The sequence below is a fragment of the Pseudomonas sp. GM55 genome (assembly GCF_000282395.1).
In the GTDB taxonomy this organism is placed as follows: domain Bacteria; phylum Pseudomonadota; class Gammaproteobacteria; order Pseudomonadales; family Pseudomonadaceae; genus Aquipseudomonas; species Aquipseudomonas fluorescens_CC.
Window position 1 is genome coordinate 1 of sequence record NZ_AKJJ01000099.1, and the last position, 41,606, is coordinate 41,606.

The 41,606-nt window shown below is 57.0% G+C and carries 34 protein-coding genes and 4 pseudogenes; 21 read left to right on the top strand and 17 right to left on the bottom strand.

Annotation, left to right across the window (positions count from 1 at the left end):
* Positions 1-102 precede the first annotated feature (102 nt).
* The 5 genes and pseudogenes from PMI31_RS31945 to PMI31_RS22880 all read right to left on the bottom strand — a co-directional run bounded on the left by PMI31_RS31945 (position 103) and on the right by PMI31_RS22880 (position 5,030).
* Entirely contained in the window at positions 103-867 is a 765-nt protein-coding gene (locus PMI31_RS31945; RefSeq protein WP_443217034.1) for a methyl-accepting chemotaxis protein, read from the bottom strand.
* Between the two features lie 93 nt (positions 868-960).
* Positions 961-1,992 (bottom strand): annotated as a pseudogene (locus PMI31_RS31950) (HAMP domain-containing protein); the annotation flags it as partial.
* Between the two features lie 113 nt (positions 1,993-2,105).
* Positions 2,106-3,371: an OprD family porin gene (locus PMI31_RS22875; RefSeq protein WP_008021173.1), complete on the bottom strand. Its 1,266-nt coding sequence runs from the start codon at positions 3,369-3,371 to the stop codon at positions 2,106-2,108.
* Entirely contained in the window at positions 3,352-3,570 is a 219-nt protein-coding gene (locus PMI31_RS30860) for a hypothetical protein (RefSeq protein WP_157213300.1), read from the bottom strand. The genes PMI31_RS22875 and PMI31_RS30860 overlap by 20 nt, the downstream gene beginning before the upstream one ends.
* 119 nt (positions 3,571-3,689) lie before the next feature.
* The gene (locus PMI31_RS22880) at positions 3,690-5,030 is read right to left on the bottom strand and encodes an MFS transporter (RefSeq protein ID WP_008021175.1); all 1,341 of its coding nucleotides are present in this window, start codon (positions 5,028-5,030) and stop codon (positions 3,690-3,692) included.
* A 1,148-nt stretch (positions 5,031-6,178) separates the two neighbouring features.
* Between PMI31_RS22880 and PMI31_RS22885 the strand changes: the two genes are divergently transcribed.
* The 12 genes from PMI31_RS22885 (at position 6,179) to PMI31_RS22940 (ending at position 23,480) form a co-directional block, all read left to right on the top strand.
* Positions 6,179-7,663 carry a sigma 54-interacting transcriptional regulator gene (locus tag PMI31_RS22885; protein WP_008021177.1) on the top strand — a complete coding sequence of 495 codons (1,485 nt, stop codon included), beginning with the start codon at positions 6,179-6,181 and terminating at the stop codon, positions 7,661-7,663.
* A gap of 167 nt (positions 7,664-7,830) precedes the next feature.
* Complete coding sequence (locus tag PMI31_RS22890; protein WP_008021179.1) at positions 7,831-8,502, top strand: vWA domain-containing protein; 672 nt, start codon at positions 7,831-7,833, stop codon at positions 8,500-8,502.
* Positions 8,502-9,194, top strand: coding sequence for a PP2C family serine/threonine-protein phosphatase (locus PMI31_RS22895; protein WP_008021181.1), 693 nt, complete (start codon positions 8,502-8,504; stop codon positions 9,192-9,194). The genes PMI31_RS22890 and PMI31_RS22895 overlap by 1 nt, the downstream gene beginning before the upstream one ends.
* A 5-nt stretch (positions 9,195-9,199) precedes the next feature.
* Positions 9,200-10,603, top strand: a complete 1,404-nt coding sequence (locus PMI31_RS22900) for a protein kinase domain-containing protein (protein ID WP_008021183.1) — start codon at positions 9,200-9,202, stop codon at positions 10,601-10,603.
* Positions 10,604-10,729: 126 nt separating this feature from the next.
* Positions 10,730-14,017, top strand: a complete 3,288-nt coding sequence (locus PMI31_RS22905) for a DEAD/DEAH box helicase (RefSeq protein WP_008021185.1) — start codon at positions 10,730-10,732, stop codon at positions 14,015-14,017.
* A complete protein-coding gene (locus tag PMI31_RS22910; RefSeq protein WP_238539315.1) occupies positions 13,920-15,494 on the top strand; it encodes a hypothetical protein in 1,575 nt (524 codons plus the stop codon). Before PMI31_RS22905 ends, PMI31_RS22910 begins: the two co-directional genes overlap by 98 nt.
* Positions 15,494-17,950 (top strand): AAA family ATPase, encoded by a 2,457-nt coding sequence (locus PMI31_RS22915; protein WP_008021189.1) that lies wholly within the window; start codon positions 15,494-15,496, stop codon positions 17,948-17,950. Before PMI31_RS22910 ends, PMI31_RS22915 begins: the two co-directional genes overlap by 1 nt.
* Complete coding sequence (locus tag PMI31_RS22920) at positions 17,947-19,773, top strand: hypothetical protein (protein ID WP_008021191.1); 1,827 nt, start codon at positions 17,947-17,949, stop codon at positions 19,771-19,773. The genes PMI31_RS22915 and PMI31_RS22920 overlap by 4 nt, the downstream gene beginning before the upstream one ends.
* A 38-nt stretch (positions 19,774-19,811) precedes the next feature.
* The gene (locus PMI31_RS22925) at positions 19,812-20,840 is read left to right on the top strand and encodes a radical SAM protein (RefSeq protein WP_008021193.1); all 1,029 of its coding nucleotides are present in this window, start codon (positions 19,812-19,814) and stop codon (positions 20,838-20,840) included.
* Positions 20,837-21,694: a histidinol-phosphatase gene (locus PMI31_RS22930; RefSeq protein ID WP_008021195.1), complete on the top strand. Its 858-nt coding sequence runs from the start codon at positions 20,837-20,839 to the stop codon at positions 21,692-21,694. Before PMI31_RS22925 ends, PMI31_RS22930 begins: the two co-directional genes overlap by 4 nt.
* Positions 21,695-21,702: 8 nt before the next feature.
* A complete protein-coding gene (locus PMI31_RS22935) occupies positions 21,703-22,827 on the top strand; it encodes a hypothetical protein (protein WP_008021196.1) in 1,125 nt (374 codons plus the stop codon).
* 29 nt (positions 22,828-22,856) lie between these two features.
* A complete protein-coding gene (locus tag PMI31_RS22940; protein ID WP_238539311.1) occupies positions 22,857-23,480 on the top strand; it encodes a glycosyltransferase in 624 nt (207 codons plus the stop codon).
* A 72-nt stretch (positions 23,481-23,552) separates the two neighbouring features.
* On the opposite strand, the gene PMI31_RS22945 is transcribed toward PMI31_RS22940, so the two are convergent.
* Positions 23,553-25,031, bottom strand: coding sequence for a glycosyltransferase family 9 protein (locus tag PMI31_RS22945; RefSeq protein WP_008021201.1), 1,479 nt, complete (start codon positions 25,029-25,031; stop codon positions 23,553-23,555).
* A gap of 131 nt (positions 25,032-25,162) precedes the next feature.
* On the opposite strand from PMI31_RS22945, the gene PMI31_RS30865 reads away from it, so the two are divergent.
* Positions 25,163-25,735: a hypothetical protein gene (locus PMI31_RS30865; RefSeq protein WP_162130442.1), complete on the top strand. Its 573-nt coding sequence runs from the start codon at positions 25,163-25,165 to the stop codon at positions 25,733-25,735.
* Here PMI31_RS30865 and PMI31_RS30980 read toward each other — a convergent pair.
* Entirely contained in the window at positions 25,726-25,884 is a 159-nt protein-coding gene (locus tag PMI31_RS30980; protein WP_238539313.1) for a hypothetical protein, read from the bottom strand. The two genes, PMI31_RS30865 and PMI31_RS30980, sit on opposite strands and share 10 nt — an antisense overlap.
* 96 nt (positions 25,885-25,980) lie before the next feature.
* Between PMI31_RS30980 and PMI31_RS22965 the strand changes: the two genes are divergently transcribed.
* Positions 25,981-26,292, top strand: a complete 312-nt coding sequence (locus PMI31_RS22965) for a hypothetical protein (protein WP_238539314.1) — start codon at positions 25,981-25,983, stop codon at positions 26,290-26,292.
* On the opposite strand, the gene PMI31_RS22970 is transcribed toward PMI31_RS22965, so the two are convergent.
* The 5 genes from PMI31_RS22970 to PMI31_RS30325 all read right to left on the bottom strand — a co-directional run bounded on the left by PMI31_RS22970 (position 26,289) and on the right by PMI31_RS30325 (position 31,058).
* Positions 26,289-26,627 (bottom strand): hypothetical protein, encoded by a 339-nt coding sequence (locus tag PMI31_RS22970; protein WP_008021207.1) that lies wholly within the window; start codon positions 26,625-26,627, stop codon positions 26,289-26,291. The genes PMI31_RS22965 and PMI31_RS22970 overlap by 4 nt on opposite strands.
* Positions 26,628-26,708: 81 nt before the next feature.
* A complete protein-coding gene (locus tag PMI31_RS22975; RefSeq protein WP_008021209.1) occupies positions 26,709-27,170 on the bottom strand; it encodes a hypothetical protein in 462 nt (153 codons plus the stop codon).
* A 616-nt stretch (positions 27,171-27,786) separates the two neighbouring features.
* On the bottom strand, positions 27,787-29,841 hold the full coding sequence (locus PMI31_RS22985; protein ID WP_008021211.1) for an acyltransferase family protein: 2,055 nt from the start codon (positions 29,839-29,841) through the stop codon (positions 27,787-27,789).
* Entirely contained in the window at positions 29,838-30,113 is a 276-nt protein-coding gene (locus tag PMI31_RS22990; protein ID WP_008021213.1) for a hypothetical protein, read from the bottom strand. The genes PMI31_RS22985 and PMI31_RS22990 overlap by 4 nt, the downstream gene beginning before the upstream one ends.
* Before the next feature lie 588 nt (positions 30,114-30,701).
* Complete coding sequence (locus PMI31_RS30325; RefSeq protein WP_081500344.1) at positions 30,702-31,058, bottom strand: hypothetical protein; 357 nt, start codon at positions 31,056-31,058, stop codon at positions 30,702-30,704.
* Between the two features lie 363 nt (positions 31,059-31,421).
* Here PMI31_RS30325 and PMI31_RS22995 point away from each other — a divergent pair, with 363 nt between their 5' ends.
* Entirely contained in the window at positions 31,422-31,739 is a 318-nt protein-coding gene (locus PMI31_RS22995; RefSeq protein ID WP_043302592.1) for a hypothetical protein, read from the top strand.
* 91 nt (positions 31,740-31,830) lie between these two features.
* On the opposite strand, the pseudogene PMI31_RS31465 reads toward PMI31_RS22995, so the two are convergent.
* Positions 31,831-32,046 (bottom strand): annotated as a pseudogene (locus PMI31_RS31465) (hypothetical protein); the annotation flags it as partial.
* Between the two features lie 29 nt (positions 32,047-32,075).
* Between PMI31_RS31465 and PMI31_RS23005 the strand changes: the two are divergent.
* Positions 32,076-32,268 (top strand): annotated as a pseudogene (locus tag PMI31_RS23005) (hypothetical protein); the annotation flags it as partial.
* A 20-nt stretch (positions 32,269-32,288) separates the two neighbouring features.
* Positions 32,289-33,020, top strand: coding sequence for a metallophosphoesterase (locus PMI31_RS23010; RefSeq protein ID WP_008021221.1), 732 nt, complete (start codon positions 32,289-32,291; stop codon positions 33,018-33,020).
* A 185-nt stretch (positions 33,021-33,205) separates the two neighbouring features.
* Here PMI31_RS23010 and PMI31_RS23015 read toward each other — a convergent pair whose 3' ends face one another.
* The gene (locus tag PMI31_RS23015) at positions 33,206-33,418 is read right to left on the bottom strand and encodes a hypothetical protein (protein ID WP_008021224.1); all 213 of its coding nucleotides are present in this window, start codon (positions 33,416-33,418) and stop codon (positions 33,206-33,208) included.
* 383 nt (positions 33,419-33,801) lie between these two features.
* Here PMI31_RS23015 and PMI31_RS23020 point away from each other — a divergent pair, with 383 nt between their 5' ends.
* Positions 33,802-34,323 (top strand): DUF3016 domain-containing protein, encoded by a 522-nt coding sequence (locus PMI31_RS23020; RefSeq protein WP_008021227.1) that lies wholly within the window; start codon positions 33,802-33,804, stop codon positions 34,321-34,323.
* A 90-nt stretch (positions 34,324-34,413) separates the two neighbouring features.
* On the opposite strand, the gene PMI31_RS23025 is transcribed toward PMI31_RS23020, so the two are convergent.
* Positions 34,414-34,794 carry a hypothetical protein gene (locus PMI31_RS23025; RefSeq protein ID WP_008021228.1) on the bottom strand — a complete coding sequence of 127 codons (381 nt, stop codon included), beginning with the start codon at positions 34,792-34,794 and terminating at the stop codon, positions 34,414-34,416.
* Between the two features lie 737 nt (positions 34,795-35,531).
* Positions 35,532-35,702: pseudogene (locus PMI31_RS30330) on the bottom strand (ubiquinol oxidase subunit II); the annotation flags it as partial.
* Positions 35,703-36,237: 535 nt separating this feature from the next.
* Between PMI31_RS30330 and PMI31_RS31475 the strand changes: the two are divergent.
* Positions 36,238-36,468 carry a hypothetical protein gene (locus tag PMI31_RS31475; RefSeq protein WP_008021237.1) on the top strand — a complete coding sequence of 77 codons (231 nt, stop codon included), beginning with the start codon at positions 36,238-36,240 and terminating at the stop codon, positions 36,466-36,468.
* A 179-nt stretch (positions 36,469-36,647) separates the two neighbouring features.
* Here the strand turns inward: PMI31_RS31475 and PMI31_RS23035 are convergent, their stop codons facing one another.
* A complete protein-coding gene (locus tag PMI31_RS23035; RefSeq protein ID WP_008021244.1) occupies positions 36,648-38,039 on the bottom strand; it encodes an aldehyde dehydrogenase family protein in 1,392 nt (463 codons plus the stop codon).
* Between the two features lie 100 nt (positions 38,040-38,139).
* Between PMI31_RS23035 and ptrR the strand changes: the two genes are divergently transcribed.
* Together ptrR and PMI31_RS23045 are read left to right on the top strand one after the other, a co-directional pair.
* Positions 38,140-39,018, top strand: a complete 879-nt coding sequence (ptrR, locus tag PMI31_RS23040; protein WP_008021246.1) for a putrescine utilization regulator PtrR — start codon at positions 38,140-38,142, stop codon at positions 39,016-39,018.
* A gap of 77 nt (positions 39,019-39,095) precedes the next feature.
* On the top strand, positions 39,096-41,300 hold the full coding sequence (locus PMI31_RS23045; protein WP_008021248.1) for an OsmC domain/YcaO domain-containing protein: 2,205 nt from the start codon (positions 39,096-39,098) through the stop codon (positions 41,298-41,300).
* The last annotated feature ends 306 nt before the right edge of the window (positions 41,301-41,606 follow it).

The window sequence follows — 41,606 nt, forward strand, 5'->3', positions numbered from 1 at the left end:
CAGCGGTGGGCGGCCTGCAGGCAAAAATGGAAGCGTAGCGGCTACAGGGACTTGTTTGCGCCGTAGCGGTTGTTGCGCGCCGGTTCTTCTAGCGCATGAGGCTTAGATCCGGAAACTGCCAACCAATTGTTTCAGGCGCGTGGCCTGCTGCTCAAGGTCTGAGCAGGCCCGCAAGGTCGATTGAAGGTTTTCCACGCCTTCGCGATTCAGTGTGTTGATTTCGCTGATGTCCATGTTGATCGAATCGACCACGGCGGTTTGCTCCTCGGTGGCGGTGGCCACCGACTGGTTCATGCCGTCGATTTCGCCGATGCGTAGGGTCACACTGTTCAGGCGCTTGCCGGCAAGGTTGGCAATCTCCACGCTTTCCTGGCTGTGACGCTGGCTTTCACCCATGGTGCTGACCGATTCGCTGGCGCCCACTTGCAGCTCTTCTATCATGGTCTGCACTTGTTGCGCCGACTCCTGGGTCCGGTGCGCCAGGTTGCGCACTTCATCGGCAACCACCGCGAAACCTCTGCCGGCCTCGCCAGCGCGGGCCGCTTCGATGGCCGCATTAAGGGCCAGCAGGTTGGTCTGCTGGGAGATGCTGGTGATCACTTCGAGAATCTGTCCGATGTTCACGGTCTTGCTGTTGAGCGATTCGATGTGGGTACTGGAGGCGCTGAGCAGGCTCGAGAGTTGGTTCATCGACGCGATACTGCGATCCACCACTTGCTGACCGTCCTCGGCGAGATGGCGGGCAGCGCTGGCCTGGTGCGAGGCGTGCGCTGCGTTGCGGGCAATTTCCTGGGTGGCCGCGCCCAGCTGATTGATCGCGGCCGCAACGCTGCTGGTCCGGCTGGACTGCTCGTCGCTGTTGAACATCGACGCGTTCGATGCACTGACAACGCGTTGTGCGACTTCATTGACATGCTCGGTGGCCGATGACACTTCACGGATCGAGCCGTGAATACGCTCCACGAAACGGTTGAAGGCATTGCCGAGAATGCCGAACTCGTCCTGGCTCTGGATGCTCAGGCGACGGGTCAGGTCACCGTCGCCATCGGCGATGTCCTGCATCGCGCGGGTCATCGCGTGCAATGGCTGGATCAGCAAGCGGATCAGCATGCCGAGCAAAGCGATGATGATCACTACCGCAATGATGGTGGCAATGATCGCCGAGGCGCGGAAGTCGTTGAGCATCGAGAACGCCTGGTCCTTGTCCACGGACAGTCCGATGTACCAGTTGACCGACGGCAGCCCTTGGATGTGGGCGAAGGTCATGATGCGCGTCTTGCCGTCGACTTCGACTTCACTGAAGTCGCCGCTGATCCGCGGGGTGTTTTGTGGATACGCCTCGCCCAGGGACTTCATCACCAGCGATTTGTCCGGGTGCACCAGGATCTTGCCGTCGGCGCTGACCAGGAATGCATAGCCCATGCCGCCGAAGTTCAGCGCTTTGAGGTTGTCGATCAAGGTTTGCAGGCTCAGGGCACCGCCGACCACGCCAACGCTTTGCCCGGCGTTTTTCGACACGCTGGCAATAGTGATAACCGTCTGGTGTGTCGCTGCTTCGACATAGGGTTCAGTCAGGATACTGCTGGCATTGTTTTCAGCGCTCTTGTACCAGGGGCGAGCGCGCGGGTCGAAGTCGTCAGGCATTTTCGCGTCAGGGCGGATAATGAAACTGCCGCGGGCATCGCCCAGGAAGGAAGACAAGAAGGTTGAACTCATCGCCTTTTGCTCAAGTAATTTGGCAACTTCAGGCTGTTCGGAGTTGAGGACGATGTTCTGTGCGAGGTTCTCGATCAGCAGAATACGTCCGCTCAACCAGATCTGAATGTTGTTGGCCGCAATGTTGCCAGTCTCATGCAGGTAATTTTCCAGGTCCCGGCGGATCGCATTACGCTGAAAGTAGTCGTTATACAGCGTGAACGAGGCAAGGGCGGCGATGACGATGAGGGCGGCGGCAAGCAGGATTTTATGGCTGAAGCTCAGATTTTTGTTCATGGCTTGTGGGGTCCGCTAAGGTCTTGTTGCCCAGGGCGCTTTTGGACTCTGCGAAAAGCACGGGGCAGCTTTCAGCAACGCGCCTCATCTGTGACGAGGCGCGTCAGCGTTTCTTAGAACAGGCTCAGGGTGTAATTGAGGATCAGGCGATTCTCGTTGACATCGGAGCGGTAGTTGGAGCGCGCGGTGGCATTGCGAGCCAGGATACCGACGTTTTTCAGCGGGCCACTCTGGATGACATAGCCAAAGTCCAGATCGCGCTCCCACTCTTGGCCTTCAAAGTCGCCAACAGTCTTTACGTTGTCACCTTTGACGTAACGCACCATGGTGGTCAGGCCCGGAATACCCAGCACGGCGAAGTTGTAATCGTAGCGCGCCTGCATGGAGCGCTCGTCGGCGGAGTCGAACGCGTAGGTCATCACCTCGTTGCTCAGAGGGCTGACGTTGGCGAATACCCGGGCGAAGCCTTGATCACCGAACATTGCCTGATAACCCAGCGAGACTGTGTGCCCACCGTACTTGGCCGATAGAAGAGAGTGGAGTGCCTGGTTGTCCACTTCGCCTATCAGTTTCTTGCCATCGGCGCTGGAGTCGTAGTAACCGACGGTGGCGCCCAGCGTCCAGTTACCCAAAGGCTGGCTGTGCTTGAGGCTAAAGAAACGCTGGTTGTAGAGGTCTTCCAATTGGGCGTACCAGGCGCCAACACTGCTGCGCTTATCATTGAATGCATAATCGGCACCTGCGTAGTTGAAGTGGTCGGCGCTGGCTTGGCGTTTCACTACGGAACCGACCATGGCCTGCATTTTTTCGTCGCCTGCCTCGTCGCGCAAACTGGTGGAATGCAGTTGACCGCCCTGCAGCGTCAGTCCGTTGATCTCATTGGAGACCAGGCTGGCGCCTTGATAGGAGGGCGGGAGCAGGCGGGTATCGCTGAAGGTAAGCACGGGAAGGTTGGGTTGCAGTTCACCGACTTTCAATTCGCTGTTCGACAACCTGGCCTTCAATGCCAGGCCCAGGCGGCTGTATTCGTCGGCGGCCTTGCCGTCGCCATGCACTGGCAGTAATCCGGTCTTGACGCGATCCGGGCTACTGTCCAGCTTGAGGCCCAGCAGGCCAATGGCGTCCACGCCGAAACCCACGACACCTGGGGTATAACCGGATTTGACGTTGAGGATAAAGCCTTGGCCCCACTCCTGGGCTTTGGACTGTTGGTTGGGGCCAACGATGTCGGAGAAATCTCGGCTGAAGTAGTAGTTACGGGCCTGCAGGGTCGCGCTGGAGCCCTCGATGAAACCCCCGGCAGCCAGGGCCGAGAGTGGCGTCTGGAGAATGGCGATGCTTAAGAGCAGAGGCGTGTTTTTATTGATGTGGTTTTTCATGGATTCTTCTTATTAGATATTTTTCTTGGCATTCAGGTGTTTTTCGAACAACGGTTGCATGCGCTTCAACATGACGTGCCGTAGACCGCTGGCCTTTACCACCTCGAGAGTGATCGGCAGGGTCTTTGCGGCCAATGATTGGGGAGGAGAAGCCGACTGCCGCGACTTGTAGCGAGGCGCGCTTGAGCAAGCTTTTCATCGGCAAGCTCAAGGGCTGGAGGTTGTCTTCGCGACGAGTTGTCACCAGGCTGTGAGCGATCCATAAATGCGATCGACCACAGCCTGGCGGCAGTTTTTACAGGAACTCGAGTCCGGGGCTCAGTCCTGTGGCACAGCGCGGGCGGACATCTGCGCCTGAGCGTGGGGCTGGCGCAGGTAAACGAAACACATCGCCAGGGCGGCGACGGCTCCCGGGATGGCGAAGACCATAAAGTTATAGTGCAGTGGCAGTTGAATGCCGACCAGCACGCCCCCCAGAATCGGACCCACCATCGCACCTGTGCGACCGATGCCCGACGCCCAGCCGAGGCCGGTCGAACGTATGGTCATCGGATAGAACTGGGCAACCAAGGCCCACGCCAGAATTTGCGTACCAATGGTGCTCGCACCGGCTATCGCCACCAGCCCGTACAGGACTGCGGTAGGCGGTTTGAAACCGAGCAAACTGATGGATACTGCGGCGATGACAAAGAACACCACGACCACATTGCGCAGTTTGAAGCGGTCGCCAAGCCAACCACCACCGATGGCGCCAACGATCGCACCAAGATTCAGCACCATCAGAAACATCATGCTTGACCCCAGCCCATAACCGGCATTGAGCATCAGTTTCGGCAACCACGAGCCCAGCGCGTAAATCATCAACAGACAGCAGAAACACGAGGTCCAGAGCAGCAGCGTGCTGATTCCGCGGCCCTCGCGGAACAGTTGCATCAATGGCGCTCCGGCGGCTTTTTGCGTTGGCATGCTGAAGTCGTCTTTTGCCTGCGGGACAAAGCTTGGTTCAATCCGTTGCATGACATGACTCGCCTCGATCGTGCGACCTTGACGCACCATGAATCCCACGGACTCGGGCAATAACCGATAGATCATCGGTAGTAGCAGCAGTGGAATCGCTGCGACGTAGAACAGTGACTGCCAACCGAAACCTGGCAAGAGCACGACGCCCAGTCCTGCAGCGAGCATCCCGCCCACCGAGTAACCGCTGAACATGATAGCCACCAGCGTGCTGCGCAGTTTCTTCGGCGCGTATTCGCTCATCAGTGCTACCGCATTGGGCATTACGCCGCCAATGCCGAATCCGGCGATAAAACGACAGATGCCAAACTGGGTAGGGTCCGTGGAAAATCCACTCAGTACGGTGAATACACTGAACAGCGCGATTCCGCCGACAATGACGGGTTTACGACCGGTCCTGTCCGCGAGCGGGCCGAGGATCAGCGCACCAAACATCATGCCGAACAGCGCGGCACTACCCAGCGTGCCTGCCTGTACGGCAGTCAAACCCCATTCCTGCATCAGCGATGGCAACACCACGCCGTAGATCACCAGGTCGTAGCCGTCAAAAATAAGGATCAGCGTGGACCAGAACAGCACACGCCAGTGGAAGGGGTTGAAACGTGCCTCGTCTATCAATTGATTGATATCGATCTTTCGCATGGCATCTGACTCTTGTTGTTGTTTTTAGAAACCTGACCCTTTGCGGCGTGGAGCGACTGGCCGAGTGTCTCAGCCAGGAACACCTCCACGGGCCGGAAGGTTCATGCCGATAAGGCAAGCATCGGGTTCGTAGTCAGCAAGAGCAGGGCGCCTGCCTGTTCTGCGACGGTTATCTTGCGGTTTTGTGTCGTTCTCATCGTAAGGCTCTCTCGGAAGGTTCAGAACTCACGGCTTTGTCGTTCCATGCTCGATGATCAATGATTTTAGTCAGTATACTGATTATATGCATTGATCAAACTGATCCTTCAATCGACCCTGGAGACGAAGCGTGTCGTACATGCAGCCTTTGCCATCAATCACGTGCCAATGTGCCAAATTAGATCAGTACACTGACGAAATGATCGTTGCAGATGCCGTGTAGATTGTCAAAGTATTTGCTCGGGGGAGGGCTCTGAAAAGTCAACCGCAGGTCAGCCCGGAGCTAATCATTTGAGCCAGCTCAATACCCTGGGATAGGCGTTTGGCAATAGCCTTGCCAGCCAGAACATCGTGATTGATTTGTTGCCTGTGGGTATGCGGCGGTCGCCGAGGCGAATACCTTTTAGAATGTCGGCAGCACAATGTTGCGGCGAGGTGAGCAGCATCTATTGCGCGCTGACCGACACCTGTTCTTCCTCCCATCCCGCCAGCTTTACCCGCCGTCCGGCCTTTTCGATGTTGGTTTTGACCCCGCCAGGGTTGTACACAGACGGCATTCACTCCGCTGCCTGTTGCTGCTGATGCGAAGTTGACCTGGTTGCCGAAATTTCACTGACCTAGGCTGATGCTTCGTGAACTGTTACCTATGTGCTTGAACTGTTTTGTTACCTATGTGGGTGAGTCATACCCCTGGAAGATTTTCCAACTTGTTTGGAGGCCTTGCATAAACGGTAATTGGAGCCACCTCCAGCGCAATCGGGGCGTGCGTGCAGCCTGCCGCTCGGCCTGATGCTGGATGGCCGTAACTGGAATAGCCAGGGCCCCTACGAACGGATAGATGTCAAATGGCCACTTTTTAAGTATAAAGTCACTTCATTTGATATTCGACAGTGATAGTCCTTGATAGTGATGGGACTCTCATTGGCAACAGGATTTATTGGAGCTCAGGGATGGTTGCGGGAAAACGCAAAGTATTGATCAGTTGGGTAGGCGCCAACGATCTGAAAGCGGTGACCGATGGAGGATTGGGTCCCATTCTTTCGACGCTCACTGCTGGCGTCTTTGATGCTGTCGAACTTCTGTGCGCATATCCTGCCGAGCGTGTCGGGCCTTATCTTGGCTGGCTTAGCGAGCAAGTTGATATCCCGATCACGGCGCATGCCGAGCCGTTGTCCTCCCCCGTACATTTTGGTGAGATCTATCACGCAGCCCATCGGCATTTGCAGCAGTTGGTGGAAGGGGGAGTACAGCTTTCCATCTTGCTGACTGCAGGAACACCTGCCATGCAGGCTGTATGGATTCTCCTGGGCAAGACCCGTTATCCGGCGATTTTCTATCAATCCTCGTTGGAGCAAGGTGTCCAGCAGGTTGATATCCCCTTCGAAATCGCTGCCGAGTATGTTCCGGCAGCCAACGCTATCAGCAGCACTCAGTTGACGAAACTGTCCGGGCAGCGAGTGCCTGTTGATGCGGCGTTTGACAGCATCATTGCGCAAAGTGGTCGCATGCTGGCCCTCAAGGCACAAGCCCACGTGCTGGCTGAAAAAAGCGTGCCGGTCCTTATCTACGGTGAAACCGGTACCGGCAAGGAGTTGTTCGCCAGGGCCATTCATAACGCGGGGCCGCGCGCCGCGCAGCCGTTCATCACCGTCAACTGTGGTGCCATTCCCCCTGAGCTGGTTGATTCGGTGCTCTTCGGCCATAAAAAGGGTGCGTTTACCGGAGCGATCGCAGAGCGGCTTGGGGTGTTTGAGCAGGCGCATGGCGGGACACTGTTTCTTGATGAGTTCGGTGAGCTGACATTGGCTGTGCAGGTGCGTCTGTTGCGCGTACTGCAAGAGGGCACATTCACACCAGTAGGCGCCAGCCGTGAAGTGCAGGTGGATGTGCGCCTGATTACAGCCACTCACCGCAACCTGATGGCAGACGTAGCACAGGGCAGTTTTCGTGAGGACCTCTTTTATCGCGTCGCCGTAGGTGTCCTGCATCTGCCGGCGCTGCGAGAGCGGGACGGTGATCTGCTGCTGCTTACCGATGCGCTGCTGGCCGGTATCGGCAGCCAGGATCCCAGCCTCAAGGATAAGAAAGTTTCTCTCGAGGCCAAGGAGCTCATCCGACGACACCCGTGGCGCGGCAATGTCAGGGAGTTGCACGCCACATTGCTGCGCGCTGCGCTCTGGTGCCAGGGCTCGTTGATTACCAAGGGCGACATTGATCAGGCGTTGTTCAAACTGCCAGTTCAGGAGGCAGATCTGATGTCGATCGATGTCTCCCAAGGCGTTGACATAAACAACATCATTTCCAAAGTCGTGACCCATTACGTGCGTGGCGCACTGGCGGCAACTGGCCAGAACAAAACCCGAGCCGCCACGCTTTTGGGTTTGAACAGCCAGCAAACCCTGACTAAGTGGATAGAGAAGCACGGTGTCGAATAACACCCAGCGGTAAGAAACGTTACTTGAGAGTAATGAATATTACTTTTTTGTCGGCTTCTATTATTGGATTTTTATCATAACTTATTGTTTTTAAACAATAAATTAATTTGGCATGAAACTCGCTATAACCAGGACGTACCTAACTGTTTACCAAGGAATCCGTTGAAATGTCAGAACTCAAAAAATTCCAGATCCAAACTGCCCGCCCGCTGCCTGTGATTGTGCTGGCGGATACCAGCGGCAGCATGTTGGAGGGCGGCAAGATTGAGGCGTTGAACAAGGCGCTTCAGGACATGATCGCCACCTTTGCCGGTGAAAGCCGCCTGAGGGCCGAAATCCAAGTCAGCGTGATCACCTTTGGTGGCCGCAGCGCGGAGTTGAATCTGCCCTTGACCCCGGCACATCAAATCCAGAGTTTCAGCCAACTCACGGCTGAAGGCAGCACGCCGCTGGGAGGCGCGTTGCGTCTTGCCAGCCAACTGATCGAAGACAAAGACACAGTACCGTCCCGCGCCTACAAACCGGTGATTGTGCTGGTCTCCGACGGTTACCCCAATGACGAGTGGCAGGTACCTTTTGCGCAATTGCAAAATGGAGAGCGCTCCTCCAAGGCCACGCGCTTTGCCATGGGCATCGGTGCTGATGCCGACGTGAGCATGCTGGCCGACTTCGCCAATGACCCGGAAGCGCCGCTCTTTCAATCATCCGAGGCGCGCGATATCCATCGCTTCTTCCGCGCCGTGACCATGAGTGTCAGCGCGCGTAGTCAATCGGCTACCCCCAATCAGCCACTCCCGTTGGAGTTGCCTCCTGCCGACGATCAAGACTGGGAGTTCTGATGCGCCTGGCGGCATCGGGTGCGAAGGTCATCGGGCCGGGGCACCAGCAGGAAGGGTTAGCCAATCAGGACTCCATCGGCGTCTATGGTGTGCGCCAGGGATGGTGTATCGCCGTCTGCGATGGCCTAGGCAGTCGGCGTCTGAGCCACATTGGCTCCAGCATAGCCGTGCGACTGGTCAAGCAGCAGGTCAGGCAGGCCTTCGCCGCGTCCGCAGAAAAACTGGGCCAGGCAATACGCCTGTCCTGGCTTGAGTACTTCGGCACTCGCTATCGCGATTACGAAACCACCTGCTTGTGGGCGCGAGTCGATGCGCGTGGCCGGGGGCAGGCCGGGCAGGTAGGGGATGGGCTGGTGCTGCTCAAGAGCCGAGGTGCTTTTCGGGTGGTCAGTGCGACGCGCCAGGGGTTCGGCAACCAGACCAACACCCTGGCCCTGGCGGGCGAGGGGATTTGGGAAACCTGTGACTTCGAGCTGGTACTTCCCGGAGATGGGGTACTGCTGATGACTGACGGCATCAGCGACGACCTGATCCCTGAGCAGTTGGAGCCCTTTTTCGATGTGATTTACCGCCGCCTTGCCCGCAGCAACAAGCGCCGCATGCGCACCTGGCTGGAGCGAGAAATGTACGCCTGGTCTACGCCACTTCATGGTGATGACAAGAGTATCGCCGGTATTTTTCGAACGGATTAAAAACAATGACCGCTACGCAGCGCAGTACCAGGCAAGTCCTGGATGAAAAAGGCACTCGCTACGAGTTGTTGAGCGAGATGAGCCGTGGCGGGCAGGGTGTCGTGTATCGCACACACTTGCCCAATGTCTTGGTCAAGGGCTTTATCCACAAAGACCTCGATGCCAAGCAGCGCTGGCATCAACATATTGCCTGGCTGATCCGCCAGGATCTCAGCGGCCTGAAGTTGGCGCGACCGCTGGCGCTGCTTGAGCCGCCGCGCTTCGGCTACGTCATGGAGTTGATGGACGGGCTGGTTCCACTGCAAAGCCTATTGGACAGTTTTGTTGCCGCTGAGCACGATGCCGCCAGTGATTACTTGGCACAAGGCGGTTTGCGTCGGCGTATCCGCATTCTTTGCCAATTGGCGAGAACCCTGAACCAGTTGCATGGGCGCGGGCTGCTGTACGGTGACTTGTCCCCGGCCAACATTTTTGTGTCGGATGATCCGGGGTTTGCCGAAACCTGGCTGATCGACTGCGACAACATCAGTCTGCAAGCACACAGCGGCCTGACCCTGCACACCCCCGATTATGGCGCGCCAGAAGTCGTGCGTGGCGAGGCCTTGCTGTCGAGCCTGACTGACTGCTGGAGCTTTGCCGTCATCGCCTATCGGTTGTTGACCCACAACCATCCGTTCAAGGGTGAGCTGGTCGAGCAGGGTGAGCCGGAGGAAGAAGACGCGGCGCTGCGGGGGGAACATCCCTGGATCAATGATTTGGATAATCCCGAGAATGCCTGCTTTGCCAACCTGCCGATGCAACTGGCCGAACACAGCCGTTTGCCCGCGCTTTTCAGTCGTTGCTTCGAGCAGGGCAAGCACGATGCAACCGCCCGTCCGGGCATTGCCGAATGGTTGGAAGCCCTGACCGAGATCGACGAACGCATCATTGATTGCGCCGAATGTACCGCAACCTCGTTGATGCCCGGCGCGGGTGCAGACCTTGCGGACATGAACTGTTTTTTCTGCGATGCCCCGGTCGACGCCAACGTCGTGTTGTTCGAGGAGTTCATCTTCCTGCCGCAGGAAGAAAAGGACGCAGAATTTCCCGAACTGCCAGACAACCGCATCGCAACCGGCCGCCGCGTGTACTTGCAACAGGGTACAACCCAGGAGCTCAAGCGGCTGATGCCCTCGTTCAGCTACGACCGTTGGCCCACGGACCATGTGCGCATCGAATACACCGACAAGGGGTTGGGCATTCAGCCGCTGCCAGACAGCGCGTTGTACCTGCAACGGGACGGCGATCCCAAGCTGCTGGAGAAATTCCAGGGACTCAAGGAAGCACTGCGCGGCAAACATGACACGCCGTATCAGCTGCATATCGGTTCGCCCGAGAAATCCCATGTTATCTGGCAATTCCAGTGGTGATGACCGATGAACCTTCAAGAATTTCCTTTGTTTTCAGCGGATGTTCTGAGCCTTGTAACAGCTGAAGAAACGTCGGCTTTCAGTATCAATGAGGCGGTCCTCGTCCAGCGCTACCAGGATGATTGGATGGTGGTGCAGGGCGACGAGCGTGTCGTGGTGACATGCAATCCGTCGCAAAGCACCTTGTTCGGTCCGTTGGTGTTGCGTGACCAGGTGCGCTGGATGCTGACGGCGCGCAAAAAAGCGCAATTGCAGGTGCAGTACTGCGCACCCGCAGAAGTTTCACCCATGAACCTTGAGTTCAGGGTCGACGCACTGATTGCCGACAGCCTGTATACCCATCAGGAAATCAGTCAGAACAGTGTTGAACAGGCCTGTCAGTGGATGGAGGAGCAGTTTGTCGTCCAGGGTCCACCCGAAGGTGACTGGCTGGCCCTTTCGCGATTCAACAACACCGCTGCTCAGGGACATTTTCAGCTGTTGGGCAATGGTTGGCGCGCGGATATCGAGCGAACCGCCGAAGGAGCGCTGCTGGTAAAGCGTATTGCTCGTCATGTGCGGCGCAGTGATTCGTTTTCGTTGCTGGTGGGTAATTTTGCCTTCTGTGACTCGTCGGTAGCCGCCATGTTGAACAACCCCTCCCAGCAAGCTGCACTCAGCGCCATGCTGCGCGATAGTGCCGGCTACCTTGAGTTGTGGAACCTGTACAACGACAAGGAGTGGCAGCGCGCGTTGCAAGAGGCCCAGACCCTGAAAGCGTTGCGGTTCATCCGCAGTGAAGGGTTCCAGAATGGCCGGGAAAATGCCTGGCGGTTGTGGCCCAAATGCCAAGAGGCCTACCGGTTGTTCTGCGAGCGCTACAAGGGCCTGGAGTTGGCCCGTGATGCGCAGTTCGACCTGGGCGAAACGCCGCCGGACTGGTCGGAAGAGTTGAGCAATGAAGAGCCGATCGCATCATTCTCCGCGACGCCCCGTGGACGGGTTCGCTTTGAGTCTGACAGCCTGGTATTCACCCCGGTTTCTGATCATAACGACGTAAAGCCAAGGCATCCCGAGGGCTGGCTTTACCTGTCTGTCGCGGGTAACCGCACCGTCGGAAAACGGCGCCTGGCCGCCAAGCAGTCCATTGATTCCGGCAGGCGCCTGCCGTCACTCAAGTGGTTGCTCGAAGGCTTGGCAATGCCAGCAGAGCGGCGCCGGACGCTCAAAAGCCTGACGCCCTACGCCAAGGAGACGTTCAAGGGTGGAAAGCCCACCGACAAACAGATTGAGGCGCTGGACAAGGCACTCAATACGCCGGACCTGGCGATCATCATCGGCCCTCCCGGTACCGGTAAGACCCAGGTTATTGCGGCATTGCAGCGCAGGTTGGCGGAAGAGGCCCGTGAGCAGAATATTGCCGGACAAGTGCTCATCAGCAGCTTCCAGCATGACGCAGTGGACAACGCCCTGGAGCGCAGCGACGTGTTCAAGCTGCCGGCCACGAGGATCGGCGGCAAGCGTCGAAATGATGAAGAGGACAACCGCATCGATCCCTGGCTTGAACGCCAGGTAGACCATGTCCAGGGAAAAATTGCCGAGGAGTATGAGCGGCATCCTGAGCTGGAGCCCATCCGGCGCTTGTCGCAGGCGTTGGTGATGACCCGAATCTCGAGTTTTTCGCCTTCTGAGCGGGCTGAGGCTTTCAGGGACATGTTGGTGACTGCTCGGTCACTGGAACAACACGGCCTGTTCCTGCCCGCGAGCCTGGAGCAGGCGTTGCAGGACTACATCGCGGAGTTCAACCCGCTCACGGCAGGGCGCGGGGCTGACGCTATCGACACGGGTACTGTGCGTCGTATTCGCGCCCTGCGTGTGGAGCCAGGCGCCTTCGGCGATGACGGTTCCGATCGTGCATGGGACTTGCTCAGTTGGTTGAAGCGCCACGATGTAACGCTGAGTGATGCGGTGCGCGGGCTTCTGGAGGAAGCCTCTGATTGCAGGCAGGCATCGGATGATTTGTTGCAGCGCCTGGCCGAGGGCAGGAATACCTTGCTGGATCGCTTTCTGCCTGATTACCGGCCAGCGCAACTCAAGTATCAACTCGATACACAGGGCATCAGGTTGATTGACCAGCTTGAACGGCATCTGCATGACAAGGTCACTCAGCGCAAGCTCGGGGTGGCCTGGGTGCTGGAGCAACTGGCGGGCAGCTTGGAAATGGACCGTGCCGCCGCGATGGCCGCGGCGCAGGAGTACTCCATGGTGGTAGGAGCAACCTGTCAGCAGGCGGCCGGTCGCCAGATGGCCAGCCTCAAGGCAGTGGCAGACATGGACAGCATGGACATCGAGTTCGACACCGTCATCGTCGATGAAGCCGCGCGCGCTAATCCGTTGGACCTGTTCGTGCCCATGGCCATGGCCAAGCGTCGCATCGTGCTCGTCGGCGATGACCGGCAGTTGCCGCACATGCTGGAACCCGAGGTTGAGAGCCAGTTGCAGGAGGAACATGCACTTACGGCGCTGCAACTGGAAGCCTTCCGTTCCAGCCTGTTCGAACGGATGCGGCTGATGCTGCTGGACCTGGAAAAAAAGGATGGCATTCGCCGCGTCGTGATGCTCGACACACAGTTTCGCATGCACCCGGTGCTGGGGGATTTTGTCAGTGCGCAGTTCTACGAAGCGGAAGGATTCGAGAAGGTCAATACCACGCGAACGCCTGATGAGTTCGAGTTTGAGTCGGGCTTTATCCAGGCATTGCAGAATGAAGGCCAGCATTACGAAAACAAGGTCTGCCAGTGGATCGATGTTCCGGCCAGTGCCGGCCTGGCGAAAAGAGGCGGCGGTACCAGCCCTTTCCGTGAGGCGGAAGCCGAGCGTGTTGTCGAGGAGGTCAAGCGCTTGATGGTGGCTGGCGGTGAGGCGCTGTCGGTGGGTGTGATCACCTTCTACGCAGCACAACGTGACCTGATCATGGAAAAGCTGACCCAGGTGGAGATTGATGGCGTGCCCTTGATGGAGCGCAAGAGCGGGGGTATCGAGCCCCACGAGCGGTTCAAGTGGGCGAGGAAAGTCAGGCGCGATGGTTCGGTGGTACACGAAGAGCGACTGCGCGTCGGTTCGGTGGATGCCTTCCAGGGCAAGGAGTTCGATGTGGTTTTGTTGTCCTGTGTACGAACCGGTCCATCTGACAACCGAGGGCCGGCCGGGCGCGCGGAAGATAGCCAAGGCAAGACCCGGGAGACGTTGCTCAATGAGCGATATGGCTTCTTGCGGTTGCCCAACCGTATGAACGTGGCCATGAGTCGTCAGCGTCAAATGCTGATCTGCGTCGGTGATGCGGCGCTGGCTACCCATGCCGATGCACAGGAGGCGGTGCCTTCCCTGGCGGCGCTCCACCAATTATGTGGAGGTGCATATGGCAGCCTTCGGTGAGTCGGGTACCTACTTCAAATTCGGAGAAAAGCCCCATGGCAAGGCCAGCGCCGTGTTGTGGCCAGTGTGGGTGCATCGGGTGCTGTACCCCGAGGTCACTCGCGCGCGGTTGAACGTGTTTCAGCGTGCGGTACTGGGCCTGATAAGGGCAAAAGTCGTGCGGGTGGAAGTGATCGCCGAGCTGACTAACCTGCATGAAGACCTGATCAGGCTGATCCTCGCCCAAAGCATCAGCAATGGCTGGCTTGTCGCCAATGCGGACACCGTCACAAGCCAGGGCTTGCGTGTTCTGCAGGAAGAGGAGGACGCCAATGCCAATCTCAAGTCAGGGTACATCTTCCAGGATGCGCTTAGCGGTGAACTATGGCCGCGCTTTGAGGCACAACTCTGTGACATCGTCCCCAGCGAAGCGCGCGGGCGGTTCCCGACCTTCGTCCTGAACAGAAAAACCGGCAGGTCGACCACGCCTTTTTTGCTCGAACCAAGTCAGAGGGTACTGCCGGCCTGCAACGCTGCATCGTTGATGAAAGCCTATCGGAACTACCGTGGCGACTACCGGGCAACGCTGCAGCTTTACGGTAAGGCCGACCTGCCTGAGCAGATCAAATTGCAAGGGCTGGAGCGCCAGGACGCCCAGCCCCGGCTCGCCCATGTGCTCGTGTGGATTACGGCTGACCTGGACGGCGGGCAACCGTGGTCAGTCAGGGACCCTTTTGATCTGCGCGATCAGGCCTGGTGGATGAATAGTCGCTTGTTGCCGGTTGTGAAGGAAAACAAGGCACTGCTCAAGCATTTGTCCGGGTTAATCGACGCGCCCCGTGGCAAAGACCAGACGGTTGAGGAGTGGCTTTCCGATCTGCAAAAGCAGACTGATCTTCGGGTATTGGTCGAATTTCCCTGGGCTGAACGTCAGCCCGATATCAAGCGCTACCTGTCTGCGCTGTTGTCGCGGCAGGAGAAGCTGGCGCAGGGCGATACGGCCGAAAATGAGCTTGAAGCGGCGCTGACCGAGTGCCAGAAGCTGCTGGAGGTGCTGATGCAATGGCTGATCAGCACGTTCCCGGTTGAGCCTGCCTTGATGCCCAGAGGAGAGCAGCGCTCCGCCTATCACTTGAACCGAAAAATATTGATGTCGTTCCAGATACCCGCATTCAACGCCGAGGTAGTCGGGCAGTTGTCCCGGCAAAAACTGGATCAGGTGATCATGGCGTGCAGCAGTCCCAGCAGCTCGCTCAAGGCGCTGCTTTTTGCCGCCGGGTGGGGTGTGTGCAGCCATGGTCATCATCCCCTCAAGACGCTGACCGAGGAACAGTTGCAACTGGAACAGCTCCTGGAGCTTGCCACCCTGCGTAACCAGGGCAGCCATGCCCACAGCAAATTTACCGGCAAGAAAGTAACCCCCGTGACACTGCCGATGGCCCAGCAACACATTCAATACGCCCTGGGCTTTACCGATCGTTTCAAGGAATGGATGTAATGGCCAAAAATAACCGCAACGCCTCCTACAACGCCCCGATGGGCGGCGCACAAATACCTGCCAAGACCGCCAATCGAGCGCAACTGGAGAAGCTGGTGACGGCGTGGAGCGCCTCTTTCGAGAACGCTTCGAAGGTGTATCCCGGTGGGCATGTGGCCCTGGATATTCAGGTGGATGAAGCCTTTCTGCGCAAGCTGATCACCCACGTCGGCGATGATGACAGCAAAGCATTTTCTGCCTGGATCGAGCGCTTCGCCCTGGTGTGCAAGGAGCTTGGCAAGCGTGCAGACACGCTGCACGAGGAGTATGAGGAGCGCTGGGAGCAGGCCAGCCAGGCGGGCCTGGCCTGCGAAGCCCGTGCACAGCAGTTGGATGAACGCCAGGCGGGACTTGAGGTACAGCACGAGACGCAGGCCCTTCGCGAGGCTGAGCTTGAGCGAGTGCAAAAGCTGCAGGCGCAAACCGATGGCGAACTGGTAAGGCGGGAGCGTGAGGTCAAGCTGCGTGAGGTCAACGCCGAGGCAGGGTTTGTCGAGCAGAACCGCCAGGCACTGGTGGTCCTTCAAGAGCGCCAGCGTTTATTGGGCGAGCAGCATGACAGCGAGCTTGGGTTGCTTCAGGAAGAAAAACAGACCCTGACCCAGGAATTGCGTCAGCTCGCCAGGCAGCTCGCTGAGGTCAAATTCCGCTGCACTGAAGCCGAGGCAGCCCGCGCCGATGTGCTGGATACGCGTGAAGATGAGCTTGTGCAGCGCGAGCAGCAGTTGGAGGAGCGCACACGGCGCCTGGAGCGGGAGTGGGCCGCGGTCAAGGAAGCCAAGGGGACTCAGCAGGAGCAGATTGCCCACGAGATGGCGCAGGAGCGTGAAGCCTATGCACGTGAGCTGGAACGCGTGGAACTGCGTGAGCGCAAGGCATGGGCAATGGCGGACAAACGCGCGGAGGAGCTGTCCCAGTTGCAGTTGTTGAAAGCTCAGCTGGGGGACCAGTCGGGAACGGCCCTGCTCGACGAATTGAGTGCACTGCGTGAAGACAACCAGGTACTGCGTACCAGGCTTGAACAATCCGACGCGGCAGAACTGCAGGACGATAATGATGATTTACGCCAGCAGGTGGCGGACCGGGACAAGCAGATTTCCGACATCCTGCCCTTGTACGAACAGGCCAAGCGCGAAGTCAGCATGACGCGTATCGCTGCTACTGACCTGGAGTCGAGCGAGCGGCAAAGACGAGTGCTGGAGGTTCATAAAACGGTTCTGGACGCCAAGATCAGTGACCTGGCAACCACCGTTGAACAACTGACGAACGCGCAGAAAACCCAGACGCCATTCCCGGCCATGTCCTTGATGGACTCCCACAAGGACTACCGTGCTGGCGCTGAGTTGGAGGACGTGCCGAGCCTCGGGCAGATCGCGGTTGAACTGCAGCACCGTATTGCCACGGCCGAAGCCAGGGTTCAACTGTTCTACCCGATCGAAGATATCCAGGTACTGCTGGGCGGCTTGGCCATGAGTCAGTTGCATGTGTTCCAGGGTATCAGCGGTACGGGCAAGACCAGCCTGGCCAAGGCTTTCGCAAAAGCCATGGGCGGCTTCTGCACGGATATTGCGGTACAAGCGGGCTGGCGTGACCGGGACGACTTGCTGGGCCACTACAATGCCTTTGAGCGGCGCTTCTATGAGAAGGATTGCCTGCAGGCGTTGTACAAGGCGCAGACTCCACGCTGGCAGGACACCTGCAACGTGGTGCTGCTGGACGAAATGAACCTGTCGAGGCCCGAGCAGTATTTTTCCGAGTTCCTTTCGGCGCTGGAGAAGAACGATCCCAAGGAACGCCTCATCAGCCTTTCGGAAACCGAGCTGCCGGGTGCGCCGCTCAACCTCAAGAATGGCCGGGAAATCCTGTTGCCGGACAATATTTGGTTTATCGGCACCGCCAACCATGATGAATCCACCAGCGAGTTGGCCGACAAGACCTACGACCGTGCCCACGTGATGACGCTGCCCAAGCAGGATGCGCGGTTTGTCATCCAGCCTTACGAGAAGAAGCGGTATTCATTCCAATCGTTGCAGAAAGCCTTCAACCAGGTGTGCGTGCTCCACGAAGGGCATGTCAAGGAGCTGATCGACAGACTGACGGCCGACGCGTTCACCCAGCAACTGGCCAGCCATTTTGACATTGGCTGGGGCAACCGCTTCGAGAAACAGGCACTGCGGTTTATCCCGGTCATGCTGGCGACCGGGGCGAATGAAGGCCAAGCCCTCGACCATCTGCTATCCACCCGTGTGATGCGCAAGGGCAAGGTGACGGGCCGTTATGACGTTGGCACCACCGATGTCACGGAGTTGATGGGCGCGCTGGAAAGCTTCTGGACCAAGGCAAACCTCAAAGGTGACCCTTCCAAATCCCAGGCGCTGCTGGTGGCAGACATCAAGCGCCGGGAGGGGCATCGTTGAGCTGGTTTGACCGACTGCTGGGCGAGTCCTTGGCCACGCTGCCTGCGCTGGTCGATCCCGGGCGCTTCTGCAGGACCGGCAAGCCCGGCGTGACGTTCAACGGCCACACCCAGCTCCTGCAAGGCATCCTGGTGTCAGATGGCAGCGACCGCTGCCAGTTGGACGATGAGGTGCATGGCTTCGTGCCGCCGAAGGCATCCTTGTCCCCCAAGGCCGAGCTGTTTGCCTGTGCGCTTGAGTCCCTTGATGCAAATATTTCGCGGGGGGCAACCTTGACGTCGCCGTTGATGCCGGCCGAGGTGATCAATGTGCAAAGCCATCTGTTGCCGTTCGAGGTGCTGCTGCTGGAGGTGATCAACAAGGGGCACTTGCACCAGGTATCACTGCGCCCCCGCCTGGATCTTCACTACGAAGATGAGGTCACGGACGTAGCCCGAGCCAAGCGGATGGCAAAAGGTGCGTTGGTGCACCTGGCGTCCCACTCGGAGTGCTGGCAGCGCCAGACCTTGAGCGGTGTGATCCCAAGGAAGGTGTTGGCGCGCTTCAGCGAGGATGATTACAACACCTACGAAAACCGTGTGTATGCGCGTCTGCTGGACGGTATCGAGCGGCATCTCAGGCGACGCATCGCTACGCTGGAGCAGCTCCAGGGTACCTTGAGCCAGGCGCTGGAATTCTATGGGGCCGATGGTCTTGATCATCGCCTGAGCAATGCCATTTGTGAGCTTTGGGGGAAAACCTTCAGTAACGAGGAGATGACCAGCAAGGCTTCGCAGTTGCTGGACGAAACCCTGCGGCAATTGGCGTCCGCATCCAAGGCGGTGGCCGGGCTGAAGCAGACCGGGTTGTACCCGCTGGTGCCTCGGTCGGCGCAAGTCAGCGGTGGTCTGCACTTGACCAACATCCTCAGCCACGACGCGCATTATCGTCATGTGGCGGTCTTGTGGGAGGCCCTGCGCAAGGTACAGGGTAGTGCAGGAAAAACACCCCAGGAGCGCCATCAGCAAAATCGCCAATTAGCGAGTGCTTATTCGCGCTATGCGGGCCTGATGTTGCGCCATGCCCTGGAGCCTTACCTGCAAGGCAAGGATGAGGCGCAGTGGGCGGGGCGCACCCTGAGCCTGCGCCCCTCGGGCCTGGAGTGGGAGCTATCGAGTTCCATTCGGGGGGCTGACGCCAAGGTGTTACTGACGGTGGTGCCCTGGTTCAGCTTTACCGATAGGCCAGGCGATGCCCATGGCCATCCCCAACGGGTAATTGCCTGGCCCGCATTGGACCAGGTCAGCAATGAGGCCGCGCTCGACGCGGGTTGGATAGCACTTTCTCCATTTGATCTTTACGGCGTAGAGCGCTTTGGTCATCTGGTTGATTCGATTCTCTGGCAACCGGTGCTGCAGGCGTATGGCAAACCGATTACCAAGGTGCCGAGCACCGTGATGCACGGGGCGGGTGAGCCGGTGAGCGCCATCAGCCTGGAGCCGGGTGCAGCTCGCATGGTGGTGCGCGAGGTGCTGCCGGATAAACGCCTGGCGCAGTTGCAACAGGCGTTGAGTGCGGCGAACGCCAGCCCGCAGGCCGAGGCCCTATTGCTGCGCCAACTGGAGCTTGTCGCTTTGCAGGCCTGCCCCGTCTGTGAGGAGCCCGTCAGCCTGGTATTCCAGCAGCCGGCGGGCTTCAAGGCCAACTGTGGCCGCTGCACAATCGAGCGTTATCTGCGTCACCAGGCGCGTCACTGGGAGTACGAGCAGAAACTGGGTGGGGAAGTCGATTTCCGCAAGGTCGGGCGCAGGGCGTTAAACATCCAGGGAGCGCGGCTTCCTTGACTCTATTTTGATCTTCATACGTATAAGGCAATTCAGGCATGGATCTGCAAGGTCATCTACTTTACATCGACATCACCCAGATATGCGGCATCGGCTGTGCATTCTGCATGTATGCGGACAAGCACAAGACAGGCATTGGCATGGAGCTTTCGACGCTCGCCCGCGAAAACCTGGCGGCCCTGATAAATGCCCCTGAGGTCAAGCGCATCTCCATCAGCGGGGAAGGCGAGCCTCTCAATAACACCAAGGTATTCCACGAAATCCTTCAACTTTCCAACGGCGGGAAGGCGTTCGAGTTCATCACCAGCGGGTTCTTCCCCCATGACAAAATGCTCGACTTTTATGACACCACCAACCAGATCGTGTTGAGCAACGGCGACACCTGCAACATCCGCTTGAGCGCCGACAGCCACCACATCGAGAAAGTGAAGTGGCGCGCCCACGGTCTCAGTCTGGACTACCTGCGCACTCGTCGCCCGGCCGGGCTGAGCTTTTCGTTTCGCTCCATCGATACGGACCGGGAATTCACCCGTGACTTCCTGGTCACCGAATTGGCACGCTGGGGTATTCACGCATCCATCGAACCCTGCAATGCGCTGGAGGATGTGCTGAAGGTAGGCGGCGATTCATTCGGCATCGACTACAAGAACCTCGTCCACCCCGCATCAGGCACACCTGCGGGCTATCTGGACCTGTTTGACTACATCCAGGCCATCGAGACCAAGGTCAACAAGCGCTTTACCTTTGGCAGCCTGAACAAGCCGCCACTTGCCAATGGAATGGACCTGACGGTGAAGCCCAACGGTGATCTGTACCTCTACGGCATCGAGAATCAGCGTCTGGGCAACATCCATTTTGATCGCGTGCGCTGGGAGCACCTGGCCACCCATATCCGCGAGACCCCCTTGGCACGGGCGTTGTATACCCAGCCGCTGACGGACCTGCTGGCCCGGTTTGACGACCGCGAGCTGGTGCAGTCGATCGTGGCGAAAGCGAACAATCCTTACTGGCTGGTCAAGGAGTTGGTGAACCACGACGGCCTGCTTGAACAGATGGTGTGCGCATGATCGACTCCCACAGCCATACCTTCTATTCGAAACATGCGATTGGCACGGTCGATGAGCTTGTCCGGGCGTCGATCACGGCCGGTGTACAGGTCCTGACCATCACCGACCACGCGCCTTTTCCGGTGGATTCTGACAACCGCCTGCTGGAGTCCGAACTCGACAGTTACTTTGCCGATATCGAACGGGCGCAGCGGGCGTATCAGGGAGAAATCAAGATCCTGCGTGGCCTTGAGTTCGACTATATGCCGGACTCCGATGTCTACAACCGTGCCTTGCTGGCCCGCCACGAGTTGGACTTCGTCATCGGCTCCATCCACTACGTCGAAGTACCCGGCGAGCCCATGGTGAAGGTGTGGGAACTGCCGCGGCTGGCCGCAAAAAACTTCCTGGATCGTTATTTCGCTGATCTGCAGGCCCTGCTGGAAAGTGGCCTGTTTGATGCCGTGGGACATGCTGACACCCTGTTGCGAGGTGTCCACGAAGAGGTCATCCTGCGCCGTTTCGAGCCCTTGCTGCCGTTGTTCGCGCGCAACGGCGTCGCGTATGAGCTGAACGCTTCTGGCATTCGCAAATCGAGCCTGGACGTGGAATCGGGGCGTGAGGTGCATGGGCTCTGGTCCTACCCGTCGCGCACCTTGTTGCCGCAACTGATCGAGCATCATGCGGCATTCACCGTCGGCTCTGATACCCATGACCCGCGAGATGCCGGCGCAGGAATCAGTGAATTGCTCGAAACGCTGCAACCACTTGGCTTGCAGAACATCTGCTATTACGAGCGTCGCCGCAGAGTTGATGTCCCTCTGGGAACTTTGGCCGCAACCGTGACCGCTACCGATGGATTGATTCAACCGTGAACATGACCATGACCGAAGCTCCGCCCCCGATCTGTTGGCGCGAAATTGCAAACGCCCCCGTAGAAACCCAGTTGGATGAGTTTGAACAGGCCCTGGCACCGATCCGCCCCGAGGATGTGAAGCTGGGGTTTCGCGCATTCGCCGCTGACCTGCTGTCGCGCGAGCTGATCAGCATGCCCCGGTATGCCTCGGTCTTCGGCGGCCATGCCTTGTACTGCTTGACGCCGGATGGCGCGGGTTCGTTCCGCGACATGGCTACCGATGCTGATGCCTCGGCGCTGGTGGCGATTTACAGCCGCGCGAAATATGGAAGCATTCAGGATATTCGCCACCTGGCCCGGTTGGTCATCGAGTACTGGTGCGCGCAATTGGACGAACCTGAATCCCATTGGGCTCGGCTGTTTCGCACAGCCAAGGCCGGTGGTGACAACGTGGTGATGATGACCACCGGTTGGCGCAATGTACCGTCCACGGCGAACGTGCTCTATGAGATCGTGGTCAGCGAGATCAACGTCAAGCTGGCACATATGAACTTGCCCACGATCATCAACGTCAAGCTGCCGCGGATCGCGCCGCCTTGCGAGAACTACGCCAGCCTGAGCACCGAAGAGCGCGAGCGCGTTAATCGGGTGCAGGATCATGTCATTCCCGCCGAGAACTTCTACCGCTGGAGCGGGGTGCATGTGATCTTTGGCGACGATGTGCTGGTCACCGGTTCGACGGCGGACAAGGTGCTCTACGAGTCCATACTCAACGGTGCGAAGTCGTTCCAGTCGATTTACCCGGTGGCCATTGACCCAGGGGTGGCGCTTGCCGATGCCACAGTCGAGGAGCGGCTGAACAAGGTCGTGATCACGCACCGGCTCGACGACACCCTCGCTGCGCTGCTGTCCGAGCCGGATTACCGGCCGATCCTGCGCACGCTACGCCTGGTGTTTTCCAAGGACAACAGCGCCGGCCTCGCGGCGTTCCTGCCACGGGTGCCTGCCAAGAATTGGTTGCATCTGTATAAGGCTGCGCTGGGCAATGAATTCCTCGATCAGCCTGAGTGCGCCCCATCCTTGGCCATACTCAAGCGCCATCTCGTCGACGCCGGTTTACTGCGCCCCGATGGCATGGCGGTCTGGGATTGAGCGGCAGCGAGGGTGGGGACGTCCGTTATGTGAGTTATTGGGAAACGGCCCATGAGCATTCGATGCCGCCTTATATAGCGTTGGCGCTGGTTTCGACCCAGAGGGCCCTGGGCGAGAAATTCCTGCTGCTGACCCCGCGTACAGTCCCAGACTTCATTGACGCGAGCATCCTTGGCAAAGACTGGGGGTTTGAACCCCTGGCCTTCAACTTGGCAGAGGGCATCGAGGCGATCATTGCCAAGAGCGATCTAATACGCATGGCGTTCGTTCACCGACATGGCGGTGCCTGGGTGGACGCGGACAGTATTTTTTTGCGTGATCCGACGAGCCTGCTGTTTCCAACAGGACTGAGCAGCAAGCTGCACTGGTATAGCGAATGCATCTTCGCGTCCAGGGCGGGTAATAAGTTGCTTGCCCAGGCACTGGAAGCCGGGCTGGCTGGCGGAGTGCACGCCTGGGGCAACCCTGGGGGTATCAAGGACATTGTGGCGCGAAGGCCCGGCGAGTTGGTGCTGATCCCTCCCAGCGTTGTCGACCCCGGCTACCGCCCGCTATACAACTTCGGCAGTTGTGACGTGATGCGCCGGGTCAGTTGCAGACTTTCTCGCAGAAGGCTCGTTGATGGCCAAGCTGTTCCTGCACATCGAACCTGACCCGACGTATTGGCTTGGCGAGACGTCTCGACTGATCGCGTGGTGTGAGCGATGACCCCCATGGGCATAGTTCTACGTCAGTGTCACTGCGTTTGCAGGAAGATGAACACGGCAGTCTTGTATGCCATCCAGGTCCAAAGCTTCAGCAATCACTTCGTGAGTGCTCGGGGTTTGCCTGTGGGGGGAACCGTGGGCGATGTATAACCATGCGGGCACGCGGCGTGGCGAGTGGTCGAACTCCAGTGCTATCCGCACCAGGTCGAACACTTCGATGGTCCTTCCACTCGGCGTCCAGGCGAGCGGCGCGGTCCGGTGATCGGGCCTGGTCACGACAAGGGGACGCTCGAGCAGCAGGTTGATTGTCCCAGGGTGACACCCGCCGACTTCAGGGAACCCCTGGCTGATAAGGGGCAGTTGGCGGGCGAGGGTGCCGGTCGCGACGCCCAGGCCTGGAACGATGCGTGCGTGGAGTGTGATCAGGCGGTCTGTTTCTGTTTCGGTCGACAATAGCCTGTCCAGGCCTGTGACCACCTCTTCGATGGAAAACGCGTTCATGTTCTTCTGCCCGGTACGGCGGTACTGCTGCACGTTTTGACAGCTGTAGACCACTATTGTTTTGGTTGAGGGGGGCGGTAACCAAGGATTATGTTCGTCTCCCATGTAGGGGTAGATGGCAACCAACCGGGTTTCCAGGCCGACGGCCATGTGCACGATCGCGGTATCGACACTGATCACTGCGTGTGCATGGCTTATGTAGCCTGCGGCGTCCTGGGGTGTGTCCAGGTCGTTGAGCGCGCGGACATTGTGCCGGGCGACGGTGGTTTCCAGGCGCTGTGCGTCTGCCCGGGAAACGGGGCTGCACAGGATCCCGACAGACTTCCCTGGGTAGGCATCGGCTACGGCGCGCAGCAGCATGACTGCCGTATTGAAGGACAGGCCCTTGTCCGGTCGGCTTGCATAGGTGTTGACCAGTATCTGCGGCGCATCAGCGGCGCCGTGAAACACGGTCGGGAGGGGGATAATGTACTGGCGCTCGACCGCCTTTGCGCCCAGGTCCAGCAGCACTCGCTCGAAGCGTTCGGGGAAACCCTGGCCTGCCGTTGCCGCGCCAAACTTGCGGTTGACACAGCGTAAGTCGTCATCCAGGGAATACACCCGTGACGGCCGCAGCCAATGTAGAAACATAATTTCTGCGGGCTGGACTCTGCCGACCAGATGAACCACCACATCCACAGGGCCCAGTTGACGCGCAATGTTGCGCAGTTGCGCAACCCTGGGGTTCGCACCGGTGACGATAACGCGGTCCACTCCGAAGTCCTGAGCATGCAGGGTCGCAAGCTCCGCCACCGTCAACACGGTTACCTGAGCATTCAACTTTCGAGCTTCGCGAAAGAAGAAGGACGAGACTATCGAGTCACCCAGCTTGGCATCCCATCTCGGGACCACGATGTGCAGCCGGCCGCTCAAGGGCGACGCTATCGGAGGCCGGTCTGCCAGTTGGCAAATCAAGAAACGCGCGATTGATTTTCGGATTTTCCGCAGGACTGACATGCAGGAACAACTAATGCCACAGATCGGCGATGCCAGTGATGGATTCGGTGTAATAGCAAGCCCCTTTTTTGGGCTGCATGCAAGAGCTAACATCTTCTATCGGGCGAACGCTACGGGGCCACAAATGGTTGTTGGCCGAAGCAGAGTGGGAATACTCGCTTGATCCAGGTGCAGGCTTCCTCCGCGCCATCTCGAAGATTGTCCAGCTCATCGTCGCTGTCCTCGACGCGGCTTTCGAGTTGGCGAATGTCCTCTCGCAACTCTTCGCGCTCAGCGCTCGGGTCAATGCTGTTGTCGGCAATGCGCCGGGTGAGTTCGGCTGCAGCGCCAGGATCCAGCGCGGCATAGTGCAAAAGCTCGTCATCTTTCAAAGCGTTCACGGGGATGCTCATGACTATCTCCAGTCAGGCACCTGCCTCGCCGGCTGGCGTGATTCGTTGAAGTGGGGTATTTGTGTTCGGCCCGGTATGGCGCTGGAACAAGGAGGGGAAGGTGGAACGATTTACGAAAACGGCAATGACAATTCGATTCACCGGAACCAAATGGGCAAAACTCTTCAACTTCAAGTAGACGAATTCTGTTTGGAGATCGCAGATGCAGTTGATGCGTGGTCCGCTTCAGTTGCAGATGATCAGGATATTCAAGCGAGAATGGCGTCGCTGTTGAAGATTCACAACCAAGTACCATTTATAAACTACAACTGATCTATTTGCGGATCGACGCCAGTCTTGGTGAAGCCTTCAAGCTGCCGCGACTGCTTTTCGGTAACGACGATTTCAGGTCGCGACATGGTGGCGAAACGAGCGGACACTTCCGCGGGCGCAGCGGCGAGGTTGATCAGGAACGTCGACACCGTTTCCTGCCATTCCTCGAAGTCGTGGCGCTCACCCAGTCCCTGTCAGCCACAACACAGCAATCAGGCGCAGCCCTCCGTTACCGGAAGCGACAGGTGGAGATTCCAGGTTTCGGTGTTCAGCTATGCTTTCAGCACTTTGTTCAAGAAATGGATTTCACTATGAGCAGCGTAAGAAAGCCGACACAGCGAGAAATCTCCGATGCCTTGGAACTTAGCGAAAGCGAGGTCGCGTTGTACGTTGCAGGCGTAGAGGAAAAGGCTGATGGGGTGGGGCACTGGATCTTTTTCAGTGTATCAACGCCTAACGACATTCTGTTCTGGCTCAGGGTCGGTAACAACCTGACGCTTGAAACAGATGCGATAAGCATCCTCTGGACAAAACAATCACCGAGTATCGCTCGTTAGGTCTCCGGGGCGCGCGCCAGTTCGGCCAAACTCTGCTCGTGAAACGACCGCGATACCTTTTCTGGAATCTCATAGGGGGTCGTGACACGGCGAATCATGCGCGCAGCGGTATCGAACTCGGCGTTGATCAGGTTGATCAGCAGTCGCTGGTGAATGTCTTGTTGGTTGTTGATGCCGTGCTGTTGCATAACCCGCTTGAGGTCCGGCTTGAATATTCCGGCGACCTCAACCGTGAACTTCTCGATGCCCAGCACGGCGTTCCTGGCTGCTTCCTTCCCGCACTTCTTGCGCTGCTTGATGGCTTCCGCCGTCGGCTCCTGCTGTTCCTCGGCCATGGCCTGCCTCTTCAATTCCGTGGGCCGGTATATCCAGCCATGTCTGTCGTCGGCGCTGACGCACCTGGTTACTGATGCTTCTCATGCTGCCCTCTGCTGACTCCAGACACCCACGGCGTCGAACACCCGTGCGGCCTGCTCTTCAGTCAGCGAGATCTCGGCGGGGATGGCGATCCAGCCCGAAGCGACCCGATGATTCGGATTGCTCTCGGCGATCAAGTCTTTGTAGGTTTCCTCGATCACGTCTTCGAGGTGCGCGGCCAGATAGTTGCTTTGGGGAGCAACCTCTACTGATTTAGTGTAGCGGTGCCCTAATTGATCGCGACACTGTACGCTGAGATAGATCGTCCTGCGGTGAGCAAAGTCGCAGACAGCATCGGCGATACGCTGGCCGGGCGGTATGTTCTTGCAGTTCTTCCAGTTGATCATGCCCTGGCGGCCGCTGGGATCGATCTGCACCACACCGATGTGGTTGGTGCTGAGCAGCGCCCGGCAGGATCGCTCAATCCGGCCCCGCATGTTGTTGGGCTTTCGCTTGCTCATAGTGAATTCGCCATTTTGCGTAGCGCTTGGCGCTCGGCCCAATTCAAGCCTTTGGGTTTGCGCTTGAGGACCGTCTCAGGATCTATTTTCTGAGAGCGGGGAGGTGGCAGCGGCTTGCGCGGCGGGCTTTCAAGTTGGGCGATCTGCCCTCCAGTCGCCAAGTATTGGGCGACTCGTTCGTTGATTGATTCCGCGCTCAGTCGCTGCTGCTCAATGCCCGCGACACCCAGGACGCAGAGGCAAGGGTGCTCAACGAGGCCGCCGAGCGCACCCAAGAGCAGGCCTACCAAGGCGGTTCAAGATGCTCAACGCTTCATCGATCAAGCGACGGCTGATGCTGCTGCCGCTCGTGCTTCTGCTGACGGCGTGCAGCTCGCAGCTGACAACCTTGCCCGTCGACTCGCAGCCAGTGAGGCCAGCGGCAATTGCTGAGCACGCCAGAGCCAGGGGCTGACCTGTGAGCAAGCCTGCATTTCACTCGGCGAAAATTAAAATGCCGAACACGGATTGATCGTGTTGGCGGCGTGCCAGGGTTACGTGCGTGAAGTAACGCGGTAGCCGAGAAATTAACAGCTGGCTGATGCAGTCTAATCCTGCATCAGCACATGGCATTAATTTATTTTTCTAATATTCCCGGTGCATTTTTTTCCGCCCACTTCACAAATATTTTTGCCAACTCTGTACTCGCGTACTCTGAGTAATGACTGTATTCATCCCTAAACAAAGGCATGCCATTTTTTATAAATGAGCAGCCAAGAAAGTTACAAAATAATTCATTCTGATCGAAAAATTGTACGGTTGGGTGTTTGCTTGAAATCTCATCGGCTAACGGTTTGAAATCATTGAGTGCTGTTTCTCTAGCTTGTGGGCTAATGTCGCAAGACGCTGGTCCACTTTTAAGTGGGCGAGAAAAGCAGCCTTTTAGGTCATGGTTTGCTGTAATGTGAGGAACAAAAACTATGACTTTAATTCCATTGCTTTCCAGATAGGCTATGCGCTCTTCAATTGTTGTAATAGCTTTGCTGTCTGGTCGCGGATCGAGGCCATCAAGGATTGCATATTTTATTGTTTTGTCTTTTTCTATGATGCTGTTGATCAAAAGCTTCTGGTGGTAGGCCCGAGAACCAGAGCACGGAACTATGGTTGTTGGTGTGTTTTCATCGGATGGGTCTCCCATGTTTGGAGCGCAGGCACCGATGGAAAGAATGGTTTGATTTTTTATTTTGTCTTCCGCCGCAAGCCCAGGGAACAAATGGTTTGCGTAGCTGTTGCCTAACAAGAGCAGGGTTGGTTTTTCATCTCTATTTGTAATGCAAAACCACCAGCCATATGACTCGGCCTCTTTAAACTGGTATCGATTGATACATATATCATTTTTGGTGAATTTCCATATCGGCCCTACAAATTGGCTATTGAACTCTTCCGCGCCTTTGACTGCCTTGCGTTCAGGCAGTCCACCAAGATTGAAAGTTGCAAAACCCACGCCTCCGATGCTCGCCATCAGGATAACAAGAATAGGAGTTTTGAATTTACTTTGATTGTTTCGTAAAGGGCGCTCAAGAAAGCGATATGTCAGCCAAGCTAAAATGATAGCGGTGAACACGGCCGCAATTCTGATGTCTCGGGATGGTACATCGCCCTGAATGATGCGGGCGAATGCCAAAAGAGGCCAGTGCCACAGGTACAGCGGGAAGCTGATCAGGCCGACCCACACCATCAGTTTGTTGGAAAGTATCGAGCGATTTAGCCACGACCGTGAGCCGGCGGCGATGATCAACGCGGTACCGACCGTTGGAAAAATTGCGCGCCACCCGGGAAATTGGTCGTCCTTGGTGATGGTTGCCAGGCCGTAGGCAATGAGGCCCAGCCCGATAAAGGACAGGACGTTTCTGATTGTGTGGCCGTCCGCTACCGGAACCGGCTTGTGAATGATTGTGGCTAAAAAGCGGTCAGTTGCCTCAAAAGCTTTATCAAATACCGAGATTTTATAGAGCGACAGGTAGGCCAGCACGGAGCCGATCAACAGCTCCCAGCAACGAGTCTGAGGCATATAGAAAGTGAACGTAGGGTTTTCCCTGATGCTCTCCATGTTCAGGGCGAACGACGCGCCGAGCAACAGCACCGCGATAGTCAGCAGGTTGAACTGTTTTTTCCATGCGGCCCACATGATCACCGGCCAGAAGATGTAGTACTGCTCTTCAATGCCCAATGACCATAGATGCAGCAACGGCTTTATCTCGGCCGACGTATCGAAGTACCCGCTTTCGTTCCACAGAACCAGGTTGGATATAAAAGCAGAGCCGCCAGCAAGGTGTTTGCCGAGCTGCTGGAACTCATCGGGGAACAGTGTCAGCCAACCAAACGCGTAGCTGGCGATCATCACCGTCAGCAGGGCGGGAAAGATACGGTTGACGCGTCGGGCATAGAATTCAGGAATGCTGAATTTCCCGCGTGCCAGGCCTTCGAGCAGAATCGTCGTGATCAGGTAGCCGGAAATGACGAAGAAAATGTCTACGCCGATAAAGCCGCCAGTGACCCAAACTGGAAATGCATGGAAGCCGACAACGGACAGGACTGCGATTGCGCGCAGTCCATCGATATCCGGCCGGTATTTCGTGCTGTGGGTAGTTTGGGTCAATAGCGGGCTGGCCGGTTCGGCGAGAGACGTCATTGTTGGTTGTGCTCCACTTGTAATATCAGGCCTGTTCTGATGCGCGCGTATCCTACGCGGTACAAGTCCGTTACAAAAGGAGTGCAGATCTGGATGGCAGTTAATTTCGACGGAACGCCGAACGGGGGCGGGGCGCTGCGCGCGTTGTCGGCGATGTCGACTGATCCGCGCTGCTCGACCCAGTTCGAAAGCTCCAGTATGGCGGCTTCCAGGGCGAGTTGATTTTCGTGGAGTTTGTAAAGTAGGGAAGGGAGCAGATCTGAATCTGGCATCGCGAAATTCTCCGTGGAGATTTCAACCTGGCAGTGGTCAATCGTAAAGAGGGGTAGGGTACGGTCGGCAGGACGCCGGGGAGGGGGCAAAATGGCTCAGTGACTTTTCGAGTGACCTTGTAAAGCACGGTTGCGCACTGTTGGGCATCGTTGCAGCGAGCGCCTAGCGCAAAGCCTTGTGTTTGGCAGGCTCCAGCGATCTCTGCATGCATGGGGTGCCAGGGGGCGAGTGTTCGAATCACTCCGTCCTGACCATATTTTTCAATGACTTAGCCCAACCTGAAAAGATTCGGCTTTTTCATGTCTGAAAAATACCCCCACATATACCCCCCACCAGCCAGCGCACTACCTGGACCCCTCACTTCGTGTCGTTCATGCCAGTAGTGGCTCATCTTCCGCATCTCGTGAGGCTTTTTGCAGGTCTTGCTGCTTGTTCGCACGTTTGCGATTCGGCTCATCGTCTAAATGCCGCTGACCTGCTGTCAGCCCCAGCGCCCGCATAATTGTCACTGAATCAAATCAGTTTCTTCAGGCATGACTTCGTCCTTGCCGCTTTAGCGGCTGACTTTGAAGGGAGGGGGAGTAGTGTTACTTGAGGGGAGAGGCAGAGATTTTGGAGTAAGTGTCGATATCAGTTGTAGCAAGAAGGGAGCGGCCATCCTTGAATTTTGCGTAGAAGGTTATTTCCTTTTCTTTATCACATAGCAACCAGCCCGCAACTAGTCCAATCGGCCCTAAAAGCAATGCTCCAGCCAGGCTCCATCGAATAACACTTCCTTTCTTATTTACGACTTCTTCGGTTGCTGTTTCCAAGGCTACTAGTTTTGAAATGGATATCGTTAATTCGCGAGAAGGTTTTAATGCGGATTTTAGAGTGAACCTTCCGGATTGAAATTCGGCATCACCTGCCAGAAAGTCACCGGATATCACTGTAATTTTCGACATGGTGTTTCTCTTCTGATCATGTTTAGCCGGCTGATTACTGAGCTCCCAAGGCCCCTGTCAGTCAATCGACTTGCGACAAAAGGTGAGGCCGATGATCACTCCATTGATACCAGATCATGGGCATTCACTGCCATCCTCAAAGCGGAGCATGCCTTTGAGTGGGTGCTTGCTGAATTCGCATAGTGCGCAGCGCACACTCAGATGAGTGTGAAAGGTGCGACCGTTTCGGCCGAACGGGTCTGCCGGTTTGTTTTCTGTGGGCATGGGGCGTCCTATGCCGAGGCTTGCCCGGGCTGGCGTGATTCGAGTTTTTGGGCTATTGCTTGAATGCTTGGCATGAGTCCGGAAGACAGGGGACTACTAATGAAAACGCTGATAGTTGATCACTCTTGGACCAAAATCATGGAGCGAGATGAGTTCGCCAAGGTCGTGCTGGCGGCAAAGATTGAGCAGGTCGAAGAAATCGAAGCGGCCATTCGAGCGGTTGAAGGTGAAGAGGCAGCCCGCAATGTCCTGAATGATGGCTTGATAAAGCATGCATTAACGCGCTGCCTGGAAAACTTGCAGGGCTCTGCATCCGTCACGGAGCAGGACTTCTGGGTCTGTTACGAGTTTGCGACAACCGCTGCGAAGAAGGCAGAGCGATTCATTGACGAAGAGCTTTCGCACGTAGGGTCGTGATCGTATCTGCGAATGCACGCCTTGGAGTACGGCGCAGTAGTCGATGGCGAAACTACAACTGCTCCTATCCAACATCAATCCTGCGCAGCTCCATCACATCGAGGTAGATCGTCCAGCGGTGGGCAAAGTCGCAGATTGCGTCGGCGATGCGCTGACCGGGCGGTATGTTCTTGCAGTTCTTCCAGTTGATCATGCCCTGGCGACCGCTGGGATCGATGTTCACCACAGCGACGTGGTTCGTGCTGAGCACTGCCCGGCAGGATCGCTCTATCCGGGCGCGCATGTTGTTGGACTTGCGTTTTCTCATAGTGAACCGGAAGCGAAGAGGGCGGCGCAATGACTGATAAAATCAGCGTTAACAGCCAAGCTCACTGAGGCTCTCACGAAGCTGAACACCATGTTCCGGGACAAGAAATACGTCGTGGTCTCTCTGCGTCCGGGCAAGGACCGCACTCTCGACCAGAACGCCCTCTGGGTTGCCCTTTACCAGCGTGTTGCCGAAATGACGCAGATCGGCGACACCACCGATCTGCTGGGCGAGGTGATGGCATGAACCGGATTGATCGCTTCAAAATCAACGAAATCGGCCGGGACTTTGCGGTTGGTGATATCCATGGTTGCTTCTCCAGGTTGCAGGTCGCCCTGGATGCAGTTCGGTTCAGTCCTGATGTTGACCGGCTTTTCAGCGTCGGCGATCTAGTGGATCGCGGGCCGGAGTCGGAGCAGGTTGACTCATGGCTGGTCAAGCCATGGTTTCACGCCGTGCGCGGAAATCATGAGCAGATGGCAGTAGATGCCTACCGTACAGATCCTGAAGGTCGCATGAAGGTAATGCACCTCATCAACGGTGGTTCTTGGCTCTATGCGCGCTCGTCAGTTGAGCAAGCTTGGTATTCCGAGCTGTTGGCCGACTTGCCACTGGTGATCGAAGTGTGGACGCCAGCGGGCCTAATCGGGATCGTCCATGCCGACTGCCCATATGACCACTGGAATGAATTCGTATGGGCGATCGAGCAGGGAAGCCCCGTGGAAGCTGCTCACGTTGCAGCGATGGCCCAATGGTCGAGGAAGCGTATTTATGAAGAAAGCTCCCAAGTTGTTAGCGGGGTCAGGGCTGTTGTGGTTGGTCATACACCAGTGCGCCAGCCAGCAGTTCTCGGCAACGTCTACCACATCGACACTGGCGGCTGGATGGACGGCCACTTCACCCTGCTGAATCTGCATACCCTCCAGGCCTACCCGGCCATTGATCCGAAGCTCAGTTGGGATTGGGAGGAATAGTCATGAGTATTGCCCCAAAACCACGTAACCCGAAGAAGTGCGACAACCCAGTCTGTGCAACATCATTCGTCCCGTTTCGCATGGGGCAGGTTGTTTGCAGCCCGGCCTGTGGCCTTGCGTTTGAATTCAGCGGAAAAGGAACGACGTTGTTTGGTCATCGCGAGGAGGGCAGGCCCCCAACAGAGCTATCGATCATTCAACAACTCGGCGACCCCGCGCGTGATGAATTCCAGGTTTTCATCCAGTTTGGTCAGTGAGTTGCGGATTCTGGCTCCATCTTCAGCGGGCCCATGCAGCTGTTCAATCCAAACGGACAGATCTTCCACAGCCGCCGCTATGGCGAGTTGGTTTTCGTTGAGTTTGTAGATCAGGGAAGGGACGAGGTCGTTGGTTGGCATGGCTTGATCCTCCTGTAGGAGCGAGCTTGCTCGCGATGGTCGTTAACGATGCCGCGTGTTTACTGACTAAACGCAGCGCTCTTGAGCCATAGCTTAGCAGGCAGCAAAAAGCCCGCGCAGTGGCGGGCTTTTTGTGTGGGGTCAAATCCTTTTGTTCGTTTAATCTGCGCTCCATTCTGTGAGCGTTTCGTGAAAAGCATGTCGCTGGAATGAAAAAAAGCCTGCTGAGTGGCCGCCTGTCTGCGATGTAGCGCTGATCCGTCGGATGAGGTCGCCACCTGGGAGACGGGCCATAGATCACGTCAGTGCCCTGACATGCACCTCAGGCGTAAACTAAACGCGGTGCAGCATGCACTGAAAAGCGCTGCACGTGGAGGTGAGCCATGCGCTCAATACCCGGTTGCACCTCGATCGCACTGGTCGCGCTGTTTATGGCGCCACTTGCCACCGCAGCGTCTTCGGTCGAAGTCGAATTCAAGAACCCCGAAAAATTCAGCGATGCCAGCCTGGACAGTCCGGGTTATGAACGTGGTGCCGATGCTTATGTCATGAAAGAGCTGCGCAGCTACATCCAGAAGCTTGGCGAGCGGTACCTGCCAGCCGGCCAGCAGCTGCAAATTGAAATACGTAACATCGATCTGGCCGGTCGTTACGAACCCTGGAGGCTAAATGCCTATCAGGTGCGCTTCATGCGCGACATTACCTGGCCGAGCATCGATCTACATTACGTGCTCAAACAAAACGGCCAGATCGTGAGCCAGGCCGACGCCAGGGTCATGGATCAGCTCTACCTCCAGCGTCCGGGGCGCGCCAACAGAAGTGACAGACTCTACTCCGAGAAGGCCATGCTCTCGGACTGGTTCCACAGACAATTCGCCGGGCAACATCAGACCGGGTTGAATTGAATCACCCGTCCGGCATGGGAGGCATGGGCCAGAAACGAAAAGCCCGGCTTTAGACCGGGCTCAAGAATGTTGCGGGCTGCACATTCAATGCTATTTGAAGTGTTTTGTTATCGCCTGCTTGCCTATTGCTGTCTCGATGTCTCGGTAAGTGCGTTTCTCAGCGGCGCAGAGAAGCGACCTTCCATCCCTCAGCTGCATCGAAAAGGTCAGCTCGACCTCATCGTCTGCCAACATCACACCGGCGACAGCTCCAATCGGACCGAGAGCCAATGCTCCAGCCAACCCTAAACCGACAGCACTCGATACGTCCCGGTACGAAGTTTCACTGACCACCAGGGTGTCGAGTATTTCGGAGGTGGCAATCTTCAGGCCAGGCCATGGATAAACCGCCGTTTGTATCGTTATGAAGCCAGGTTCAAATACCGCACATCCCTCAAGGAAATCCCCGGCCAGAATAGTTATTTTTGCCATGCGGTAACCTCCCTGCATTAGCTGCAAGAAAATTCAACGTCAGCGGGACGGGGTCGTCAACGACCTGAGGACGGGGGACGCCTGTTGCCCGACTAATGGAGAATTACGAAAAAGCCCGGCACTGGCCGGGCTTTCTGTAGATGGGCCAAATCCCTTTGGCTGACTGCATTGTGCCTGGCAGGTGTGACGAAGGCGTGACAGGGCAGATACGAAAAGCCCAGTGCCGGGCTTTGATTGGCGAGGCGCAGGGAGATTGGCAATCGAAAACAGAATGACTCTGTCAAAGTCGTTCCATTGCTGCATTGGAGAAGGTTATGAAAGGAATTACTGTTCCTGCTATCGCCACCGTGGTGCTGAGTGGGTGCACAGGGGCTGTCTGGAAAGCCACTGGCAGTAAGGACAAGTTCACAGACCAAAGCACGACCATGGTGACCGCCGGGGACTATTCAGCGGGAACCTCAACCTTGCAGGCCAAGCGATGAGCGTTCGGTATGAAGGATTTCTGCTATGAAGGCGGTAAGGGCTTAGTTGTTGCGTATGCTGGAAACGACATCATTGATTCAGTCGGTGGATGCTCGTAGGTCGAGGACAGCAGTCAGAGCGCTCCAAGGGTCAACTCCATCGCCAGTACAGTCGACAACGCCAGCGCAATCAGCAACGCTATAAACATTAGGCTCAACTGAGCGACCTGCTTATAACGGGGTATCGGCCTATTCGTGATTCGAGCAATTGATTTATCAGTGGAAGACATCATCAATCCTCACTTTTCCGGAGAGCACGAAATAGCTGCAGAAGGTGTTCATCAGGAGAATCGGCAGGATGAACAGTGCGCCAGTCAGGGCGAACAGCTGACTGGTGGCAGGTAATGTCGCTGACCAAAGGCTGACGGATGGCGGGATGATGTTCGGGTTGGCGGTTGTCAGGGTAAGACGCATCGGACAGGGCAGGCTTGACCTGGGCAGCGAGGTGACGGAGCTGCATGGTGATTTCACGTGTTTCATTTTTCACCCCTCGCGTCATGCCGGATCTGGCCAGCCCCGTCGTCTCCATGATGTCCGGGACGACAGCTATTGCGGGTACGAGGGGTGCTGTGCAACTAATGAGCCATTTCAATAGGGCGAAAAAAAGTTCAACTTAATTAATAAACTGCTTCTGAGCGTTTCGAGCCAGAGAAAGGGGGAGTGGGGAATATTCCTCAAATCAGGTGGTAAACGCTCGGTGGGGTGGGTGTAATGCCCCATTTATGGAGACAGTAGCGGCTTTGTTGCACCGACCGCTCCTGGTAGGGGTTGCTTGCCCTGAGGCGACAGTTTTTGGATTGCTGTATTTCACAAATGAATCATTGAGTCACTGAGTGGTCATAATTACGGTTGAATACTGCCCGGATGAAATTCTCGGAGAGTGACAACCGCCTCTGTAGCTCTGACCATTCAGGACGTTCAAATGAAGCGCGCAGTAATGATGATCTTGGCCATTTCAGGTTCGCTCTTGCTGGGAGGCTGCGGCCCTCACTGGGAAGACGGTGGGCGGTACGGCCGAGATTATGATCATGATTATCGTCGTGGATACGACCAAGGGAATGACGATGATCAAGGTTATAATCGTCGATATGATCGTCGCGACTATGATCGCTACCACCGCCATTATCGCGATCGCGACGACAGAGACGATTGATACTTTTAGCGTCTCTTTCAGGGCGGATGATTTCCGCCCTGATCCCTCCCGCTCATTGAGCTAGCGCTGTTTCTGTAGGAGCGAGCTGGCTCGCGATGGTCGTTAACGATAATGATGGCTGCCTGGATAAACACGGCGCCCTCACGTCCATCGCGAGCAAGCTCGCTCCTACAGAGCCCTTAGCGCCGATCCAGCCAGACCGTTTGTGCATTACAGAACTCGCGCACCCCGAAATGCGAGAGCTCCCGGCCAAAGCCACTCTTCTTCACTCCACCAAAGCTGACACGCGGATCGCTGGCGCTATAGCCGTTGATGAACACGCCGCCGGTTTCAAGTTCGCCGGCCATCTGCCGGGCGAGTTCGACATTGCGTGTGTAGAGGGTGGCGGTGAGGCCGAATTCACTGTCATTGGCCAGCTCCAGCGCATGGGCTGCGTCTCGGGCCGTGATGATTGAAGCCACAGGGCCAAACAACTCCTGTTTGAATGATGTCATCCGATCAGTCACGTCGCCGAGTACCGTTGGCTCATAGTAATTGCCGGGGCCTTCAGCCTTCTTTCCACCCATCAGCAATGTCGCGCCTTCTTCCAGTGTGTCGCGCACCTGTTGATCCAGTTCGTCGCGCAGATCGAAGCGAGCCATCGGGCCGATGTAGGTGTTGCTGGCCAGTGGATCACCGACGACCAGTTTTTGGGTCGCCTCGACGAACCTGCGGGTAAATTCCCGGGCAATGCCTTGCTCGACAATCAGGCGTTTGGCGGCGGCGCAGACTTGTCCGGTGTTCTGATAGCGCCCGATCACGGCGGCTTTTACCGCCTCATCGAGGTCTGCGTCGTCGAGCACGATAAACGGGTCGGAGCCGCCCAGTTCCAATACGCATTTCTTCAGCGCTGCTCCAGCCTGAGCACCAATGGCCATGCCCGCACGGACGCTACCGGTGAGGGTGACAGCTGCGATGCGTGGATCGGCGATCGCTTTGGATACACCCTCCGGCGTGACATTGATGACCTCGAAAACACCTTGAGGAAAGTCTGCTTGCTTGAAGGCTTCCAGCAGCAGGCAGGCGCTGCCCATGACGTTTGGCGCGTGCTTGAGCACGTAGGTATTGCCGGCGAGCAGGGTGGGGACCGCGCCGCGCAGGACTTGCCAGATGGGGAAGTTCCACGGCATGACGGCGAGAATCGGGCCGAGCGGGCGATATTCAATGCGTGCCTTGCCGCCTTCAACCAGGGTCGGTTCCGGGCTCAGCATGGCGGGGCCATGTTCGGCGTACCACTCGCAGAGCTGTGCGCATTTTTCAATTTCACCACGGGCTTGGGTTATCGGCTTGCCCATTTCCCGGGTGATCATGTTCGCCATGGCCTCTGCATTGTTGCGCAAGGCCTGGCCGAGGTTGATCAAAAGCTGTGCGCGTTGTTCAACCGGTTTACTGCGCCAGCTACGAAACCCGGTAGCGGCCCGCGTCAGCGTGGCCTGCAATGCTGAATCGGATTCGAAAGGGTACTGGCCGATCTGTTCGCCGGTAGTCGGGTTGATCGAAATGGCATGGGTAAGGCTGGAAACGTTGGTCATGGCACCGTCCTGCGAGGTGGGGATGTGCTCAGGTTATTGGGGTATATGTTTTATGGAAACTGAATAATACTGAGCATAACGTTCACGTTTGGAGAATGACTTGGATCTGGTTCAGCTCGAAATTTTCAAGGCTGTCGCCGAGCACGGCAGCATTAGCGTGGCCGCCCAGCATATCCACCGGGTGCCATCGAATCTCACGACCAGAATCAAGCAGCTTGAGCTGGACCTGGGGGTGGACCTGTTTATCCGCGAGAAGAGCCGCCTGCGCCTATCGCCGGCCGGCTGGAGCTTTCTGGATTACGCTCGACGCATTCTCGACCTGGTCCAGGAGGCCCGCGCCACAGTGGCGGGTGAAGAACCACAAGGAGCATTCGCCCTGGGTTCGCTGGAAAGTACTGCGGCGGTCCGTATTCCCGAGCTATTGGCCGCCTATAACCAGAAGCACGCCAAGGTCGAACTGGACCTGTCCACCGGGCCTTCCGGGACCATGATCGATGGTGTGCTGTCAGGGCGGTTGGCCGCTGCATTTGTCGATGGTCCGGTATTGCACCCGGCGCTGGAAGGGGTGCCGGCATTCGAGGAGGAAATGGTCTTGATCGCGCCTCTCAATCATGACCCGATTCACCAGGCGAAGGATGTGAATGGCGAAAACATCTATGCATTCCGCTCCAACTGCTCCTATCGCCATCATTTCGAAAGCTGGTTCGCCAATGGCGCGGCGGTGCCCGGCAAGATTTTCGAAATGGAGTCCTATCACGGCATGCTGGCCTGCGTCAGCGCCGGTGCCGGCCTGGCGCTGATGCCCCGCAGCATGCTCGAAAGCATGCCAGGGTGCGCAACCGTCAGTGTCTGGCCATTGTCGGAGTCGTTCCGCTATTTACGCACCTGGCTGGTGTGGCGCAGGGGGACGGTGTCGCAGAGCCTGACGATGTTTGTGCGCTTGCTTGAGGAGCGCGGGGTGGTGTTGGTCGAAAAGTAGCGGAAAGTTAACGGTCTGTGCTGAAAAACCGGATAATGGCGGCCAAATCGTATAGCTCGTTATTCTGGTAAGCACGCATGGAAATCAAGGTCAACTTTCTCGACAACCTTCGACTTGAGGCCAAGTTCGACGACTTCACGGTGATTGCCGATCAACCCATTCGCTACAAGGGCGATGGCTCGGCACCAGGTCCGTTCGATTACTTCCTGGCTTCGTCGGCGTTGTGTGCGGCGTACTTCGTGAAGTTGTATTGCGAAACCCGCAATATCCCCACCGAAAATATCCGCCTGTCGCAGAACAACATTGTTGACCCGGAAAACCGCTACAACCAGATTTTCAAGATTCAGGTCGAATTGCCGGCGGACATCTCCGCCAAGGACCGTCAGGGGATTTTGCGCTCCATCGACCGTTGTACGGTAAAGAAGGTGGTGCAAACCGGGCCTGAGTTTGTGATTGAAGAGGTCGAAAATCTCGACGCCGATGCCCAGGCGTTGCTGATGCCGCACTCGACTGGCGAGGCGGGCACCTACATTGTGGGCAAGGACCTGCCACTGGAGCAAACCATCGCCAACATGTCGGGCATCCTGGCCGACCTGGGCATGAAGATTGAAATCGCTTCGTGGCGCAATATCGTTCCCAATGTGTGGTCACTGCATATTCGCGATGCGCACTCGCCGATGTGTTTTACCAACGGCAAAGGCGCGACCAAAGAAGGCGCGCTGGCATCGGCACTGGGCGAGTTTATCGAGCGGCTCAACTGCAATTTCTTCTACAACGATCAATTCTGGGGTGAGGACATCGCCAACGCGGCGTTTGTACATTACCCGGACGAGCGCTGGTTCAAGCCTGGCCCGAAGGACGAACTGCCGTCTGAAATCCTCGACGAGTACTGCCTGAAGATTTACGACCGGGACGGCGAGTTGCGTGGCTCGCATCTGTACGACACCAACTCCGGCAACACCCAGCGCGGTATTTGTTCGCTACCCTTTGTACGCCAGTCGGACAATGAGGTGGTGTACTTCCCGTCCAACCTGATCGAAAACCTGTTCCTGAGTAATGGCATGAGCGCCGGCAACACGCTGGCCGAAGCGCAGGTGCAGTGCCTGTCGGAAATCTTCGAGCGCGCGGTCAAACGCGAAATCCTCGAAGGCGAAATGGCCCTGCCGGATGTGCCGCAGGAAGTGCTGGCCAAGTACCCGGGCATTCTGGCGGGTATCCAGGCCCTGGAAGAGCAGGGCTTCCCGGTGCTGGTCAAGGATGCGTCGCTGGGCGGGGAGTTCCCGGTGATGTGTGTCACCTTGATGAACCCGCGTACCGGTGGCGTGTTTGCCTCGTTCGGCGCGCACCCAAGCCTGGAAGTGGCGCTGGAGCGCAGCCTGACGGAGCTGTTGCAAGGGCGCAGTTTTGAAGGCCTGAACGATCTGCCTCAGCCGACCTTCGAAGGTCAGGCAGTGACTGAGCCGAACAACTTCGTCGAGCACTTTATCGATTCCAGCGGTGTGGTCTCGTGGCGCTTCTTCAGTGCAAAACCGGATTTCGAATTCGTTGAGTGGGATTTTTCCGGTCAGGGCGAAAACTCCAATGCCGAGGAGGCCGCGACCTTGTTCGGCATTCTCGAAGACATGGGCAAAGAAGTGTACATGGCGGTCTATGAGCACATCGGTGCCAAGGCCTGTCGCATTCTGGTGCCGGACTACTCGGAGATTTACCCGGTAGAAGATTTGATCTGGGATAACACCAACAAAGCGCTGCAGTTCCGCGCTGACATTCTCAACCTGCACAGCCTGAGCAAAGTCGGCCTGAGAACGCTGGCCAAGGGTCTGGAAAACAGTGAGCTGGATGATTACACCGACATCACCACTTTGATCGGCATCGAGTTCGACGACAACACGCCTTGGGGCAAATTGACGATCCTGGAGCTGCGGTTGCTGATTTATCTCGCCTTGCAGAAGTTTGAACAGGCGAAGGATCTGGTGGAAGCCTTCTTGCAATACAACGACAACACCGTCGAGCGCGGGTTGTTTTATCAAGCGGTGAACGTCGTGCTGGAAATGCAGCTGGACGATGATCTGGAACTGGGCGACTACGAGGTCAACTTCCGCCGGATGTTCGGTAACGAGCGGATGGACGCGGCGATAGGGTCCGTGGATGGCAGTGTACGTTTCTACGGTCTGACGCCGACGAGCATGAAACTGGAAGGGCTCGACAGGCATCTTCGGCTGATCGACAGCTACAAGAAACTGCACACGGCGCGGGCCAGCGTGGCGGCTTTATTTAGTTGATGGCGATATCAAAAAAGCACCTTGGGTGCTTTTTTGATTTTTGGCGGCCAGTCAATCGTCTTCGCGTGATGCTCTCGATTTTTTGCCTATGTCAGGGGCAATGGCTGTCGAGGAGGAAGTCCTTCTATATAGAAGGCGCGTTTTGGCTCCTCTATCAAGCTCAAACAGGGAGGGGCTGGTGCTTTCTGCAAGTGATTGATAGAAAACCGGAATCAGTGCTTGACGGCAGATTCTGGAGGCCTATAATTCGCCCCACTTCCGGCGCAGTCGAAACGGAAAACTCCTTGATAAACAAAGAGTTACGCA

What these genes read in the sequence shown, in the direction of transcription:
- PMI31_RS22935 (WP_008021196.1), top strand. Translation starts at nt 21,703, where the DNA reads ATGACCGAAGCTCCGCCCCCGATCTGTTGGCGCGAAATTGCAAACGCC.
- PMI31_RS31475 (WP_008021237.1), top strand. Translation starts at nt 36,238, where the DNA reads ATGAAGCGCGCAGTAATGATGATCTTGGCCATTTCAGGTTCGCTCTTG.
- PMI31_RS22895 (WP_008021181.1), top strand. Translation starts at nt 8,502, where the DNA reads ATGCGCCTGGCGGCATCGGGTGCGAAGGTCATCGGGCCGGGGCACCAG.
- PMI31_RS23010 (WP_008021221.1), top strand. Translation starts at nt 32,289, where the DNA reads ATGAACCGGATTGATCGCTTCAAAATCAACGAAATCGGCCGGGACTTT.
- PMI31_RS23020 (WP_008021227.1), top strand. Translation starts at nt 33,802, where the DNA reads ATGCGCTCAATACCCGGTTGCACCTCGATCGCACTGGTCGCGCTGTTT.
- PMI31_RS23035 (WP_008021244.1), bottom strand. Translation starts at nt 38,039, where the DNA reads ATGACCAACGTTTCCAGCCTTACCCATGCCATTTCGATCAACCCGACT.
- PMI31_RS30325 (WP_081500344.1), bottom strand. Translation starts at nt 31,058, where the DNA reads ATGTCGAAAATTACAGTGATATCCGGTGACTTTCTGGCAGGTGATGCC.
- PMI31_RS22875 (WP_008021173.1), bottom strand. Translation starts at nt 3,371, where the DNA reads ATGAAAAACCACATCAATAAAAACACGCCTCTGCTCTTAAGCATCGCC.
- PMI31_RS22945 (WP_008021201.1), bottom strand. Translation starts at nt 25,031, where the DNA reads ATGTCAGTCCTGCGGAAAATCCGAAAATCAATCGCGCGTTTCTTGATT.
- PMI31_RS23045 (WP_008021248.1), top strand. Translation starts at nt 39,096, where the DNA reads ATGGAAATCAAGGTCAACTTTCTCGACAACCTTCGACTTGAGGCCAAG.
- PMI31_RS22990 (WP_008021213.1), bottom strand. Translation starts at nt 30,113, where the DNA reads ATGCCAGATTCAGATCTGCTCCCTTCCCTACTTTACAAACTCCACGAA.
- PMI31_RS23015 (WP_008021224.1), bottom strand. Translation starts at nt 33,418, where the DNA reads ATGCCAACCAACGACCTCGTCCCTTCCCTGATCTACAAACTCAACGAA.
- PMI31_RS22885 (WP_008021177.1), top strand. Translation starts at nt 6,179, where the DNA reads ATGGTTGCGGGAAAACGCAAAGTATTGATCAGTTGGGTAGGCGCCAAC.
- PMI31_RS22915 (WP_008021189.1), top strand. Translation starts at nt 15,494, where the DNA reads ATGGCCAAAAATAACCGCAACGCCTCCTACAACGCCCCGATGGGCGGC.
- PMI31_RS22910 (WP_238539315.1), top strand. Translation starts at nt 13,920, where the DNA reads ATGCGGCGCTGGCTACCCATGCCGATGCACAGGAGGCGGTGCCTTCCC.
- PMI31_RS22985 (WP_008021211.1), bottom strand. Translation starts at nt 29,841, where the DNA reads ATGACGTCTCTCGCCGAACCGGCCAGCCCGCTATTGACCCAAACTACC.
- PMI31_RS22880 (WP_008021175.1), bottom strand. Translation starts at nt 5,030, where the DNA reads ATGCGAAAGATCGATATCAATCAATTGATAGACGAGGCACGTTTCAAC.
- PMI31_RS22975 (WP_008021209.1), bottom strand. Translation starts at nt 27,170, where the DNA reads ATGAGCAAGCGAAAGCCCAACAACATGCGGGGCCGGATTGAGCGATCC.
- PMI31_RS22900 (WP_008021183.1), top strand. Translation starts at nt 9,200, where the DNA reads ATGACCGCTACGCAGCGCAGTACCAGGCAAGTCCTGGATGAAAAAGGC.
- PMI31_RS30860 (WP_157213300.1), bottom strand. Translation starts at nt 3,570, where the DNA reads ATGAAAAGCTTGCTCAAGCGCGCCTCGCTACAAGTCGCGGCAGTCGGC.
- PMI31_RS31945 (WP_443217034.1), bottom strand. Translation starts at nt 867, where the DNA reads ATGTTCAACAGCGACGAGCAGTCCAGCCGGACCAGCAGCGTTGCGGCC.
- PMI31_RS22930 (WP_008021195.1), top strand. Translation starts at nt 20,837, where the DNA reads ATGATCGACTCCCACAGCCATACCTTCTATTCGAAACATGCGATTGGC.
- PMI31_RS22890 (WP_008021179.1), top strand. Translation starts at nt 7,831, where the DNA reads ATGTCAGAACTCAAAAAATTCCAGATCCAAACTGCCCGCCCGCTGCCT.
- PMI31_RS22970 (WP_008021207.1), bottom strand. Translation starts at nt 26,627, where the DNA reads ATGGCCGAGGAACAGCAGGAGCCGACGGCGGAAGCCATCAAGCAGCGC.
- PMI31_RS22905 (WP_008021185.1), top strand. Translation starts at nt 10,730, where the DNA reads ATGGTGGTGCAGGGCGACGAGCGTGTCGTGGTGACATGCAATCCGTCG.
- PMI31_RS22995 (WP_043302592.1), top strand. Translation starts at nt 31,422, where the DNA reads ATGAAAACGCTGATAGTTGATCACTCTTGGACCAAAATCATGGAGCGA.
- PMI31_RS23025 (WP_008021228.1), bottom strand. Translation starts at nt 34,794, where the DNA reads ATGGCAAAAATAACTATTCTGGCCGGGGATTTCCTTGAGGGATGTGCG.
- PMI31_RS22925 (WP_008021193.1), top strand. Translation starts at nt 19,812, where the DNA reads ATGGATCTGCAAGGTCATCTACTTTACATCGACATCACCCAGATATGC.